Annotated in this window: 51 protein-coding genes and 1 pseudogene (1 of these 52 only partly in view); 37 read left to right on the forward strand and 15 right to left on the reverse strand. The window is 72.5% G+C overall.

What is annotated here, in order from left to right:
• The 3 genes from smc to ftsY all read left to right on the forward strand — a co-directional run.
• Positions 1-1,998 carry the 3' portion of a chromosome segregation protein SMC gene (smc, locus tag AQJ30_RS26640; RefSeq protein ID WP_067239029.1) on the forward strand. It extends 1,569 nt beyond the left edge of the window, so the window shows 1,998 of its 3,567 coding nt (coding positions 1,570-3,567); the start codon falls outside the window, past its left edge; its stop codon occupies positions 1,996-1,998.
• Positions 1,999-2,418: 420 nt separating this feature from the next.
• Complete coding sequence (locus AQJ30_RS26645; RefSeq protein ID WP_067239030.1) at positions 2,419-3,837, forward strand: sugar porter family MFS transporter; 1,419 nt, start codon at positions 2,419-2,421, stop codon at positions 3,835-3,837.
• Between the two features lie 178 nt (positions 3,838-4,015).
• On the forward strand, positions 4,016-5,224 hold the full coding sequence (ftsY, locus tag AQJ30_RS26650; protein WP_067239032.1) for a signal recognition particle-docking protein FtsY: 1,209 nt from the start codon (positions 4,016-4,018) through the stop codon (positions 5,222-5,224).
• Between the two features lie 137 nt (positions 5,225-5,361).
• Here the strand turns inward: ftsY and AQJ30_RS26655 are convergent, their stop codons facing one another.
• The gene (locus AQJ30_RS26655) at positions 5,362-6,018 is read right to left on the reverse strand and encodes a bifunctional DNA primase/polymerase (RefSeq protein ID WP_067239035.1); all 657 of its coding nucleotides are present in this window, start codon (positions 6,016-6,018) and stop codon (positions 5,362-5,364) included.
• Positions 6,019-6,465: 447 nt separating this feature from the next.
• Here AQJ30_RS26655 and nsdA point away from each other — a divergent pair, with 447 nt between their 5' ends.
• The 6 genes from nsdA to ftsH all read left to right on the forward strand — a co-directional run bounded on the left by nsdA (position 6,466) and on the right by ftsH (position 16,167).
• A complete protein-coding gene (gene nsdA / locus AQJ30_RS26660; RefSeq protein WP_067239037.1) occupies positions 6,466-7,953 on the forward strand; it encodes a transcriptional repressor NsdA in 1,488 nt (495 codons plus the stop codon).
• 322 nt (positions 7,954-8,275) lie between these two features.
• The gene (locus tag AQJ30_RS26665; protein WP_067239040.1) at positions 8,276-9,625 is read left to right on the forward strand and encodes an ammonium transporter; all 1,350 of its coding nucleotides are present in this window, start codon (positions 8,276-8,278) and stop codon (positions 9,623-9,625) included.
• Positions 9,622-9,960: a P-II family nitrogen regulator gene (locus AQJ30_RS26670; RefSeq protein WP_039656487.1), complete on the forward strand. Its 339-nt coding sequence runs from the start codon at positions 9,622-9,624 to the stop codon at positions 9,958-9,960. Before AQJ30_RS26665 ends, AQJ30_RS26670 begins: the two co-directional genes overlap by 4 nt.
• 26 nt (positions 9,961-9,986) lie before the next feature.
• On the forward strand, positions 9,987-12,449 hold the full coding sequence (locus AQJ30_RS26675; RefSeq protein ID WP_067239042.1) for a [protein-PII] uridylyltransferase: 2,463 nt from the start codon (positions 9,987-9,989) through the stop codon (positions 12,447-12,449).
• Positions 12,450-12,561: 112 nt separating this feature from the next.
• Positions 12,562-14,109 carry a signal recognition particle protein gene (gene ffh / locus AQJ30_RS26680; RefSeq protein WP_067239043.1) on the forward strand — a complete coding sequence of 516 codons (1,548 nt, stop codon included), beginning with the start codon at positions 12,562-12,564 and terminating at the stop codon, positions 14,107-14,109.
• A 120-nt stretch (positions 14,110-14,229) separates the two neighbouring features.
• Positions 14,230-16,167 (forward strand): ATP-dependent zinc metalloprotease FtsH, encoded by a 1,938-nt coding sequence (gene ftsH / locus AQJ30_RS26685; protein WP_067239045.1) that lies wholly within the window; start codon positions 14,230-14,232, stop codon positions 16,165-16,167.
• 28 nt (positions 16,168-16,195) lie between these two features.
• Here the strand turns inward: ftsH and AQJ30_RS26690 are convergent, their stop codons facing one another.
• Positions 16,196-17,041 carry a class I SAM-dependent methyltransferase gene (locus AQJ30_RS26690; RefSeq protein ID WP_079084321.1) on the reverse strand — a complete coding sequence of 282 codons (846 nt, stop codon included), beginning with the start codon at positions 17,039-17,041 and terminating at the stop codon, positions 16,196-16,198.
• A 212-nt stretch (positions 17,042-17,253) separates the two neighbouring features.
• Here AQJ30_RS26690 and proS point away from each other — a divergent pair, with 212 nt between their 5' ends.
• The 18 genes from proS to AQJ30_RS26780 all read left to right on the forward strand — a co-directional run bounded on the left by proS (position 17,254) and on the right by AQJ30_RS26780 (position 32,358).
• Complete coding sequence (gene proS / locus AQJ30_RS26695) at positions 17,254-18,666, forward strand: proline--tRNA ligase (protein WP_067239049.1); 1,413 nt, start codon at positions 17,254-17,256, stop codon at positions 18,664-18,666.
• Positions 18,667-18,925: 259 nt separating this feature from the next.
• Positions 18,926-19,522 (forward strand): hypothetical protein, encoded by a 597-nt coding sequence (locus AQJ30_RS26700; RefSeq protein ID WP_067239050.1) that lies wholly within the window; start codon positions 18,926-18,928, stop codon positions 19,520-19,522.
• 374 nt (positions 19,523-19,896) lie between these two features.
• Complete coding sequence (rpsP, locus tag AQJ30_RS26705) at positions 19,897-20,316, forward strand: 30S ribosomal protein S16 (protein WP_067239053.1); 420 nt, start codon at positions 19,897-19,899, stop codon at positions 20,314-20,316.
• Between the two features lie 5 nt (positions 20,317-20,321).
• On the forward strand, positions 20,322-20,561 hold the full coding sequence (locus tag AQJ30_RS26710) for an RNA-binding protein (protein ID WP_003973401.1): 240 nt from the start codon (positions 20,322-20,324) through the stop codon (positions 20,559-20,561).
• A 139-nt stretch (positions 20,562-20,700) separates the two neighbouring features.
• The gene (gene rimM / locus AQJ30_RS26715; protein ID WP_067239056.1) at positions 20,701-21,315 is read left to right on the forward strand and encodes a ribosome maturation factor RimM; all 615 of its coding nucleotides are present in this window, start codon (positions 20,701-20,703) and stop codon (positions 21,313-21,315) included.
• On the forward strand, positions 21,315-22,148 hold the full coding sequence (trmD, locus tag AQJ30_RS26720) for a tRNA (guanosine(37)-N1)-methyltransferase TrmD (protein ID WP_067239058.1): 834 nt from the start codon (positions 21,315-21,317) through the stop codon (positions 22,146-22,148). The genes rimM and trmD overlap by 1 nt, the downstream gene beginning before the upstream one ends.
• A gap of 140 nt (positions 22,149-22,288) precedes the next feature.
• Positions 22,289-22,639, forward strand: a complete 351-nt coding sequence (gene rplS / locus AQJ30_RS26725; protein WP_067239061.1) for a 50S ribosomal protein L19 — start codon at positions 22,289-22,291, stop codon at positions 22,637-22,639.
• Between the two features lie 45 nt (positions 22,640-22,684).
• The gene (gene lepB, locus AQJ30_RS26730) at positions 22,685-23,446 is read left to right on the forward strand and encodes a signal peptidase I (RefSeq protein ID WP_067239063.1); all 762 of its coding nucleotides are present in this window, start codon (positions 22,685-22,687) and stop codon (positions 23,444-23,446) included.
• The gene (gene lepB / locus AQJ30_RS26735; RefSeq protein ID WP_067239066.1) at positions 23,439-24,539 is read left to right on the forward strand and encodes a signal peptidase I; all 1,101 of its coding nucleotides are present in this window, start codon (positions 23,439-23,441) and stop codon (positions 24,537-24,539) included. Before lepB (AQJ30_RS26730) ends, lepB (AQJ30_RS26735) begins: the two co-directional genes overlap by 8 nt.
• Positions 24,427-25,452, forward strand: a complete 1,026-nt coding sequence (gene lepB / locus AQJ30_RS26740) for a signal peptidase I (RefSeq protein ID WP_067239069.1) — start codon at positions 24,427-24,429, stop codon at positions 25,450-25,452. The genes lepB (AQJ30_RS26735) and lepB (AQJ30_RS26740) overlap by 113 nt, the downstream gene beginning before the upstream one ends.
• 136 nt (positions 25,453-25,588) lie before the next feature.
• Positions 25,589-26,371 carry a signal peptidase I gene (lepB, locus tag AQJ30_RS26745; RefSeq protein ID WP_067239072.1) on the forward strand — a complete coding sequence of 261 codons (783 nt, stop codon included), beginning with the start codon at positions 25,589-25,591 and terminating at the stop codon, positions 26,369-26,371.
• Between the two features lie 115 nt (positions 26,372-26,486).
• On the forward strand, positions 26,487-26,963 hold the full coding sequence (locus AQJ30_RS26750) for an NUDIX hydrolase (RefSeq protein ID WP_067239281.1): 477 nt from the start codon (positions 26,487-26,489) through the stop codon (positions 26,961-26,963).
• A 56-nt stretch (positions 26,964-27,019) separates the two neighbouring features.
• A complete protein-coding gene (locus AQJ30_RS26755) occupies positions 27,020-27,328 on the forward strand; it encodes a DUF2469 domain-containing protein (RefSeq protein ID WP_003965949.1) in 309 nt (102 codons plus the stop codon).
• A gap of 88 nt (positions 27,329-27,416) precedes the next feature.
• Positions 27,417-27,779, forward strand: coding sequence for a YraN family protein (locus tag AQJ30_RS26760; RefSeq protein ID WP_067239076.1), 363 nt, complete (start codon positions 27,417-27,419; stop codon positions 27,777-27,779).
• A 1-nt stretch (position 27,780) separates the two neighbouring features.
• On the forward strand, positions 27,781-29,406 hold the full coding sequence (locus AQJ30_RS26765; RefSeq protein ID WP_067239078.1) for a YifB family Mg chelatase-like AAA ATPase: 1,626 nt from the start codon (positions 27,781-27,783) through the stop codon (positions 29,404-29,406).
• Entirely contained in the window at positions 29,403-30,572 is a 1,170-nt protein-coding gene (gene dprA, locus AQJ30_RS26770) for a DNA-processing protein DprA (protein ID WP_067239081.1), read from the forward strand. Before AQJ30_RS26765 ends, dprA begins: the two co-directional genes overlap by 4 nt.
• A 239-nt stretch (positions 30,573-30,811) precedes the next feature.
• On the forward strand, positions 30,812-31,654 hold the full coding sequence (whiG, locus tag AQJ30_RS26775; RefSeq protein WP_067239084.1) for an RNA polymerase sigma factor WhiG: 843 nt from the start codon (positions 30,812-30,814) through the stop codon (positions 31,652-31,654).
• 146 nt (positions 31,655-31,800) lie between these two features.
• Entirely contained in the window at positions 31,801-32,358 is a 558-nt protein-coding gene (locus AQJ30_RS26780) for a TetR/AcrR family transcriptional regulator (RefSeq protein WP_067239087.1), read from the forward strand.
• An 8-nt stretch (positions 32,359-32,366) separates the two neighbouring features.
• Here the strand turns inward: AQJ30_RS26780 and AQJ30_RS37330 are convergent.
• A pseudogene (locus tag AQJ30_RS37330) lies at positions 32,367-32,900 on the reverse strand (murein hydrolase activator EnvC family protein); the annotation flags it as partial.
• A 387-nt stretch (positions 32,901-33,287) separates the two neighbouring features.
• Here AQJ30_RS37330 and rpsB point away from each other — a divergent pair.
• The 6 genes from rpsB to AQJ30_RS26810 all read left to right on the forward strand — a co-directional run bounded on the left by rpsB (position 33,288) and on the right by AQJ30_RS26810 (position 38,703).
• Complete coding sequence (rpsB, locus tag AQJ30_RS26785; protein WP_067239090.1) at positions 33,288-34,220, forward strand: 30S ribosomal protein S2; 933 nt, start codon at positions 33,288-33,290, stop codon at positions 34,218-34,220.
• Positions 34,221-34,378: 158 nt separating this feature from the next.
• Positions 34,379-35,215, forward strand: coding sequence for a translation elongation factor Ts (gene tsf, locus AQJ30_RS26790; RefSeq protein WP_067239093.1), 837 nt, complete (start codon positions 34,379-34,381; stop codon positions 35,213-35,215).
• Positions 35,216-35,414: 199 nt separating this feature from the next.
• A complete protein-coding gene (gene pyrH / locus AQJ30_RS26795) occupies positions 35,415-36,173 on the forward strand; it encodes a UMP kinase (protein ID WP_067239096.1) in 759 nt (252 codons plus the stop codon).
• Between the two features lie 128 nt (positions 36,174-36,301).
• Positions 36,302-36,859, forward strand: a complete 558-nt coding sequence (gene frr / locus AQJ30_RS26800; RefSeq protein WP_067239283.1) for a ribosome recycling factor — start codon at positions 36,302-36,304, stop codon at positions 36,857-36,859.
• A complete protein-coding gene (locus AQJ30_RS26805; protein ID WP_079084322.1) occupies positions 36,859-38,115 on the forward strand; it encodes a phosphatidate cytidylyltransferase in 1,257 nt (418 codons plus the stop codon). Before frr ends, AQJ30_RS26805 begins: the two co-directional genes overlap by 1 nt.
• 138 nt (positions 38,116-38,253) lie before the next feature.
• Positions 38,254-38,703: an SRPBCC family protein gene (locus AQJ30_RS26810; protein ID WP_067239098.1), complete on the forward strand. Its 450-nt coding sequence runs from the start codon at positions 38,254-38,256 to the stop codon at positions 38,701-38,703.
• A 56-nt stretch (positions 38,704-38,759) separates the two neighbouring features.
• On the opposite strand, the gene iolE is transcribed toward AQJ30_RS26810, so the two are convergent.
• The 5 genes from iolE to AQJ30_RS26835 all read right to left on the reverse strand — a co-directional run bounded on the left by iolE (position 38,760) and on the right by AQJ30_RS26835 (position 44,475).
• Positions 38,760-39,677 carry a myo-inosose-2 dehydratase gene (gene iolE / locus AQJ30_RS26815; protein WP_067239101.1) on the reverse strand — a complete coding sequence of 306 codons (918 nt, stop codon included), beginning with the start codon at positions 39,675-39,677 and terminating at the stop codon, positions 38,760-38,762.
• Positions 39,674-40,177 carry a hypothetical protein gene (locus tag AQJ30_RS26820; RefSeq protein WP_067239103.1) on the reverse strand — a complete coding sequence of 168 codons (504 nt, stop codon included), beginning with the start codon at positions 40,175-40,177 and terminating at the stop codon, positions 39,674-39,676. Before AQJ30_RS26820 ends, iolE begins: the two co-directional genes overlap by 4 nt.
• Positions 40,178-40,200: 23 nt before the next feature.
• Positions 40,201-41,346 (reverse strand): ferritin-like domain-containing protein, encoded by a 1,146-nt coding sequence (locus AQJ30_RS26825; RefSeq protein WP_067239105.1) that lies wholly within the window; start codon positions 41,344-41,346, stop codon positions 40,201-40,203.
• A gap of 136 nt (positions 41,347-41,482) precedes the next feature.
• The gene (locus AQJ30_RS26830; RefSeq protein ID WP_107119712.1) at positions 41,483-43,396 is read right to left on the reverse strand and encodes a GMC family oxidoreductase; all 1,914 of its coding nucleotides are present in this window, start codon (positions 43,394-43,396) and stop codon (positions 41,483-41,485) included.
• 77 nt (positions 43,397-43,473) lie between these two features.
• Complete coding sequence (locus tag AQJ30_RS26835; protein ID WP_245727136.1) at positions 43,474-44,475, reverse strand: SGNH/GDSL hydrolase family protein; 1,002 nt, start codon at positions 44,473-44,475, stop codon at positions 43,474-43,476.
• A gap of 345 nt (positions 44,476-44,820) precedes the next feature.
• Between AQJ30_RS26835 and rlmN the strand changes: the two genes are divergently transcribed.
• From rlmN to AQJ30_RS26855, 4 genes are all read left to right on the forward strand, one after another.
• Positions 44,821-45,927: a dual-specificity RNA methyltransferase RlmN gene (rlmN, locus tag AQJ30_RS26840; protein ID WP_067239111.1), complete on the forward strand. Its 1,107-nt coding sequence runs from the start codon at positions 44,821-44,823 to the stop codon at positions 45,925-45,927.
• 214 nt (positions 45,928-46,141) lie between these two features.
• Entirely contained in the window at positions 46,142-47,218 is a 1,077-nt protein-coding gene (locus AQJ30_RS26845) for a thiamine ABC transporter substrate-binding protein (protein WP_067239113.1), read from the forward strand.
• 140 nt (positions 47,219-47,358) lie between these two features.
• On the forward strand, positions 47,359-48,963 hold the full coding sequence (locus tag AQJ30_RS26850; RefSeq protein WP_067239288.1) for an ABC transporter permease: 1,605 nt from the start codon (positions 47,359-47,361) through the stop codon (positions 48,961-48,963).
• Positions 48,963-49,982, forward strand: a complete 1,020-nt coding sequence (locus AQJ30_RS26855; protein WP_067239116.1) for an ABC transporter ATP-binding protein — start codon at positions 48,963-48,965, stop codon at positions 49,980-49,982. Before AQJ30_RS26850 ends, AQJ30_RS26855 begins: the two co-directional genes overlap by 1 nt.
• 129 nt (positions 49,983-50,111) lie before the next feature.
• Here the strand turns inward: AQJ30_RS26855 and AQJ30_RS26860 are convergent, their stop codons facing one another.
• The 7 genes from AQJ30_RS26860 to AQJ30_RS26890 form a co-directional block, all read right to left on the reverse strand.
• On the reverse strand, positions 50,112-50,834 hold the full coding sequence (locus AQJ30_RS26860) for an LAETG motif-containing sortase-dependent surface protein (protein WP_067239117.1): 723 nt from the start codon (positions 50,832-50,834) through the stop codon (positions 50,112-50,114).
• 161 nt (positions 50,835-50,995) lie between these two features.
• Entirely contained in the window at positions 50,996-52,111 is a 1,116-nt protein-coding gene (locus tag AQJ30_RS26865) for an LOG family protein (protein WP_067239290.1), read from the reverse strand.
• 180 nt (positions 52,112-52,291) lie between these two features.
• On the reverse strand, positions 52,292-52,714 hold the full coding sequence (locus AQJ30_RS26870) for a VOC family protein (protein WP_067239120.1): 423 nt from the start codon (positions 52,712-52,714) through the stop codon (positions 52,292-52,294).
• Positions 52,715-52,808: 94 nt separating this feature from the next.
• On the reverse strand, positions 52,809-54,188 hold the full coding sequence (locus AQJ30_RS26875) for a hypothetical protein (protein WP_067239123.1): 1,380 nt from the start codon (positions 54,186-54,188) through the stop codon (positions 52,809-52,811).
• The gene (locus tag AQJ30_RS26880) at positions 54,170-54,910 is read right to left on the reverse strand and encodes an ABC transporter ATP-binding protein (protein WP_067239126.1); all 741 of its coding nucleotides are present in this window, start codon (positions 54,908-54,910) and stop codon (positions 54,170-54,172) included. The genes AQJ30_RS26875 and AQJ30_RS26880 overlap by 19 nt, the downstream gene beginning before the upstream one ends.
• A gap of 204 nt (positions 54,911-55,114) precedes the next feature.
• The gene (locus tag AQJ30_RS26885) at positions 55,115-56,479 is read right to left on the reverse strand and encodes an aspartate aminotransferase family protein (RefSeq protein ID WP_067239129.1); all 1,365 of its coding nucleotides are present in this window, start codon (positions 56,477-56,479) and stop codon (positions 55,115-55,117) included.
• 19 nt (positions 56,480-56,498) lie between these two features.
• Entirely contained in the window at positions 56,499-57,023 is a 525-nt protein-coding gene (locus tag AQJ30_RS26890) for an Lrp/AsnC family transcriptional regulator (RefSeq protein ID WP_067239131.1), read from the reverse strand.
• Between the last annotated feature and the right edge of the window lie 17 nt (positions 57,024-57,040).

Consider the following 57,040-nt stretch of genomic DNA (forward strand, 5'->3'; position numbering starts at 1 on the left):
GTGACCCCCGGGCACGAGGCCGCCCTGGCGGCCGCCTTCGGCGCGGCCGCCGACGCCCTCGCCGTGACCAGCCCGGGCGCGGCCGCCGAGGCCATCCGCCTCCTGCGCAAGGAGGACGCGGGCCGGGCCACCCTCCTCCTGAGCGGCGCGCCGGAGGAACCGGCCCCGACCGGCCCGGCGGAGCAGGTGCCCGACGGCGCCCGACCGGCCGCCGGCCTCGTGCGGGGCCCCGCCGAGCTGATGCCCGCCGTACGGCGCCTGCTGCGCGGGACCGTCGTCGTCGGGACCCTCGAGGACGCCGAGGACCTCGTCCGCGCGCGGCCGGACCTGACCGCCGTGACCGCCGAGGGCGACCTGCTCGGGGCGCACGTCGCGCACGGCGGGTCCGCGGGGGCGCCGAGCCTGCTGGAGGTGCAGGCGTCCGTCGACGAGGCCGCCGCCGAGCTGGACGAGCTGGCCGTGCGGTGCGAGGAGCTGACCAGCGCCCAGCTGGCCGCGGGTGAACGGCGCCGGGAGGCCGCCGCGCTCGTGGAGGAGCTGGGGGAGCGGCGCCGGGCCGCCGACCGGGAGAAGTCCGCCGTCGCCCAGCAGCTCGGCCGGCTCGCCGGGCAGGCGCGGGGGGCCGCCGGTGAGGCCGAGCGGTCCGCGGCCGCCGCCGCACGGGCGCAGGAGGCGCTGGACAGGGCGCTGGAAGAGGTCGAGGAGCTGGCCGAACGGCTGGCCGTGGCCGAGGAGATGCCGGTCGAGGAGGAGCCCGACACCTCGGTGCGCGACCGGCTCGCCGCCGACGGCGCCAACGCCCGCCAGACCGAGATGGAGGCGCGCCTCCAGGTCCGTACGCACGAGGAGCGCGTCAAGGGACTGGCCGGCCGGGCCGACTCCCTCGACCGGGCCGCCCGCGCCGAACGCGAGGCACGCGCGCGTGCCGAGCAGCGGCGGGCCCGGCTGCGCCACGAGGCGGCCGTCGCCGGGGCCGTCGCCTCCGGCGCCCGGCAGCTCCTGGCGCACGTGGAGGTGTCCCTCACCCGCGCCGAGCGCGAGCGGACCGCCGCCGAGGCCGCCAAGGCGCGCCGCGAGCAGGAGCTGGCCGCCGCCCGCACCGCGGGCCGGGACCTGAAGGCCGAGCTCGACAAGCTGACCGACTCGGTCCACCGCGGTGAGGTGCTGGGCGCCGAGAAGCGGCTGCGGATCGAGCAGCTGGAGACCAGGGCCCTGGAGGAGCTGGGCGTCGAGCCCGCAGGACTGGTCTCCGAGTACGGGCCGCACCAGCCGGTGCCGCCGTCGCCGCCCGCCGAGGGCGAGGAGCTGCCCGAGGACCCCGGGCACCCCCGCAACCAGCCCCGCCCGTTCGTCCGGGCCGAGCAGGAGAAGCGGCTGCGCGCCGCCGAGCGGGCGTACCAGCAGCTCGGCAAGGTCAACCCGCTGGCGCTGGAGGAGTTCGCGGCGCTGGAGGAGCGCCACCAGTTCCTCAGCGAGCAGCTGGAGGACCTGAAGAAGACGCGCGCCGACCTGCTGCAGGTGGTGAAGGAGGTCGACGAGCGCGTCGAGCAGGTCTTCACCGAGGCCTACCGGGACACCGCCCGGGAGTTCGAGGGCGTGTTCAGCCGGCTGTTCCCCGGCGGCGAGGGCCGGCTGGTGCTGACCGACCCGGACCACATGCTCACCACCGGCGTGGACGTCGAGGCCCGCCCGCCGGGCAAGAAGGTCAAGCGGCTGAGCCTGCTGTCCGGCGGCGAGCGGTCGCTGACCGCGGTCGCGCTGCTGGTGTCGATCTTCAAGGCCCGGCCCAGCCCGTTCTACGTCATGGACGAGGTCGAGGCCGCCCTCGACGACACCAACCTGCAGCGGCTGATCCGGATCATGCAGGAGCTCCAGGAGTCCTCCCAGCTGATCGTGATCACGCACCAGAAGCGGACGATGGAGGTCGCCGACGCGCTGTACGGCGTGTCGATGCAGGGCGACGGCGTCTCGAAGGTCATCAGCCAGCGGCTCCGCTAGGGGGTGTCTTGTCGATCGGGCCGGATCAGGGAGCGGGGTCTGGTGCCGTGCATCGCAAGGCGGAGGAGGGAGTCGATGCGGAGCATCGGCGAGTGACGACAACGCGGCGAGGTGCGGTGCCAGGCGCCGCGAGCCCGGCCTGATCGGCAAGACACCCCCTAGTTAGCAGCCGTCCATCCCGGGCACTTGGTCACTGTCGGGCCCCGGCCCGGACCCGTGCGGTCCGCCTCAGGGCCCGCCTCCTTCAATCATTCAAGAATTGAACACTGCGGCTCCTTCCGGTGCTTGTTACCTCACATTCACGGTCTCTTGACTTCGAGACATGAAGGCATAGGCTCTGCAACGTTGCTTTTACCTTCAGGTATCACCTGGAAGGGCTCGCCCCCCAGCGGCAGCGTTGCCGCGGCCCGAGGAGAACACGTGACCAGCACTGCGCAGGCACCCCAGCCAGGAGCCAGAACGGCTCATCCCGATCATCTCGGGCATGTCATCTTCATCGCGGCGGCGGCCGCCATGGGCGGTTTCCTCTTCGGCTACGACAGCTCCGTCATCAACGGTGCCGTCGAGGCCATCCGGGACCGCTACGACGTGGGCTCCGCGGCCCTGGCCCAGGTCATCGCCATCGCGCTGATCGGCTGTGCGATCGGCGCGGCCACCGCCGGCCGGATCGCGGACCGCATCGGCCGCATCCGCTGCATGCAGATAGCCGCCGTGCTGTTCACCGTCAGCGCCGTCGGCTCGGCGCTGCCCTTCGCGCTGTGGGACCTCGCCTTCTGGCGCATCGTGGGCGGCTTCGCCATCGGCATGGCCTCGGTGATCGGCCCGGCCTACATCGCCGAGGTCGCCCCGCCCGCCTACCGCGGCAGGCTCGGCTCCTTCCAGCAGGCCGCGATCGTCGTCGGCATCGCCATCTCCCAGCTGGTCAACTGGGGCCTGCTCAACGCCGCGGGCGGCGACCAGCGCGGTGAGCTGATTGGCCTGGAGGCCTGGCAGGTCATGCTCGGCGTCATGGTGGTCCCGGCCGTCCTCTACGGCCTGCTCTCCTTCGCCATCCCCGAGTCCCCCCGCTTCCTGATCTCCGTCGGCAAGCGCGAGCGCGCCCGCGAGATCCTCGCCGAGGTCGAGGGCAAGGACGTCGACTTCGACGCCCGTGTCGCCGAGATCGAGCACGCCATGAAGAGCGAGCACAAGTCGACCTTCAAGGACCTGCTCGGCGGCTCCTTCTTCTTCAAGCCGATCGTCTGGGTCGGCATCGGCCTGTCGGTCTTCCAGCAGTTCGTCGGCATCAACGTCGCGTTCTACTACTCCTCGACGCTGTGGCAGTCGGTCGGCGTCGACCCGACGGACTCGTTCTTCTACTCCTTCACGACGTCGATCATCAACATCGTCGGCACCGTGATCGCGATGATCTTCGTGGACCGCGTCGGCCGCAAGCCGCTCGCCCTCATCGGCTCCGTCGGCATGGTGATCGGCCTCGGCCTGGAGGCCTGGGCGTTCTCCTACCACCTCGTCGACGGCAAGCTCCCGGCCACCCAGGGCTGGGTCGCCCTGATCGCCGCCCACATCTTCGTCCTCTTCTTCGCCCTGTCGTGGGGTGTGGTCGTCTGGGTGTTCCTCGGCGAGATGTTCCCGAACCGGATCCGCGCCGCCGCGCTCGGCGTCGCCGCCGCCGCGCAGTGGATCGCGAACTGGGCCATCACCGCGAGCTTCCCGTCGCTGGCCGACTGGAACCTGTCCGGCACCTACGTGATCTACACGGTGTTCGCGGCGCTCTCCATCCCGTTCGTCCTGAAGTTCGTCAAGGAGACGAAGGGCAAGGCGCTGGAGGAGATGGGCTGACCCGCCCGCACGAGCTCGAGGAGAGCGGCCAAGTCCCCGCTGCCCCTCTCCTCGTACCGTCCGCCGCCCCCGCCCCGGCCCCGCCGGGACCGGGGGCGGCGGTGTCGTGCACGGCTCCGTGCACACGGTGCGCGGGAGGCGGGTCGGGGCGATGGGGGTCGCGCATACTGGACGGGTTATGGACATCGTCATCCTTGCTGTAGTCATCGCCGTGGTCGTGATCGGCGCGCTCGGCGGGCTCGTCGTCGGCAGTCGCCGCAAGAAGCCGCTGCCCCCGCCGCCGCCCGCCGCCCCCGACATCACCGCGCCCCCGGCCGAGCCGCACGTCGGCGACGAGGCCGAGACGCCGCGCGACGAACCGCGCCGCACGATCGAGGAGGTGGATCTTCCCGGTGGCGGCGCCGCCACCGGGACGGCGGTCGAGGAACCGCCCGTCGTCGAGGCCCCGGTCATCGAGATCCCGGAGCCCACCGCCGGCCGACTGGTCCGGCTCCGCACCCGTCTGTCCCGCTCGCAGAACGCCCTCGGCAAGGGCCTGCTCACGCTGCTCTCGCGCGAGCACCTCGACGAGGACACCTGGGAGGAGATCGAGGACACGCTGCTGACCGCCGACGTCGGCGTGCAGCCCACCCAGGAGCTGGTGGAGCGCCTGCGCGAGCGCGTCCGGGTGCTCGGCACCCGCACCCCCGAGGAGCTGCGCGGCCTGCTGCGCGAGGAGCTCATCACCCTGGTCGGCCCCGACCTGGACCGCACCGTGAAGACCGAGCCCGCCGACCGCAAGCCCGGCATCGTGATGGTCGTCGGCGTCAACGGCACCGGCAAGACCACCACCACCGGCAAGCTCGCGCGCGTGCTTGTCGCCGACGGCCGTACGGTCGTCCTGGGCGCCGCCGACACCTTCCGGGCGGCCGCCGCCGACCAGCTCCAGACCTGGGGCGAGCGGGTGGGCGCCCACACCGTGCGCGGGCCCGAGGCCGGGGACCCCGCCTCCGTCGCCTTCGACGCGGTGAAGGAGGGCAAGGAGATGGGGGTCGACGTGGTCCTCATCGACACGGCCGGCCGGCTGCACACCAAGACCGGGCTCATGGACGAGCTCGGCAAGGTCAAGCGCGTCGTCGAGAAGCACGCCCCGCTCGACGAGGTCCTGCTGGTCCTGGACGCCACCACCGGGCAGAACGGCCTGGTGCAGGCGCGGGTCTTCGCCGAGGTCGTCGACATCACCGGCATCGTGCTGACCAAGCTGGACGGCACCGCCAAGGGCGGCATCGTCGTCGCGGTCCAGCGCGAGCTGGGCGTCCCGGTCAAGCTGATCGGCCTCGGCGAGGGCGCGGACGACCTGGCCCCGTTCGAGCCCGCGGCGTTCGTCGACGCCCTGATCGGCGACTGAGCACCGCCGCCCGTCACCGCCCCGGCCGTCGCTCCCGGCCCGTCGGCGGCTCCGCCCGCGAAGAAGCGCCCGCTCCCCAAGGTGCAGTTGGGGAACGGGCGCTTCGCTGTGTGCCCTGGGCCGAAGGGGCCGTCGGGTCAGGCCCGCGACCGGTGGGCGACGTACGCGAGCGTGCCCAGCAGGAGCCGGGCCGCCGGGGGCCGGGTGGCCGTGTCCAGCTCGGGCGGGCGCAGCCAGTGGACCGGGCCCGCGCCCCCGCGGTCGGAGGGCGGCGCCGTGATCGCCGTACCCGGGCCGAGGCCGCGCAGGTCCAGGGAGGACGGGTCGTCCCAGCCCATGCGGTAGAGCAGGCCGGTCAGCTCGGCGGCGGCGCCCGGGGCGACGAGGAACTGCGCGCGGCCCTCGGGCGTGCCGACGACCGGGCCGAGCGGCAGGCCCATGCGCTCCAGCCGGACCAGCGCACGGCGCCCGGCCGCCTCGGCCACCTCGATCACGTCGAACGCGCGGCCCACCGGCAGCATCACCGAGGCGCCCGGGAACTCCGACCAGACCTTCGCCGCGTCGTCGAGGGTGGCGCCCGCCGCGAGCGTGGGGGCGAAGTCCAGCGGGTGCGCGCCGGGCGCGCCGCAGTCGGGACGGCCGCAGGAACAGGCACCCGCCGCGGCCCGGGCGCCCGGCACCACGTCCCAGCCCCACAGCCCGGTGTATTCCGCGACGACCGTGCACTCGGACGAACGGGCGCGCCTGCGCGCGCCGGAGCGGATCTCGCGAATGCCGCCGATCGTGAAGCCCATGCCCCCTCCAACGGGTCCGCCGCACCGGTGGTTACGTAACGGACGCGGAACGTGACTCTCTGTATTTGTACCGGTCCCGGTGCCGGATCCGGACGCGGCGCGTCGGATCATTCGCGGTGGTACGCGGCGCGACGCGCGCCCCTCAATGCACCGCTCCGCTCACTCCTGGCCGGTCTATGTCAAGTGAATCGCGAACGCGACACCCTGAGTTCATTCGAAGGGGTGGCGAATGGTGGCGTTTCCGGGATCGCCGTGGCTGAGGGCGTGATCGTAGGATTACTGTGGGTGCACGAGGCCTGAGGGCACATGCACTCGTGGGTATGCCGGGGGCAAGTCGGCTTTCCGTTCGATGGGTGAGAACCGCCGGACGGAGGACCCCGAGGACCGGCATTCTGATAGGGCTTGGCGCACTCGGCGACAAGTGGTCTCAGGAATGGGGGCGTTCCAGTGAGCGGCAACGACGGAAGCGGGACGAACGCTGCGAGCGCCGACAAGCGCCCCAACGAGCTCCTCACGTCGTGGTTCGTGCGCAGCGGCTGGTCCAAGGGCGAGCTCGCCCGCCAAGTCAACCGCCGCGCCCGCCAGTTGGGCGCCAACCACATCTCCACGGACACCTCGCGGGTCCGCCGCTGGCTGGACGGCGAGAACCCCCGCGAGCCCATCCCGAGGATCCTGTCCGAGCTGTTCTCCGAGCGGTTCGGCTGTGTCGTCTCCGTCGAGGACCTCGGACTGCGCGCCACCCGGCAGCTGCCCTCCGCGACCGGTGTCGACCTGCCCTGGACGGGCCCCCAGACGGTGGCGCTGCTCAGCGAGTTCTCGCGCAGCGACCTGATGCTGGCGCGGCGCGGCTTCCTCGGGACGTCACTGTCCTTAGCGGCCGGCCCGTCCCTGATCGAGCCCCTCCAGCGCTGGCTCGTGCCCAGCCCGTCCGCCCCGCGCCAGGAGCCCGAGGAGGCCCTGCCGACCAGCCGCGCCCGCGGACGGCTCTCCAGGCCCGAGCTGGACCTGCTGGAGTCCACCACCGTGATGTTCCGGCAGTGGGACGCCCAGTGCGGCGGCGGACTGCGCCGCAAGGCCGTCGTCGGCCAGCTCCACGAGGTCACCGACCTGCTGCAGGAGCCCCAACCCGAGGCCACCGCGAAGAAGTTGTTCAAGGTCGCCGCCGAACTGGCCGAGCTGGCGGGCTGGATGAGCTACGACGTGGGGCTCCAGCCCACCGCGCAGAAGTACTTCGTCCTGGCCCTGCACGCGGCCAAGGAGGCCGGCGACCGCCCCCTCGGCTCGTACGTCCTGTCCAGCATGAGCCGCCAGATGATCCACCTCGGGCGGCCCGACGACGCCCTGGAACTCATCCACCTCGCGCAGTACGGCAGCCGGGACTGCGCGAGCCCGCGCACCCAGTCGATGCTGTATGCGATGGAGGCCCGCGCCTACGCCAACATGGGCCAGCCCGGCCGGTGCAAGCGGGCCGTGCGGATGGCCGAGGACACCTTCGCCGACGCGGAGGACTGGGACGAGCCGGACCCCGACTGGATCCGCTTCTTCTCCGAGGCCGAGCTGTACGGCGAGAACAGCCACTCCTTCCGCGACCTGGCCTACGTGGCCGGCCGCAGCCCCGCCTACGCCTCCCTCGCCGAGCCGCTGATGCGGCGCGCGGTGGACCTCTTCGCCGAGGACGGCGAGCACCAGCGGTCGTACGCGCTCAACGTCATCGGCATGGCCACCGTGCACCTGCTGCGCGGTGAGCCCGAGCAGAGCACGGCGTACGCGGTGGAGGCCATGGGCATCGCCAAGAAGGTCCGTTCCGAGCGCGTCAACACCCGTATCCGAAAGACCGTGGACACCGCCGTGCGGGACTTCGGCGACCTCAGCGAGATCGTCGACCTCACCGACCGGCTCGCCGTCGAACTGCCCGAGACGGCCGAGGCGGTCTGACCGCCGCACGGCCCCCCAGCCCCGGCCGCGGCCGGCCCTCCCGAACAGCCCGACTCGGCTCCCCCGTGCCAGGTCATCGGAAGGCCGCCCGCGGCCGGTTCCTTTCCCCCGCGGCAGGTTGCGCCACGATAACGATCGCCCCGCCGCGCATCGGGCACTTCACCCACGCGTAACACGCAGGACGCCTTCGTCACCCCGGCGAAACAACGAGGGGCGCCCGCCGAAACGGCGCTGCGCGAATCTCATGGCGCAGAACCGGCCCACCCCTCATTCCGCTCAGGCTTCGCCCGCACGGGGCCGTACCTACGACGAGGAGACGCCGATGGCACCAGCCATCACGCTTGCGGCGGACGCACCGACGCTGTCGTCCGCGAACACAGGCTTCATGCTCATCTGTTCCGCCCTGGTGATGCTCATGACCCCGGGCCTGGCCTTCTTCTACGGAGGAATGGTCCGCGTCAAGTCCACCCTCAACATGCTGATGATGAGCTTCATCAGCCTCGGGATCGTCACGGTCCTGTGGGTGCTCTACGGCTTCTCCCTCGCCTTCGGCGCCGACTCCGGCTCGGTCATCGGCTGGAACTCCGACTGGGTCGGCCTCAGCAACATCGGGCTCACCCAGCTCTGGGACGGCTACACCATCCCGGTCTTCGTCTTCTGCGTCTTCCAGCTGATGTTCGCGATCATCACGCCGGCCCTGATAAGCGGCGCCCTGGCGGACCGCGTGAAGTTCAGCGCCTGGGCCCTGTTCATCACCCTGTGGGTCACGATCGTCTACTTCCCGGTCGCCCACTGGGTGTGGGGCTCCGGCGGCTGGGCCTTCGAGCTGGGCGTGATCGACTTCGCCGGCGGCACCGCGGTGCACATCAACGCCGGTGCCGCGGCGCTCGGCGTGATCCTCGTCATCGGCCGGCGGGTCGGCTTCAAGAAGGACCCGATGCGCCCGCACAGCCTGCCGCTGGTCATGCTCGGCGCCGGCCTGCTGTGGTTCGGCTGGTTCGGCTTCAACGCCGGGTCCTGGCTCGGCAACGACGACGGCGTCGGCGCGCTGATGTTCGTCAACACGCAGGTCGCCACCGCCGCCGCCATGCTGGCCTGGCTGGCCTACGAGAAGATCCGCCACGGCGCCTTCACCACGCTGGGCGCCGCCTCCGGCGCGGTCGCCGGCCTGGTCGCCATCACCCCGTCCGGCGGTGCGGTCTCCCCGCTCGGCGCGATCGCCGTCGGCGCCATCGCCGGTGTGCTGTGCGCCATGGCCGTCGGCCTGAAGTACCGGTTCAACTACGACGACTCCCTCGACGTCGTCGGCGTCCACCTGGTCGGCGGTGTCGCCGGCTCCCTGCTGATCGGCTTCTTCGCCACCGGCAAGGGCCAGTCCGACGCCCAGGGCCTCTTCTACGGCGGCGGCCTCGACCAGTTCTGGAAGCAGTGCGCCGGCGTCTTCGCCGTCCTCGGCTACTCCCTGGTGGCCTCCGCGGTCCTCGCCTTCCTCCTCGACCGGACCATCGGGATGCGCGTCCCCGAGGACGACGAGGTCTCCGGCATCGACTCGGCCGAGCACGCCGAGACCGCATACGACTTCAGCGGGGCCGGCGGTGGCGCCGCCCGCACGACCGCCGCCCCCGCCCCCGCCCCGGTGGCCGGCACCGCTGCCAAGAAGGTGGACGCATGAAGCTCATCACCGCCGTCGTGAAGCCCCACCGGCTCGACGAGATCAAGGAGGCCCTGCAGGCCTTCGGCGTCCACGGCCTGACGGTCACCGAGGCCAGCGGCTACGGTCGTCAGCGGGGACACACCGAGGTGTACCGCGGCGCCGAGTACACGGTCGACCTGGTACCCAAGATCCGCATCGAGGTCCTGGCCGAGGACGACGACGCCGAACAGCTGATCGAGGTCGTCGTCAAGGCGGCCCGCACCGGCAAGATCGGCGACGGCAAGGTCTGGTCCCTGCCGGTCGAGACGGCCGTACGGGTCCGCACCGGCGAGCGCGGCCCGGACGCGCTCTGACCGCGGAGAAGAACAGGAGTCACTGGGTGACGAGTACGGACGTGCGAGACGAAGCAGAGGACTCGGGACCCAGCGGCTACGCGGCGGCCCGGCTGCGCCTCCTCACCGAGGGGGCGCGGTCCGGGCCGCCGCGCCGTGCCGCCCTCTCCGGACTGACCGACGACTGGCTGGCCGGCCTGTTCACCGCGGCCGCCCCAGGACTGCGCGGCGCCTCCCTGATCGCCGTGGGCGGCTACGGCCGCGGCGAGCTGTCACCCCGCAGCGACCTCGACCTGGTGCTGCTGCACGACGGGAGCGACCCCGGAGCGGTCGCCGCCCTCGCCGACCGCCTGTGGTACCCCGTCTGGGACCTCGGCCTCGCCCTCGACCACTCCGTCCGCACACCGGCCGAGGCCCGCCGGACCGCCGGCGAGGACCTCAAGGTCCAGCTGGGCCTGCTGGACGCCCGCCACCTCGCCGGTGACCTCGGGCTGACGGCCGCGCTGCGCACCACGGTCCTCGCCGACTGGCGCAACCAGGCCCCCCGGCGGCTGCCCGAACTGCAGGAGCTGTGCGCCGAGCGCGCCGAGCGCCAGGGCGAGCTGCAGTACCTGCTGGAGCCGGACCTCAAGGAGGCCCGGGGCGGGCTGCGGGACGCCACCGCGCTGCGCGCCGTCGCCGCCTCCTGGCTGGCCGACGCCCCCCGCGAGGGCCTCGACGACGCCCGGCGCCGCCTCCTCGACGTGCGCGACGCGCTGCACCTGGCCACCGGCCGCGCCACCGACCGGCTGGCGCTCCAGGAGCAGGACCAGGTCGCCGCCGAACTGGGCCTGCTCGACGCGGACACCCTGCTGCGCCAGGTCTACGAGGCCGCCCGGGTCATCTCCTACGCCAGCGACGTCACCTGGCGCGAGGTGGGCCGCGTGCTGCGGTCCCGCTCGGTGCGCCCCAGGCTGCGCGCCATGCTGGGCGGCGGGAAACCGGTCGCCGAGCGCTCCCCGCTCGCCGAGGGGGTCGTCGAGCAGGAGGGCGAGGCGGTGCTGGCCCGCGCCGCCCGGCCCGAACGCGACCCGGTGCTCCCGCTGCGCGCCGCGGCCGCCGCCGCCCAGGCCGGCCTCCCGCTGTCCCTGCACGCCGTGCGGCGCCTCGCGGCCACCGTGCGCCCGCTGCCCACGCCCTGGCCCGCCGAGGCGCGCGAGCAGCTGGTCACCCTGCTCGGCTCGGGCCGCCCGACCGTCGAGGTGTGGGAGGCGCTGGAGGCGGAGGGCCTGGTCAGCCGGCTGCTGCCGGACTGGGAGCGGGTGCGCTGCCGCCCGCAGCGCAACGCCGTGCACGTGTGGACGGTCGACCGGCACCTCATCGAGACGGCCGTCCGCGCCTCCGAGTTCACCCGCCGGGTCAGCCGTCCCGACCTGCTGCTGGTCGCCGCGCTGCTGCACGACATCGGCAAGGGGTGGCCCGGCGACCACTCCGTGGCCGGGGAGATCATCGCCCAGGACGTCGCCGCCCGCATCGGCTTCGACCGCGCCGACAGCGCCGTACTGGCCGCCCTCGTCCGCCACCACCTGCTGCTCGTCGAGACGGCCACCCGGCGCGACCTGGACGACCCGGCCACCGTGCGCCTGGTCGCCCGGGCCGTGGGCACCCAGTCCACGCTGGAACTGCTGCACGCGCTGACCGAGGCCGACGCGCTGGCCACCGGCCCGGCCGCCTGGTCGTCCTGGCGCGGCTCGCTCGTCGCCGACCTGGTCCGGCGGGTCTCGGCCGTGCTCGCCGGGGACGTGCCGGAGGACGCCCCGGCCACCGCGGCCGCCACGGTCACCGCGGAACAGGAACGCCTCGCCCTGGAGTCCGTCGCCACCGGCGGACCCGTGCTCGCGCTGCGGGCCCAGACCGAGCCGCCCGCGGGGGACACCGCCGAGGCGCCGGAGGGCCCCGAGCCGCTGGGCGTCGAGCTGCTCATCGCCGTACCCGACCAGCCGGGCGTGCTGCCCGCGGTGGCCGGCGTGCTGGCCGTGCACCGGCTGACCGTGCGCACGGCCGAACTGCGGGCGCTGGAGCTGCCCGACGGGGTCGAGGGGTCGGTGCTGCTGCTCGACTGGCGGGTCGCCGCCGAGTACGGCTCCCTGCCGCAGGCCGCCCGGCTGCGCGCGGACCTGGTGCGCGCCCTGGACGGCTCGCTGGACGTCGCCGCCCGCCTCGCCGAGCGCGACGCGGCCTACCCGCGCCGCCGGGGCGTCGTCGCGCCGCCGCCGCGGGTCACCGTCCACCCGGCGGCCTCCCGGCACGCCACGGTGATCGAGGTGCGCGCCCAGGACGCGCCGGGCCTGCTGTTCCGCATCGGCCGCGCCCTGGAGGACGCCGGGGTGCGGGTGCGCAGCGCCCACGTGAGCACGCTGGGCGCCAACGCCGTCGACGCCTTCTACGTCACGGGGCCCAAGGGGGACCCGCTGCCGGGGGAGGAGGCGGTGGCCGTGGCGCGCAAGCTGGAGGAGACCCTGCGGGGCTGAAAACCGGGGCGGGGAACCGGCTCCGGCCCGACCGTGACCCCGCCGCGCCGCTCCGGGATACCCTGGAGGGCGATTCCCGCAGCCACCACCGACCCCGAGGACCGCGAGCGCCGTGTTCGATACTCTCTCCGATCGCCTCTCAGCTACTTTCAAGAACCTGCGTGGCAAGGGACGGCTCTCCGAGGCGGACATCGACGCCACCGCGCGTGAGATCCGCATCGCACTCCTCGAGGCCGACGTGGCGCTGCCCGTCGTGCGGACGTTCATCAAGAACGTCAAGGAGCGCGCGCTCGGCGCCGAGGTCTCCAAGGCGCTGAACCCGGCCCAGCAGGTCCTCAAGATCGTCAACGACGAGCTGGTCACCATCCTCGGCGGGGAGACCCGCCGGCTGCGGTTCGCCAAGAACCCGCCGACCGTGATCATGCTGGCCGGTCTGCAGGGTGCCGGCAAGACCACCCTCGCGGGCAAGCTGGGCCGCTGGCTGAAGGAGCAGGGCCACTCCCCGCTCCTGGTGGCCTGTGACCTCCAGCGCCCCAACGCCGTCAACCAGCTGAGCGTCGTCGCCGAGCGCGCCGGTGTCGCCGTGTTCGCGCCCGAGCCGGGCAACGGCGTGGGCGACCCGGTGAAGGTCGCCCAGGACTCCATCGAGTTCGCCAAGGCCAAGGTCCACGACATCGTGATCGTGGACACCGCCGGCCGCCTGGGCATCGACCAGGAGATGATGCAGCAGGCCGCGGACATCCGGGACGCGGTGCGCCCCGACGAGATCCTGTTCGTCGTCGACGCGATGATCGGCCAGGACGCCGTCAACACCGCCGAGGCGTTCCGCGACGGCGTCGGCTTCGACGGCGTGGTGCTCTCCAAGCTCGACGGCGACGCCCGCGGTGGTGCCGCCCTGTCGATCCGGCAGATCACCGGCAAGCCCATCATGTTCGCGTCCAACGGCGAGAAGCTCGACGAGTTCGACGCCTTCCACCCGGACCGGATGGCCTCCCGCATCCTCGACATGGGTGACCTGCTCACCCTGATCGAGCAGGCCGAGAAGACGTTCAGCCAGGAAGAGGCCGCCAAGATGGCCTCCAAGCTGGCGTCGAAGAAGGGCCAGGACTTCACCCTGGACGACTTCCTGGCCCAGATGGAGCAGGTCCGGAAGATGGGCTCCATCTCCAAGCTCCTCGGCATGCTGCCGGGCATGGGCCAGATCAAGGACCAGATCAACAACATCGACGAGCGGGACGTCGACCGCACCGCCGCGATCATCAAGTCGATGACCCCGGGCGAGCGCCAGGACCCGACGATCATCAACGGCTCGCGCCGCGCCCGCATCGCCAAGGGTTCCGGCGTCGAGGTCAGCGCCGTCAAGAACCTGGTCGAGCGGTTCTTCGAGGCCCGCAAGATGATGTCCCGCATGGCCCAGGGCGGCGGCATGCCGGGGATGCCCGGGATGCCGGGCATGGGCGGCGGCCCCGGCCGGCAGAAGAAGCAGCAGAAGAAGGCCAAGGGCAAGCAGCGCTCCGGCAACCCGATGAAGCGCCGGCAGCAGGAGCTGGAGGCGGCGCAGCGGCGCGAGGCGGCCGCGCAGGGCGGCAACGCGTTCGGGCTGCCGCAGCAGGCCGAGGACTTCGAGCTGCCGGACGAGTTCAAGAAGTTCATGGGCTGACCGCACGCGACAGCCCGCACACACGCCGGGGCGCCCTTCCGCCGGGAGGGCGCCCCGCGTCGTTCCCGCGGGCCCCCGGCTGGGCGTGCCGGTGCCCGGACCGTGTCGTAACGTCCCGATATGACCAACCCTGCGCCGCCGCGCAAGTCGCCCGACCAGCCCTGGCGCACCGAGGGCGCCCCCGAGGAGCCGCCGAAGCCCCCCGGCGGACGGCGGCTGCGCGGCGGCTGGTGGCGGCTGGCCCTGACCGCGCTGGTCGTGTACCTGATCGCCAACCTGGTGCTGTCCTACCTGGACGAGGAGACCGAGCCGACGATCTCCTACACCGAGTTCAGCAAGCAGGTCGACACCGGGAACGTCAAGAAGATCTACGCCAAGGGCAACGCCATCCAGGGCCAGCTGAAGAAGGCCCGGGACAACCCCGAGGGCGACGGGACGTACACCAAGTTCAAGACCGAGCGGCCGACCTTCGCGGACGACGGCCTCTGGCAGGACCTCACCCGGCACGACGTCACCGTCACCGCCGAACCGGTCGTCCAGCACCGCAGCTTCCTGGCCAACCTGCTGATCTCGCTCGCGCCGATGCTGCTCCTGGTCGCCGTGTGGATCTTCATCGCGCGCCGGATGCGCGCGGGCCTCGGCGGCGGCGCGGGCGGCATGCTGGGGCGCAAGGCCCCGCCGAAACCGGTCGAGCTGGAGCCGGGGCAGCAGCGCACCACGTTCGCGGACGTGGCCGGCATCGACGAGGTCGAGGGCGAGCTCAACGACGTCGTCGACTTCCTGAAGAACCCCGACGCCTACCGCCGGATGGGCGCCAAGATGCCGCGCGGCGTGCTGCTCGCCGGCCCGCCCGGCACCGGCAAGACCCTGCTCGCCCGGGCCGTCGCCGGGGAGGCCGGGGTGCCGTTCTTCTCCGCCTCGGCCTCGGAGTTCATCGAGATGATCGTCGGCGTCGGCGCCTCCCGGGTGCGGGAGCTGTTCGCCGAGGCCCGCAAGGTCGCCCCGTCGATCATCTTCATCGACGAGATCGACACCATCGGCCGGGCCCGCGGCGGCGGGGCGGGCGTCGGCGGCCACGACGAGCGCGAGCAGACCCTCAACCAGATCCTCACCGAGATGGACGGCTTCTCCGGCTCCGAGGGCGTCATCGTCATCGCCGCCACCAACCGCGCCGACGTCCTCGACCCGGCGCTGACCCGCCCCGGCCGCTTCGACCGGGTCGTGCAGGTCTCGCCCCCGGACCGGGGCGGCCGCGAGGCCATCCTGCGCATCCACACCCGCGGCATCCCGCTCGCCGACGACGTCGACCTCGCCCAGGTCGCCCGCACCACCCCGGGCATGACCGGCGCGGAACTGGCCAACCTCGCCAACGAGGCCGCCCTCCTCGCCGTCAAGCGCGACCAGCGGCAGGTCACCCCGGCCGACCTGTCCGACGCCCTGGAGAAGGTGCAGCTCGGCGCGGAACGCGCGCTGGTCATGCCGTACGAGGAGCGCCGGCGCACCGCCTACCACGAGAGCGGTCACGCGCTGCTCGGCATGCTCCAGCCCGGCGCCGACCCCGTCCGCAAGATCACCATCGTGCCGCGCGGGCGCGCGCTGGGCGTCACGCTGTCCACGCCGGACGCCGACAAGTACGCGTACACCGAGGAGTACCTGCGCGGCCGGATCATCGGCGCCCTCGGCGGCATGGCGGCCGAGCAGGTCGTCTACGGCGTGATCACCACCGGCTCCGAGAGCGACCTGGAGCAGGTCACCCGGATCGCGCGCGGGATGGTCTCCCGCTGGGGCATGAGCGAGCGCGTCGGGCGCCTGTCCGCGCTCCCGGGCGACGCGCAGCAGGCGTACGGCCTGGCCGCCGCCCCGCAGACCCTCGACGCCATCGACGAGGAGATGCGCCGGGTCGTCGACGAGTGCTACGAGGAGGCGCGCCGCGCCCTGCGGGACCACCGCGGCCAACTGGACGCCCTGGCCGGGGCGCTGCTGGAGCGGGAGACGCTGGAGGAGGCCGACGCCTACCGGATCGCCGGCATCGTCCGCACCACCAAGGACGAGCCGTGACGGCGTCCCGTCCCGCGCCGGTGACCCGTCAGGGCACGCGGGCGACGAGGTAGCGGAACACGTTCGGCATCCACACCGTGCCGTCCCGCCGCTGGTACGGGTGCAGCGCCTCGGCCAGCTCCTTGTCGACCTGCGCCGCGTCCGTCGCGGCGGCGGCCGCGTCGAACAGCCCCGTCGACAGCAGCCCGCGCACCGCGCTGTCCACGCCCGCGTACCCGAACGGGCAGGCGACCCGCCCGGAGCCGTCGGGGGTGAGGCCCGCGCGCTCGGCGACCCGCTCCAGGTCGTCGCGCAGCGGCGGGCGCCAGCGGGGCGGCTCGTTCTCCCGGGCCGCCGCCCGCAGCACGGCCGTGGTGGCGCAGCGCTCCGGCGGCCCCCAGCCGACCAGCACCACCGCCGCCCCGTGCCGGGCGAGCGGCACCGCCGCGGCCAGCGAGGCGGCCAGCCGCTCCGCGTCACCGGCCAGGGCGCCGATCGGCTCGAACGCCGTCACCAGGGTGTACGCCGGGCTCCGCGTCCCGGCCGCGTCCCCGGGCGCGCCCTGCACGAGCCGTGCCTCCGTCCGCGGGCGAGCCTGGCGCCCCTCGGGCAGCAGCCGTTCCCGGGCCAGCGCGAGCCGCTCGGGGGAGGCGGACTCGACACCGGTGAGGGCCGCGCCCCGGGACGCCGCCATCAGCAGGGCGAGTCCGGAGCCACAGCCCAGGCCCAGCACGCGCGTGCCGGGGCCCACGTCCAGTCGCTCGTAGACGGCCTCGTAGAGCGGCACCAGCATCCGCTCCTGGATCTCCGACCAGTCACGCGCGCGTGCACCGCGATCCGCGCGGGGCGACGGCCCCGCCTGCGGAAGGTGCTGCCGCACGAGCACAGGTGTCATGGATAAGCGCCCCAATCCGACGAGAGAGAGTCGACAGTTCCAGCCGCACCCGCTCCTCGCCCGGCCCCCGTGCCGTGCGTCAGCGGGTTCCCGTATGCCAGGTAACTCCCCCCTCGCGGCGGCGTCCAGGGGGCGTTGGGCACTGCTTGGGAGTTGCCCATGCCTGTGGCAAGAATTCACATCCCGGCAACGTGGACCCGTACCATCGCGCCATGGCAAAGGCACCCGTTCTCACGCCCCAGGCGGACGACTTCCCCCGCTGGTACCAGGATCTGATCAACAAGGCGGAGCTGGCCGACAACGGCCCGGTGCGCGGCACCATGGTGATCCGACCGTACGGGTACGGGCTGTGGGAGCGGATGCAGGCCGAGATGGACGCCCGCATCAAGGAGACCGGCACCCAGAACGCCTACTTCCCCCTGCTGATCCCCGAGTCCTACCTCACCCGCGAGGCCGACCACGTCGAGGGCTTCGCACCGGAGCTGGCGGTCGTCACGCACGGCGGCGGCAAGGAGCTGGAGGAGCCGGCGGTCGTCCGGCCCACCTCCGAGATGATCATCAACGACTACTTCTCGAAGTGGGTGCAGAGCTACCGCGACCTGCCGCTGCTCATCAACCAGTGGGCGAACGTGGTGCGCTGGGAACTGCGGCCCCGTCTCTTCCTGCGCACCACGGAGTTCCTGTGGCAGGAGGGCCACACCGCGCACGCCACCCACGAGGACGCGCGCGACTTCGCCTCCCGCATCCACCGCCGGGTCTACGAGGACTTCATGGTGAACGTCCTCGCCATGGACGTCGTGCCCGGCCGCAAGACGGTCCGGGAGCGGTTCGCCGGCGCCATCAACACCCTCACGCTGGAAGGCATGATGGGCGACGGCAAGGCGCTGCAGATGGCCACCAGCCACGAGCTGGGCCAGAACTTCGCCAAGGCGTTCAACACCACGTACCTCTCCCAGGACGGCACCCAGGAGCTGGTCTGGCAGACCTCCTGGGGCTCGACCACGCGCATGATCGGCGCCCTGGTGATGATGCACGGCGACGACAACGGGCTGCGCGTGCCGCCGCGGCTCGCGCAGGTCCAGGCCGTGGTCCTGGCGATCAAGGGTGACGAGGCGGTTCTGGCCACGGTGCGCGAGCTCGGCGACCGGCTGAAGGCGGCCGGGATCCGCGTCCAGGTCGACGACCGGGTGGACACCCCGTTCGGGCGGCGCGCGGTCGACTGGGAGCTCAAGGGCGTGCCCCTGCGCATCGAGATCGGGCCGCGCGACCTGGAGAACGGCACCGCGATGCTGGCCCGCCGCATCCCCGGCGGCAAGGAGGCGGTCTCCCTGGACACGCTGGTCGAGCGGCTGCCGGGCCTGCTGGAGGAGGACCAGGCGCTGCTGCTCACCCAGTCCCGCGAGCGCCGACTGGCGCGCACCGTCGAGGTCGCCACGGTCGAGGAGGCCGTCGAGGCCGCCGCGACCGGCTGGGCCCGCATCCCGTGGGCGGCCCTCGGCGCGGAGGGCGAGGCCCGGCTGGCCGAGCAGGGCGTGACCGTGCGCTGCCTGGTCGCCGAGGACGGGTCGGTGCCGCTGACCGAGGACGCACCCGGTAACGTCGCGGTCGTCGCGCGCGCTTACTGAGGCAACGGGCCGGGGCGCGAAGCGGCCGGAACTCCTCTTGCGCCCCGGCCCGCCGCCCCTCACCCGGCGCACGCGGGCCGCGTACACGCCGGGGCGTACGGCGGACTACGCACCACCTTGTGGTGAGCTGCGAGGCTTCTCCGCAGATCAGCGCACCCGCCCTCGTCAGGACGCATCAGTGGCAACTGACGGGTACGTGCAAATTATTTGGGATGGCCCGGAATAGGAACACAGCGGCACTCCCGCTCGTTGTCATTACGTGAGCACGACACAGACACCACCTGTTCTCGCCGCAGAGCTGGCACAGGCGTGGGCCGACATTCAGCGGCACCACCCCGAACTGCCGGACCTTGCCGCGCCAGAATCCCTGATCGGGGAGTCGTCGTCCGCGTGCGGTCACGAGCTCTCCTTCGAGCGGTTGCTGCACGAGGCAGTGCACGGGATCGCCGCCGCGCGCGGCGTCCGTGACACGTCGCGGGCCGGCCGCTACCACAACCGCAGGTTCCTCGCGATCGCCGAGGAGCTGGGCCTGGACCACCCCGACGAACCGCACCCCAGCAGCGGTTTCTCACTGGTCACGCTCAGCCCCGAGGCCAAGCGGCGGTACCGCCCGACCATCGAGCGGCTCCAGCGGGCCCTCAAGGCCCACACCGCGGCGACGTCCTCCGACGCCACCCGCGCCTTCCGCGGCCCGGCCGCGCGGCACGGCTCCTCCGGCGGCGGGGTCCGGGTCAAGGCCGTGTGCGACTGCGGGCGCAACGTCCGGGTCGTCCCCTCGGTCCTGGCCCAGGCGCCGATCGTCTGCGGCGGCTGCGGGAAGCCGTTCCGCATCCCGGAGGTCGCCGGCGCGGCCTAGCGCACCGACGCGTCACCGGCATCTCGTGGCTGCCGGTTGCGCGGGGCGCGGGGAGCGCGTGCCCGGTCACCGATCGGTGGTGACCGGCCGCGCGGTTCCCCGCGCCCCGTGGTGCAACCCCCCGCGCCCGTCGGCTCCCTCCCCACCGGGCATCCCCGCCGGGTGCCGTTGCCGCCTGCCCGCCCGCGCGGGCCGTACCGGCGCCCGGGCCCGGAGCGCCCTCCCGGGTGTGGCACAATGGCTAGCTGTACTCGACAGTCGCACAGGACCCCTCTCTCCTCCGGCTGACGCGTCCATCGGGCACTCGGGTACCGCAACCCCACGCGGCAGTTCCGCCGTGCCCAACCACGTCAATTCCAGGAGAACCCACTCCCGTGGCAGTCAAGATCAAGCTGAAGCGTCTGGGCAAGATCCGTTCGCCTCACTACCGCATCGTCGTCGCCGACTCCCGTACCCGCCGTGACGGCCGGGCCATCGAGGAGATCGGCAAGTACCACCCGACGTACCACCCCTCGATCATCGAGGTGGACGCCGAGCGCGTGGCGTACTGGCTCGGTGTCGGCGCCCAGCCGACCGAGCCCGTGCTCGCCATCCTGAAGAAGACCGGCGACTGGCAGAAGTTCAAGGGCGAGCCCGCCCCGGCTCCGCTGCTGACCGCCGAGCCGAAGAAGGCGCGCCCGTCGTTCGAGGCCCTGGGCGGCGACGACGAGGGCAAGGGTGAGGCGATCACCCAGAAGAAGAAGGCCGAGAAGAAGGACGAGGCCGCGGCTGAGTCCGAGTCGGCCGAGGCCTGAGCCAGATGCTCGAAGAGGCGCTTGAGCACCTCGTGAAGGGCATCGTCGACAACCCTGACGATGTGCAGGTCGCCTCGCGCAACCTGCGCCGCGGACGTGTGCTCGAGGTCCGGGTCCACCCGGACGACCTCGGCAAGGTGATCGGCCGCAACGGCCGTACCGCACGCGCTCTGCGCACCGTCGTGGGCGCCATCGGCGGCCGCGGCGTCCGCGTCGACCTCGTCGACGTGGACCACGTCCGCTGACGCATTCGCAGCATCGCACCACCGGCTCGGGCCGGGGACGGCTCACCGCCCTCCCCGGCCCGAGCCGTATGGTCCGCCGCCCGGCTCCTGTTCCGCGTGCGGCGACCGTCCCGACCGTTCCGACAGGAGAACACCGACAGTGCAGCTCGTAGTCGCACGGATCGGCCGCGCCCACGGCATCAAGGGCGAGGTCACCGTCGAGGTACGCACCGACGAGCCCGAGCTGCGGCTCGCTCCCGGGGCCGTCCTGGCCACCGACCCGGCCGGCACCGGGCCGCTCACCATCGCCTCCGGCCGCGTCCACAGCGGCCGGCTCCTCCTGCGCTTCGAGGGCGTCGGGGACCGCACCGCCGCCGAGGCCCTGCGCAACACCCTCCTGATCGCCGAGGTCGACCCGGAGGAGCTGCCGGAGGGCGAGGACGAGTACTACGACCACCAGCTGATCGACCTCGACGTGGTCACCGAGGACGGCACCGAGGTCGGCCGGATCACCGAGATCTCGCACCTGCCCACCCAGGACCTGTTCATCGTGGAGCGGCCCGACGGCACCGAGGTGATGATCCCCTTCGTCGAGGAGATCGTCACCGGGATCGACCTGGAGGAGCAGCGCGCGGTCATCGCGCCCCCGCCGGGCCTGATCGACGACCGCGCCGAGATCGCCTCCTCCCGGGACGACGCCGAGGACGACGCGGAGGACGGCTCCGAGGACCGTGCGGGGGACGGCGCGGAAGGCGCCCCGGGGGACGAGTCGTAATGCGCCTCGACGTCGTCACGATCTTCCCCGAGTACCTCGAACCGCTGAACGTCTCCCTCGTCGGCAAGGCACGCGCACGCGGACAGCTCGACGTGCACGTCCACGACCTGCGGCGCTGGACCCACGACCGGCACAACACCGTCGACGACACCCCGTACGGCGGCGGCCCCGGCATGGTGATGAAAACCGACCCCTGGGGCGACGCCCTGGACGCGGTCCTCGCCGACGGCTACGAACGCGGCGCCCACGCGCCCGCGCTCATCGTGCCGACCCCGAGCGGCCGCCCCTTCACCCAGGACCTCGCCGTCGAGCTGTCCGAACGCCCCTGGCTGGTCTTCACGCCGGCCCGCTACGAGGGCATCGACCGGCGCGTCATCGACGAGTACGCCACCCGGATACCGGTGTACGAGGTCTCCATCGGCGACTACGTCCTGGCCGGCGGCGAGGCGGCCGTGCTGGTCGTCACCGAGGCCGTGGCCCGGCTGCTGCCCGGCGTCCTCGGCAACGCCGAGTCCCACCGCGACGACTCCTTCGCGCCCGGCGCCATGGCCAGCCTCCTCGAGGGCCCCGTCTACACCAAGCCCCCCGAGTGGCGCGGCCGCGGCATCCCGGACGTGCTGCTCAGCGGCCACCACGGGAAGATCGCCCGCTGGCGCCGCGACGAGGCCCTGCGCCGCACCACCGCCCACCGGCCCGACCTGATCGAGCGCTGCACGCCCGCGTCCTTCGACAAGAAGGACCGCGAGATGCTGTCCATCCTCGGCTGGGAACCGGATCCCGCAGGTGAGCCGTACGGCCGATTTTGGCGACGGGCCCCCGGCATGGAAGAATAGGCGGCTGTTGTGCCGTGCACGGTCCGGCGCGCGCCCCTGCCACAGGGGGAGACGACGCCCGCCCCGACCTCACGGCCCCTTTTTCGGACACCCCTAGTTTCCGTTGATGACCTGTGGCATCAGCGAAGAAAGCAGACGACATGGCCCACCTGCTCGACACCGTCGACTCCGCCTCGCTGCGCAGCGACGTCCCGGCGTTCCGCCCGGGTGACACCGTCAACGTCCACGTGCGCGTCATCGAGGGCAACCGCTCCCGTGTGCAGCAGTTCAAGGGCGTCGTGATCCGCCGCCAGGGCTCCGGCGTGCGCGAGACCTTCACGGTCCGCAAGGTCTCCTTCTCCGTCGGCGTGGAGCGCACCTTCCCGGTGCACACCCCGATCGTCGAGAAGATCGAGCTCGTCACCCGCGGCGACGTGCGCCGCGCCAAGCTGTACTACCTCCGTGAGCTGCGCGGCAAGGCCGCGAAGATCAAGGAGAAGCGCGAGAACTGAGCGCGTTCGGGAGTCCCCCTCCGGGCCGGATAGCATCTGGCCCCGATGGACACCGAAGCACAGCCGACGGAGCGCGACCGCTCCTCCCGCCCCGCCCCGCCCGGCCACCCGCCGGACGGCGAGGGACCGGAGGGACGGTCGCGCTTCGCGTTGGCGGCGCGGATCACCGACCTGCTCCCGGGCGGCCGCGTCAGCCTCACGCTGCTGATCTGCCTGGTCCTCCTGCTGCTCCTCAACACGTTCGTGGCCCAGCCCTTCCAGATCCCCAGCGGATCCATGGAGAACGGATTGAGGATCGGGGACCGCGTTCTCGTAAATAAGTTGGCGTACCGTTTCGGTGCCGCGCCGCGCCGCGGCGATGTCGTCGTGTTCGACGGCACGGGGTACTTCGGTGACGCCGACTACGTCAAACGCGTCGTGGGCGTGGGGGGAGACCACGTGGTCTGCTGCGACCAGGAGGGGAGGATCCGGGTGAACGGCCGGTCGGTCGACGAGTCGACGTTCCTGTACCCCGGCGACAGTCCGTCCACGGTGCCCTTCGACGTCGTCGTGCCCGACGGCACGCTGTTCGTGCTCGGCGACCACCGCAGCGACTCCCGCGACTCCCGCGACCACCTCGGCTCGCCGGGCGGCGGCATGATCCCGGTCCACGAGGTCGTCGGCCGCGTCGACTGGATCGTCTGGCCCACCGCCCACCTGACCCGCCTGCACCGGCCGGACGCGTACGCGCGCGTGCCGGCGGCCACTTCCTCCGGCGGGCCCACCCCTGCCGCCTCCCCGGGTGCCGCGGGCGGTGCCCATGGGTAACCGCGGCAAGCCGCGCGGCACACCGGGTGACGGGGCGGCCAACCTCCTGCCCACCGGCTCCCGGCGGGCCTCCGGCTCCTCCTCCGCGGGGCGCACGCGCGCGGAGCGCCGCAAGCTCCAGCGCAAGGTCAAGCGCAAGCGCAGGCGCTCCGCCGTCCGGGAGGTCCCGCTGCTGGTCGGCGTCGCCGTCCTGATCGCGCTCGTGCTGAAGACGTTCCTGGTGCAGGCGTTCGTCATCCCGTCCGGCTCGATGGAGCAGACGATCCGGATCGGCGACCGCGTCCTCGTCGACAAGTTCACCCCGTGGTTCGGCTCCGAGCCCGAGCGCGGGGACGTCGTCGTGTTCAAGGACCCCGGCGGCTGGCTCCAGGACGAGCAGAGCACCACCCGGAAGAACGACCCCGTGGTGGTCAAGCAGGTCAAGGGGGCCCTGACCTTCATCGGCCTGCTGCCCTCGGACAACGAGAAGGACCTCATCAAGCGCGTCGTCGGCGTCGGCGGCGACCACGTCAAGTGCTGCGACACCCAGGGGCGGATCACCGTCAACGGCGTTCCCCTGAACGAGGGGGGTTACCTCTATCCGGGCAACGCCCCCTCCAACACCCCGTTCGACGTGACCGTCCCGCAGGGCCGGCTGTGGGTGATGGGCGACCACCGGGCCAACTCGGCCGACTCCCGCTTCCACCAGGACACCGACTACGGCGGCACCGTCTCCGTGGACGAGGTGGTGGGCCGGGCCATGGTCATCGCCTGGCCGCTCGGCCACTGGGACAGTCTTAAGGAACCGCAAACCTTCTCCTCGGTCACCGACTCGGCGGCCTCCGCTGCCGTCCCGGCCCCCCGGCTGTCGCATAGGGTTGCTCCCGACGATCGAAACGGAACGATCCGACTCCCGAGCCCTGCGGAACTCCCGCTCGTTATGGGAGTGGTGGGCCTGCGCCGCGTAGGGAGCAGGCAGCGGCACAGAGTGAGGAGTTGGCGTGGGGGATGTGGCGGTTGGCGCACGGTCCGGACACGACGGCGAGGAGCACCGCGGACGTCCCGTGGAAGCGGCCGACCGGGCCGCGGACGGCGCCGTGACCTCCGGGAATGACCCCGGTGCGGCCCAGGACGGGCCACCCGGGGAGCAGGCCGGGACCGGCGGCGGACAGGGCGCGGACGGCCCCGACGGCACCGGCAGCTCCGGCGCCTCGCCGAAGCAGCCCAAGAAGCCGCGCTCCTTCTGGAAGGAGCTGCCGATCCTGATCGGCATCGCGCTGGTCCTGGCGCTGCTGATCAAGACGTTCCTGGTGCAGGCGTTCTCCATCCCGTCCGACTCGATGCAGAACACCCTCCAGCGCGGCGACCGCGTCCTGGTCGACAAGCTGACCCCGTGGTTCGGCTCCGAGCCCGAACGCGGCGAGGTCATCGTCTTCCACGACCCGGACAACTGGCTCGCCGGTGAGCCCACCCCCGAGCCGAACGCCCTGCAGACCTTCCTCAGCTGGATCGGCCTGATGCCCTCCGCCGAGGAGAAGGACCTGATCAAGCGGGTCATCGGCGTCGGCGGCGACACCGTCGCGTGCAACGGCACCGGTCCGCTGACCGTCAACGGCAAGGCGCTGAACGAGCCGTACGTGTACCCGGGCAACACCCCGTGCAGCCAGGACGACCAGGGCGGTCAGTTCACCGTGAAGGTCCCGAAGGGCTACGTGTGGGTGATGGGCGACCACCGTCAGAACTCGCGGGACTCGCGCTACAACCAGTCCGACCGCCACCACGGCATGGTCCCGGTCGACGACGTCGTGGGCCGCGCCGTCGTCAAGGCCTGGCCGATCAACCGCTGGGGCACCCTGCCGGTCCCGGACACCTTCGACCAGCCCGGCCTCAGCGCCCGCTCGGCCGCCGTCACCGTCGCGCCGGAGGGCCTCGCGCTCGTCGGCGTCGTACCGGTGGCCCTGTGGCGCCGCCGGCGGGCCACCGCGGCGGCGACGGCCCGACCGACCACCTCGTCCGCGCCCCGCTAGGGAGACACCCCCCTTGGGGCCGTGGACCGGCCCGACCCGCACCTCAGCGCCCTGGCAAACCCTTTCCCAAGCTTGGGGCCCCGGCGGCCGGCGAGGGGCTGACCCCGTTCGGTACCGCCGGGTAGGGTGCGGACCCATGGGTGGCGAGAGCACGACACGAACGGCCCCGCACGGCGGCGGCACCACGGCGGGCCCGGTGGGCGGCCGGACCGGACAGCGGCTGTCCGGGCTGGCCATCGCGCTGGGCCTGGTGCTGTTCCTCGGCGGCTTCGCCTGGGGAGCGGTGGTCTACCGGCCGTACACCGTGCCCACCAGCTCGATGTCCCCGACCATCAACGCCGGGGCCCGGGTCCTGGCCCAGCGGATCGACGGCGGCGAGGTGCGCCGCGGTGACGTGGTGGTCTTCCACGACAAGAGTTGGGTCACCAACGCCGACGTGGTCAAGCGGGTCGTCGCCGTCGGCGGCGACACCGTCGCCTGCTGCACGAACGGCAAGCTCACCGTCAACGGCAAGCAGATCGACGAGCCCTACCTGCCCGACGGCAGCCTCGCCGAGATCACGGACTTCCCCACCGTGAAGGTCCCCGCCGGCCGCCTCTTCCTGCTCGGTGACGAGCGCCAGGGCTCCCTGGACTCCACCGCCCACCTCTCCGACGCCGCCCAGGGCACGGTCGCCCGCAGCGCGGTCAGCGCGCGCGTGGACGCCGTCGTCTACCCCATGGACGGCATGCTGAAGCGCCCCACCGGCTTCCAGGCCCTGGGCAGCCTTTCCCAGCCGGGGCCGCTGCGCCTGGTCCTCACGCTGATCGTCGTCGGGGCGGTCCTCGTCCTCGGCGGCGCCGCGTACGGCCCGATCGCCAAGCGCGCGGCCGGCCGCCGTGGGGCGCGACCGGCGATGGGGGCGGCCGGTGCCCGCTGAGACGTCCGCGGGTGCGGGTGCTGGTGCGGCGGGTGCGGGTGCTGGTGTTGATGCCGGTGCCGGTGCCGGTGCCGGTGCCGGTGCCGGCGTTCCCGCGGACGGCTACGACGGCGGGCTGCGCCGGGTCGCGCGGGTGGTCCTGCTGGACCCCGACGACCGCATCCTGCTGCTGCACGGGCACGAGCCGGACGACCCGGCCGACGACTGGTGGTTCACCCCCGGCGGCGGCGTCGAGGGCGACGAGACCCGTGAGGCGGCCGCGGTGCGGGAACTCGCCGAGGAGACGGGCATCACCGACGTCGACCTCGGCCCCGTGCTGTGGCGGCGCCGGTGCTCGTTCCCGTTCGCGGGCCGCCGCTGGGACCAGGACGAGTGGTACTACCTGGCCCGTACGACGACCACGGCGACCCGCGCCCTGGCCCTGACGGAACTGGAACGGCGCAGCGTCGCCGGAGCGAGGTGGTGGACCTGTGCGGAACTGACCGGGACGCATGAGACGGTGTATCCGACCAGACTCGCCGAGCTGTTGCGCAGGCTGCTCGACGAAGGTCCCCCGGCCGGGCCGGTGACCCTTGACACGGAAATCGTCTAGGGGTCCGCGGTGCTGGCGCACAATGGGGGGATCGCACGGCTGAAGGGGAACATGCCATGAGCGCCGAGGACCTCGAGAAGTACGAGACCGAGATGGAGCTGAAGCTCTACCGGGAGTACCGCGATGTCGTCGGTCTGTTCAAATACGTGATCGAGACCGAGCGGCGTTTCTACCTGACCAACGACTACGAGATGCAGGTGCACTCGGTCCAGGGTGAGGTGTTCTTCGAGGTGTCGATGGCGGACGCATGGGTGTGGGACATGTACCGGCCGGCCCGGTTCGTGAAGCAAGTGCGGGTCCTCACGTTCAAGGACGTGAACATCGAGGAGCTCAACAAGAGCGACCTGGAGCTCCCGGGCGGGTGACGGGGTTTTCCACAACCGCTGAGTAGTCCCCGGAGATCAACTCCGCGGGACGCCGTGCGTGACGGTGGGCACCGGAGGTGGTGCCGACATGAACGCACGCAGTGCACTCGGCAGGTACGGCGAGACGCTGGCCGCACGACGGCTGGCGGAGGCCGGGATGACGGTCCTGGAGCGCAACTGGCGCTGGGGCAGGACCGGAGAGATCGACATCGTCGCCCGGGACGGCGACGTGCTGGTCGTCTGTGAGGTGAAGACCCGCAGGAGCCGTGCTTACGAACACCCGATGGCCGCGGTGACCCCGGAGAAGGCCCAGCGCCTGCGCGGCCTGGCCGAGGGCTGGATCCACGCCCACGGCGGCGCCCCGCCGGGCGGCGTCCGCATCGACCTGGTGGGCGTCGTCCTGCCGGACCGCGGCGCGCCCGTCGTCGAGCACGTGCGGGGGGTGGCCTGACATGGGGTTCGCACGGACGTGTTCGGTGGCCCTGGTGGGCGTGGAGGGCGTGGTCGTCGAGGTCCAGGCCGACCTGGAACCGGGAGTGGCCGCCTTCACCCTGGTCGGCCTCCCGGACAAGAGCCTGACGGAGAGCCGCGACCGGGTCCGGGCCGCGGTGGTGAACTCGGGCGGCGAATGGCCCCAGAAGAAGCTCACCGTGGGACTCAGCCCCGCCTCGGTCCCCAAGGCCGGCAGCGGCTTCGACCTGGCGGTGGCGTGCGCGGTGCTGGGGGCCGCCGAGCGGATCGACCCCCGGGTGCTCGCCGACATCGTGATGATCGGCGAGCTGGGGCTCGACGGCCGGGTGCGCCCGGTGCGTGGCATCCTGCCCGCGGTCCTGGCGGCCGCCGAGGCCGGGTACGAACAGGTCGTGGTGCCCGAGTGCGCGGCCGCCGAGGCCTCGCTGGTGCCGGGTGTGTCCGTGCTCGGGGTGCGCAGCCTGCGTCAGCTGATCGCGGTCCTCGCGGACGAGCCGGTCCCCGAGGAGGCCCCGGACGAGCAGGGCCGCCCGGACCCGCTGCTGGCCGGCCTGCGCGTGCCGGGCACGGGCGCGGCCACCGGCATGCACAGCATGGGCGCGGCCCAGCACGACCCGGGGCACGACCTGTCCGACGTGGTCGGGCAGGTCTCGGCACGGACCGCGGTGGAGGTCTCCGCGGCGGGCGGCCACCACCTGTTCCTGGAGGGTCCGCCCGGCGCCGGCAAGACCATGCTCGCCGAGCGCCTGCCGGCCGTCCTGCCCCGGCTGACCGGCCAGGAGTCCCTCGAGGTCACCGCCGTGCACTCGGTGGCCGGGCTGCTGCCCCCGGGCAAGCCGCTGATCGACGTGCCGCCCTACTGCGCCCCGCACCACTCGGCCACCATGCAGGCACTCGTCGGCGGCGGCCCGTCGATCGCCCGGCCCGGCGCGGTCTCCCTGGCCCACCGTGGCGTGCTCTTCCTGGACGAGACTCCCGAGTTCAACAGCCAGGCCCTGGACGCGCTCCGCCAGCCCCTGGAGTCCGGGCACGTGGTGATCGCCCGGAGCGCCGGGGTGGTGCGCTTCCCCGCCCGGTTCCTGATGGTGCTGGCCGCCAATCCCTGCCCGTGCGGCCGCTTCTCCCAGCGGGACTCCCTGTGCGAGTGCCCGCCATCGGCGATCCGGCGCTACCAGGCGAGGCTGTCCGGACCCCTGCTCGACCGCGTCGACCTGCGCGTGGAGGTCGACCCGGTCAGCCGCGCCGAGCTGGCGCACCGGGGCCCCGGGGGCGAGTCCACGGAGGTCGTCGCGACCCGCGTCCACGCCGCCCGGGAGCGGGCGGCGGCCCGGCTGGCCGGGACACCGTGGCGGACCAACAGCGAGGTGCCGGGACGGGAGCTGCGCACCCGCTGGCACGCCGCGCGGGGCGCGATGGACGAGGCCGAGCGCAACCTGGAGCGGGGCGTGCTCACCGCCCGGGGACTCGACCGGGTCCTGCGGGTCGCCTGGACCGTCGCGGACCTGGTCGGACACGACCGGCCCGACGCGACGGACGTGGCGCTGGCCCTGCAGCTGCGCACCGGGGTGCCCCGCGGGGTGCCGATGGCCATCGGAGCCCTGACGTGAGCGGCCCCGGCACCGTTCCGGACGACGAGCGCGCGGCCCGGGTCTTCCTCGGGCGGGTGATCGAGCCCGGGGACGAGGTCGCGGGGCGATGGATCCGGCAGACCGGGGCCCGCGGGGCCGTGCGTCAGCTGCTGCGCGGCGGGGACCAGGGGGCGCCGGCCGGGGTGAGCGAGCGGCGGTGGGCCGGGCTGCGGGCCCGGGCCGGTACGGCCGACGCCGCCCGCGACCTCGCCCTGGCCGCCACCACCGGCCTGCGGTTCGTGTGCCCCGGCGACACCGAGTGGCCCGGCACGCTCGACGACCTCGGGGACGCGCGGCCACTCGGCCTGTGGGTGCGGGGCAGCCCCAGCCTGCGGATGTGGGCGCTGCGCTCCGTCGCCGTCGTCGGCGCCCGCGCCTGCACCGAGTACGGCGCCCACATGGCCACCACCCTCGCCGCGGGCCTCGCCGAGCGCGGCTGGGTCGTCGTCTCCGGCGGGGCCTACGGCGTCGACGGCGCCGCGCACCGGGGCGCGCTCGGCGCCGGCGGTGCCACCGTCGCCGTCCTCGCCTGCGGCGTCGACCGGCCCTACCCGCGCGGCCACGCCGGGCTGATCCACCGGATCGCGGAACAGGGCCTGGTCGTCGGCGAGCTGCCGCCCGGGGAGCATCCGACGCCGAGCCGGTTCGTGCTGCGCAACCGGGTCATCGCCGCGCTGACCCGGGGCACGGTGGTCGTCGAGGCCGCCTACCGCAGCGGTTCGCTCGTCACCGCGCGGGCCGCCCGGCGCCTCGGCCGGCACACCATGGGCGTGCCGGGCCCGGCGACCAGTGCCCTGTCCGCGGGGGTGCACGAACTCCTGCGCGGGGAGGCCGTCCTGGTCACCGACGCGGCGGAAGTCGTCGAACTGGTCGGTGACATGGGGGAACTGGCGCCCGAGCGGCGCGGTCCCGTCCTGCCGCGCGACCTGCTGGACCCCGCCGCCCGCCGCGTCCTGGCCGCCCTGCCCGGCCGGCGGGCGGCCCCGGCGGACGAGGTCGCCCGGGGCGCGCAGACCACCGAGGACGACGCGGTCGCCCGGCTCTACGAGCTCAGGGCGCTGGGCTACGTCGAACGACTGGGCGACGGCTGGAAGTTGACACGCCAGGCGGTGCTCTCCGTTCGACCGGGTCCGCGTCAGCCCTGACCCGTTCGGTTCGGCCGTCCGGGGGAACGCGTAACGCCTTGGGAATTGCGGCAGTTGACGCGGTCCCCGGACGGGCCGAGGGCCGCCGCGCCTCTCCGGCACGCGCGGAGGAACGTATCTGCGCATGGGCCGGGACCCGCTCTTCGCTCATTGCGACGCTCCAGTCACGCTACGCTCACGTGGATTCCGACGTAGAACACAGACCGGCAACTCCACGGCAGAACGGCACAAGGCGACGAATGCCCCAGCACACCTCCGGGTCCGACCGGGCGGCGATCCCCCCAGCCGCCCGCGACGGTGGCAGCGTGCGGCCGCCCGCCCCCTCGACGCTCGACGAGCTGTGGCGGTCGTACAAGGCGACGGGCGACGAACGGCTGCGGGAACAACTGATCCTGCACTACTCGCCCCTGGTGAAATACGTGGCGGGCCGCGTCAGCGTGGGCCTGCCGCCCAACGTCGAGCAGGCGGACTTCGTCTCCTCCGGGGTCTTCGGGCTGATCGACGCGATCGAGAAGTTCGACGTCGACCGCGAGATCAAGTTCGAGACCTACGCCATCACCCGGATCCGCGGCGCCATGATCGACGAGCTGCGGGCCCTGGACTGGATCCCCCGCTCCGTGCGGCAGAAGGCGCGCAACGTCGAGCGCGCCTACGCCACCCTGGAGGCGCGGCTGCGGCGGACCCCGTCGGAGATCGAGGTCGCCGCCGAACTGGGGATCGCGGTCGACGAACTGCACGCCGTGTTCAGCCAGTTGTCGCTGGCCAACGTGGTCGCCCTCGACGAGCTGCTGCACGTCGGCGGTGAGGGCGGCGACGGGCTGAGCTTCATGGACACCCTCGAGGACACCGCCGCGGACAACCCCGTCGAAGTGGCCGAGGACCGCGAGCTGCGGCGCTTCCTGGCGCGGGCGATCAACACCCTGCCCGACCGGGAGAAGACCGTCGTCACCCTCTACTACTACGAGGGCCTCACCCTCGCCGAGATCGGCAACGTCCTCGGCGTGACCGAGAGCCGGGTCAGCCAGATCCACACCAAGTCGGTGCTCCAGCTGCGCGCGAAGCTGGCGAGCTTCGGCCGGTGAGTGTCGGCCGGTGAGCTCCGTCCGCTGGGCTGCGGCCCGTGGGTGTCGGTCGGGCGACCCCGCACCGTGGCCGGTCTCCTGCGGCACTCCCGTCGCGGCAGGCGCGTCCGTACAGTGGTCGGGTGCCAAGGATTCGAGCGGCCTCCGTGGCCGAGCACCGGTCGATGCAGCGAGCCGCCCTGCTGGACGCGGCCCGCACCCTGCTGTCCGAGGGCGGCACGGACGCGCTGACCTTCCCGGCCCTCGCGGAGCGGACGGGGCTCGCGCGCTCCTCCGTCTACGAGTACTTCCGGTCGCGGGCCGCGGTCGTCGAGGAACTGTGCGAGGTCGACTTCCCCGTCTGGGCGGCGGAGGTCGAGGCGGCCATGGCCGCGGCCGACGGACCCGCCGCCCAGGTCGAGGCCTACGTGCGCACGCAGCTGGACCTGGTCGGCGACCGGCGCCACCGGGCGGTCGTGGCCATCTCGGCCAGCGAGCTGGACGCCGGCGCCCGGGAGAAGATCCGCGCCGCGCACGGCGCCCTCGTCTCGATGATCGTCGACGCCCTGACCGGGCTCGGCCACGCGGAACCCCGGCTGGCCGCGATGCTGGTCCAGGGCGTCGTGGACGCCGCGGTACGCCGTATCGAGCTCGGCGCGGCGGAGGAACCCCGGGTCGTCGCGGAGGCGGCGGTGAGCATGGTGCTGCGGGGCGTACGGGGCTGAGACCCGTCCGGCAGCGGTACCCCCCACACCGGCAGCAGCCTCGACGGCCCCCGCCGCAGCAGCCACGGCGGCAGCAGTGACAGCGGGTCCAGGTAGCCCTCGCCCCTGAGCAGGCCCCAGTGCACGCACGTGCCCGCACAGTGGGAGCCCGACGGCTCCACCGTGCCGATCACCTCGCCCGCCGCCACCCGCGCGCCCTGCGCGACCGAGGCCCGCACCGGCTCGTACGTCGTGCGCAGGTCGGTCCCCGTCAGCTCGACCGACACCACCCCCCTCCCGGCGACCCGGCCCGCGAAGGCCACCCGTCCCGCCGCCACCGCCCGTACCGGAGCGCCGGCCGGCGCCGCCAGGTCCACCCCGCGGTGGCCGCGGGCGTACGGCGTCGCCGGCGGGTCCCAGCCGCGCACCACGGCGGGACGCGCGCCCACCGGCCAGGAGCGGCCGATCGCCGGCACCGGGGGTGACGGGGCGGGTGGGGGAGCGGGCGACGGGGTGACGTCCGCCCGGGCGAAGACCGCCGGTGTCACCACCGACGTCAGCAGCAGGCAGACCACCAGCACCGCCGCCTGCGCCACCCGCCCCGGACCGGTCACCGGACCAGGCCACGACCCCGTCCCCGACCCCGCCCGGCCCCCCGTACACCGCATCGCTCGCATGCCCCCACCGTCCCCCGCCCCCGCTGATCATGCCGTGGCCTGTGGACGAACCCCCCGCTTGTGGACAGCGGCGTCACCCGGGCCCCCGTCGGTCCCGTACACTTCTTCTGGCGATCCGGGTCACCGGGTCGACTTCGCACGCCCCGACACCGGGCCGCCCAGCGGTCGGTGCCAGCGCCTCTCGGTCCTCTGCGGCTAGGCGCGATGCGGGCGTCAGGCGCGACGGCCGGCCGGCCGACGCGGCACAACCGAGAAACTCGAGGAGATACGGCCATGGCCGTCGTCACGATGCGGGAGCTGCTGGAGAGCGGCGTCCACTTCGGTCACCAGACCCGTCGTTGGAACCCGAAGATGAAGCGGTTCATCTTCACGGAGCGCAACGGCATCTACATCATCGACCTGCTCCAGTCGCTGTCGTACATCGACCGCGCCTACGAGTTCGTCAAGGAGACCGTCGCCCACGGCGGCACGGTCATGTTCGTCGGCACGAAGAAGCAGGCGCAGGAGGCCATCGCCGAGCAGGCCACCCGCGTCGGCATGCCCTACGTCAACCAGCGCTGGCTGGGCGGCATGCTCACCAACTTCTCGACCGTCTACAAGCGCCTGCAGCGCCTGAAGGAGCTCGAGCAGATCGACTTCGAGGACGTGGCCGCCTCCGGCCTCACCAAGAAGGAGCTGCTGGTCCTCTCCCGCGAGAAGGCCAAGCTGGAGAAGACCCTCGGCGGTATCCGCGAGATGTCCAAGGTGCCCAGCGCCGTCTGGATCGTGGACACCAAGAAGGAGCACATCGCGGTCGGTGAGGCCCGGAAGCTCAACATCCCGGTCGTCGCGATCCTCGACACCAACTGCGACCCCGACGAGGTCGACTACAAGATCCCGGGCAACGACGACGCGATCCGCTCCGTCACCCTGCTCACCCGCGTGATCGCCGACGCCGTCGCCGAGGGCCTCATCTCCCGCAGCGGTGTCGCCACCGAGGGCAAGGGCGAGAAGGCCGCGGGCGAGCCGCTGGCCGAGTGGGAGCGCGACCTGCTCGAGGGCGGCGAGAAGAAGGCCGACTCCGAGGAGACCGCTCCGGCCGCCGAGGCTGCTCCGGCTGCCGAGGCCGCCCCCGCCGCCGAGGCCGAGGCTGCTCCGGCCGAGGCCGCTCCCGCCGAGGCCCCCGCGGCCGAGGGCGAGAAGGCCGCCGAGGCCGAGCAGGCCTGATTCGACAGCGTCAGAGGTGACGGCGGGGGCGGTGACACTCACTCCGCCCCCGCCGTTCACCCGTAGGTCGGCGGCGCGTCACGGCCCTCGCGCTCCATGGGGGCCGCAGACCCCGCAGATCTCCGAATCCGCAGACTTCGAGAAAGACTCACAGACTCATGGCGAACTACACCGCCGCCGACGTCAAGAAGCTCCGCGAGCTCACCGGCGCCGGCATGATGGACTGCAAGAAGGCGCTGGACGAGGCCGAGGGCAACGTCGAGAAGGCCGTCGAGGCGCTCCGCATCAAGGGCCAGAAGGGCGTCGCCAAGCGCGAGGGCCGCTCCGCCGAGAACGGCGCCGTGGTCTCGATCATCGCCGACGACAACTCCTCCGGCGTCATCGTCGAGCTGAAGTGCGAGACGGACTTCGTCGCCAAGGGTGACAAGTTCCAGGCCGTGGCGAACACCATCGCCGAGCACGTCGCCAAGACGTCCCCGGCCGACCTCGAGGCGCTGCTCGCCTCCGAGATCGAGCCCGGCAAGACCGTCCAGGCGTACGTGGACGAGGCCAACGCCAACCTCGGCGAGAAGATCGTCCTGGACCGCTTCGCGCAGTTCGCCGACGGCTACGTCACCGCCTACATGCACCGCACCATGCCCGACCTGCCCCCGCAGATCGGTGTCCTGGTCGAGCTGGACAAGCCGAACGCCGAGATCGCCAAGGGCGTCGCACAGCACATCGCCGCGTTCGCCCCGAAGTACCTGGCGAAGGAGGACGTGCCGGCCGACGTCGTCGAGTCGGAGCGTCGCATCGCCGAGGAGACCACCCGCGCCGAGGGCAAGCCCGAGGCCGCGATCGCCAAGATCGTCGAGGGTCGCCTCAACGGCTTCTTCAAGGACGCGACGCTGCTCGGTCAGCCGTACGCGCTCGACAACAAGAAGTCCGTCCAGAAGGTCCTGGACGAGGCCGGTGTCACCCTGAAGCGCTTCGCGCGCATCAAGGTCGGCATCTGAGTCCGTACCGCGACCGACGCCCGGCCCCGATAGGGTCGGCACCAGCCGGCCCTGTCGCCGGCGGATGCCATCACCCGGGCGTGTGACGGACGACAGCAGATCTGACGAGGAGGCCATTGCCGCGCATGGGTTGCGACCGACACCCGACCGGCAATGGCCTTCCTCGTATGTGCACCACGTGAAAGAGGCGGGATCTCCCATGACCACCAAGGCCCAGAAGAGCGACGACGGCAAAGTACACGGCCGGTTCCTGCTGAAGCTGTCCGGAGAGGCGTTCTCCGGTGGTGGGGGCCTCGGCGTCGACCCCGACGTGGTGCACAAGATCGCCCGGGAGATCGCGGCCGTGGTGCGCGACGGCGCGGAGATCGCGGTCGTCATCGGCGGCGGCAACTTCTTCCGCGGCGCCGAACTCCAGCAGCGCGGCATGGACCGCGCCCGTTCGGACTACATGGGCATGCTCGGCACGGTCATGAACTGCCTCGCCCTCCAGGACTTCCTGGAGAAGGAGGGCATCGACAGCCGCGTGCAGACCGCCATCACCATGGGCCAGGTCGCCGAGCCGTACATCCCGCTGCGCGCCGTGCGCCACCTGGAGAAGGGCCGCGTGGTCATCTTCGGCGCCGGTATGGGCATGCCGTACTTCTCCACCGACACCACCGCCGCCCAGCGCGCCCTGGAGATCGACGCCGAGGCGCTGCTCATGGGCAAGAACGGCGTCGACGGGGTCTACGACTCCGACCCGAAGACCAACCCGGACGCCGTGAAGTTCGACGCCCTCGGCTACGGCGAGGTCATCACCCGCGACCTGAAGGTCGCCGACGCCACCGCCATCACGCTGTGCCGCGACAACAAGCTGCCGATCCTCGTCTTCGAGCTCCTGGCCGAGGGCAATATCGCCCGCGCCGTCAAGGGTGAGAAGATCGGCACGCTGGTGGGCGAGCAGACCAGCCAGGGCTGATCACCCCGGCCGGGGGATGGACAATGTCCCACCGGTCGGGAAACGTGCAGAAGAAGACGCGACGCAGCCGGCCGCCGCCCCCGCAAGGAACCGCAGCCGGGCCTACTCAAGACACGCAGGAGCAAGTGGTGATCGAAGAGACCCTCCTCGAGGCCGAGGAGAAGATGGAGAAGGCCGTCGTGGTCGCCAAGGAGGACTTCGCCGCGATCCGCACCGGCCGTGCGCACCCGGCGATGTTCAACAAGATCGTGGCCGACTACTACGGTGCGCCGACGCCGATCAACCAGCTGGCTTCGTTCTCCGTGCCGGAGCCGCGCATGGCGGTCGTGACGCCGTTCGACAAGAGCGCGCTGCGCAACATCGAGCAGGCCATCCGCGACTCCGACCTGGGCGTCAACCCGAGCAACGACGGCAACATCATCCGGGTGGTGTTCCCCGAGCTCACCGAGGAGCGCCGCCGCGAGTACATCAAGGTCGCCAAGGGCAAGGGCGAGGACGCCAAGGTGTCCATCCGCTCCGTCCGCCGCAAGGCCAAGGACGCGATCGACAAGCTGATCAAGGACGGCGAGGTCGGCGAGGACGAGGGCCGCCGTGCGGAGAAGGAACTCGACGACACCACGGCGAAGTACGTCACGCAGGTGGACGAGCTCCTCAAGCACAAGGAAGCCGAGTTGCTCGAGGTCTGATGAACGACTCTTCCTGGGGGGCGCCGCCGCAGGCCGGGCAGGCCGGGTACTGGGGGCCCACCGAGCGTGGACCGGTCCAGGGGGCTGCCCCGGCGGGTCCCGCGTACGATGCGCCCGAGGCGCAGCAGACTCGCCCCATGCCCATCGTGCCCGACGGACCCGCGTACGGCGGAGACCAGGATGACGACCGGGGGGCCGCTCGGACGGGCGGCCCCTTGTTCCGGGACGAGGACCACGGCGCGTTCCCGGGCGGGGACGGTTCCGGGTTCCCGTCCGGGGATCACGGCCGGTTCCCGGACGAGCGGTACGGCGGCCGGTCCGGGTCCTCGTCGGCCCAGCCGCACGCGACGCCGCAGCACGACTCGTCGTACGTGCCGCAGAATCCGGAGCCCATGCCCGAGGTCCAGCCGCAGCCGGCGCCCGCGCCCGCCCCGCAGAAGAAGAGCGCGGGCCGGGACCTGGGCGCGGCCATAGGAGTCGGCGTCGGCCTCGGCGTGGTGATCGTCGCGTCGCTGTTCGTCGTCAAGGCCGTCTTCGTGGGCGTCGTCGCGGTCGCCGTGGTCGTCGGCCTGTGGGAGCTGACCAGCAGGCTGCAGGAGCGCAAGCAGATCAAGGCGCCGCTGGTGCCGCTCGCGGTGGGCGGCGCGGCGATGGTCGTCGCCGGCTACGTCCGCGGGGCGGAGGGCGCCTGGGTCGCGATGGCGCTGACCGCGCTGGCGGTGCTGGTCTGGCGGATGACGGAGCCGCCCGAGGGCTACCTCAAGGACGTCACGGCGGGCGTCTTCGCCGCGTTCTACGTGCCGTTCCTGGCGACCTTCGTCGCGTTGATGCTGACCGCCGACGACGGGCCGTGGCGGGTGCTGACGTTCCTGCTGCTCACGGTCGTCAGCGATACCGGGGCGTACGCCGTCGGGTGGCGCTTCGGCACCCACAAGCTCGCCCCGCGGATCAGCCCCGGCAAGACCCGCGAGGGCCTGCTCGGCGCCGTGTCCTTCGCGATGGTCGCGGGCGCGCTGTGCCTGCAGTTCCTGATCGACGACGGCACCTGGTGGCAGGGCCTGCTGCTCGGGCTCGCGGTCGCGGCCAGCGCCACGCTGGGCGACCTCGGCGAGTCCATGATCAAGCGGGACCTGGGCATCAAGGACATGGGCACGCTGCTGCCGGGTCACGGCGGCATCATGGACCGCCTGGACTCGCTGCTGCCGACGGCTCCGGTGGTGTGGCTGCTGCTGGTGCTCTTCGTCGGCTCCGGCTGACCGGCCGCACACCGCACGACGGGCCCTCGTCCTCCTCGGACGGGGGCCCGTCGCCGTCGCCCGGGATGACGGCCCGGGGCCCCGGTGGGACGATTCCGCTGTAGGCCCGTACAGGGGACCGCCCGGGAAGGGGGCGCCATGTCCGGCTTCCGCGAAGAGATCGACCTCGACTGCCGCCCGGCGGACGTGTGGGCGTACGTCATCGACCCGCGCCACCTGCCGGAGTGGCAGGCCAGCGCCGTGGCCGCGCGGCAGCTCGACGACGGCCCGTTCGGCCTGGGCTCCCGGGTGCGCGTCACCCGGCACGTCGGCACCCGGCAGGTACTGACGACGATGGAGTGCACCCAGTACGAGCCGTTCCGCGAGTGGACGGTGCGGGGGGTGGACGGCCCGGTCAGGGGCCGCTTCCACGGCGAGATCACCCCGCTGGACGAGGGCCGCCGCACCCGGCTGACGATGACCCTCGACTTCGAGGGCCACGGCCTCGGCAAGGTCCTCGTCCCCTTGGTGGTGCGCCCTCAGGTGCGCAAGGAGTTCCGGCGCAACGAGGGGTTGCTGCGGGAACGGCTGGAGCACGGGGCGGCGTAGTCCGGGACCGGGCCGACCGCCGCCACCGTGTACGTCACCACTACGTCACCACGACGTCACCACCCCAGGACCTCGGCGAGGTAGGAGCGGGCCATCTTCGCGTACGCCAGCGGGCAGGCCTTCGACGGGTCCTGTTCCGCCTCGACGACCAGCCATCCCTCGTAGCCGGCGTTCCCCAGCGTCGCGAGGACGGGCTGGAAGTCGATCACGCCGTCCGGGTCTCCGGGCACGGTGAAGACGCCCTGCTGGATCCCCTCCTGGAAGGACAGGCGGTCGCTCCTCACCTTGTCGGCCACGGGCTGGCGGACGTTCTTGAGGTGCACGTGCTTGATCCGCTCCTGGTGCCGTTCCGCCGTCTCGAGCGGGTCGTCGCCGGCGAACCGCAGGTGCCCGGTGTCCAGCAGCAGATGGACGTGATCCGGGTCGGTGCCGGCCAACAACCGGTCGATGTCCTCGGCCGTCTGCACGCCGGTGCCCATGTGGTGGTGGTAGCAGAGCCGCATCCCGTGGTCCGCGGCGAGCCGGCCGATGGTGTCGAGCCCGCTGGTGAGAAGGGACCACTCCTCGTCCGTGAACTCGGGGCGGTGATCGAAGACCGGGATGGGCTGCAGGTGCGACGACAGCCCGAACTCCGCGACGACGATGTCCTGGCCGCCCACCGCCTCGAGGAACGCCAGCTGCCTCCTGAAGTTCTCGACGGTCCGGTCCAGCTCGCCGATGGTGAAGTATGTGCTCACCCACGGCTCGGACACCTTCAGGCCGCGCAGGTCGAGCGCTTCCTTGAGTTCCGCGGGGTCGGCCGGGAACTTGTGGCCGATGCTGCAGCCCTGGAACCCCGCGAGCGCCATCTCGCTCACGCACTGCTCGAACGGGATCCCGATGTCGAGCAGCGGGAAGTCGTCGTTCCACCACAGGGTCGGCGTCACCCCCAGGGACACCTTGTTGCTACCCAGGTTCGGGACGGCGCCGGTCATCGCACTTCCTCCTCGTGGTGGTCCTCGAACGCGGGCGGTGTGGCCCACGAGCCGTAGCCCGGTGCCTTAGCGCCGGACGGGTGGGCGCCGATCGCCCGCCACAACAGCCCCTCGGTGTAGGCGTCGGGGGAGACGACGAACGGGGGCGAGGACCCGTCCTCCCCGTCCCGGCCGCCTTCCGGGACGGCGGGCTTCGCCCCGCTGCGGCCGGGTGCCGTCCAAGCCGCCACGTCCAGGCGCCCCGCCTGTTCCGGGCGGTACCAGACACCGACGTACCAGAGCTTGATGATGCTCTTCACCACGGGATCGGCATGGACGGCCGAGGGATCGGCAGCCATCGCCGCCCGGACCGCCTCCGGCCCGACCTGTTCCAGGGCCGTCCTGTGGTACGCCTCGGCCTGACCGGTTCCCCACAGGTCGAACTCGCTGAACCCGGTCACCGCGGCCGAGAACCTCACGAAGTCGCGCAGCTCGGTGTCCGCGCTCGTTTCCTGCGTCATGCTCCCGCCTCCTTCCGACGGTCTCAGATCTCGAATGTCGGGCCGGCGTTCGACCCGGGATGCCCGGTGAGCGGGTTGCGGATGAGCAGGTTCATGCGGTCGCGCATGCGGAACATCTCCCAGACCGCTTTCAGCAGGAGGTCGGGCTGACCGTTGTAGGCCAGGTTGATGCTGGTCAGGAAGGTGGCGTAGAACTGGTTGAACTCCCTGGCCGCCGCCAGGACCTCCGGGTCCTGCTCGAGGTCCGCCAGCTTGACGTCCGGCTTCACCGGGTGGACGGCACTCCAGTCGACGCTCAGCTCCGGGCCGGAAGGCTCGCCCGGGTCGTCGCCCTTCTGGTAGTACCGCCCCTTCTCCAGCTGCTCGAACCGGTAGAAGTGGGCGAGTTCGTCCTGGCTGTCGTAGATGCCGCCGTACAGCCCCTCGCCCTGCTCCGCGACGAGGGTGAGCGCCGCGACGGCGCTGTCCCGGCCGGTCACCTCGATCACGTCGCCGCCGCCGGAGTAGAAGTACTCCGGGGTCACCTGGCGGGCGGGATCGCCGGTGAAGATCGTCTTGCCTGCCTTGCGGGCTTGGTCCTCCAGGTGGTTGATGCCCCGGATGATCTCCTCGTAGAACTCACCGATGCTCAGGAAGCGCTGGGTGGGCTCTCCGGGGACGAGGCCGAGGACCGTCCCGGACTCCTCGAGTGCCGCCAGTTCCTCCGGTGGCGGTGCCGCGCCGTCGGACGTGACGCCCAGGGCCGCCCAGTCCACCGGGACGAACCTGTCGTCCTCGGTGGCCGCCTGCGCGGGCTTCTCGATCTTCAGGAAGGTGTCGAGGGCCTCGGGTGAGAACGGCCGGAGGTGCACGTCGAAGTAGTCGGGACCGCACGGCAGGCGCGTCGGGTAGTTCGGCACGAAGTCCGCCCTGGTGAGGTCCGGCGTCCCGCCCACGGCGTTCAGGACGTTCGCGACCAGGGTCAGGTGCAGCATCTCCTCGACGGCCACCACCCTGATGACGTGCCAGGCGTCCGAGTTCTTGCCCGGCTGTAAGGAGTAGAGCGCGGTGAGGTAGGGCGGGAGCGTCGCGTGCTCCAACTGGAGGCCCTTGTAGAGGTATTCGTGGAGCTCCTCGATGGTCTGGATCCGGCAGTCCTGAGCGGGCTCGGATGCTGAAGAAACGGACATGTTTCCCCAATCGTGGGCGGTGCGTGGTGCGCGGTTGCGCAGGGGGGCGGGCGGTGACCGATCGGCGGTGGGTGGCGGCGCGCGGCGGCGCGCGTCATGGACGGTGTCGCTGTCGCCCCGCCGAACCGGGGGCCGTCTAGCCGCGGACGGTGATCGGCGCCTTCGCGGCGCGCAGGTACCTGGAGATGTGGCCCGCGCTGCGGAAGGCGAGCGCCGCCATGGTCAGGCTGATGTTGGACGTCCCGATCGAGGGCAGGCTGCCGGGCCCGACGAGGTAGAGGTTGTCGTGGTCCCACGAGTGCTGGGTGTGGTCGACCACCGACTTCGCCGGGTCGGTCCCCATGATGTGGGTGCCCGCGAGGTGGTTGCCGCCGACGATGTTGTACCAGTGGCCGTCGTGCTCGACGGCGCTCGGGCGGTCCCGGTGGTACACGGTCCGGTCCTCGGCGCCGAGCCTCTCGAAGATGTCGGACGCGAGCTTGCGGGCGAAGGCCGCGCCCCGCATGGTGTAGGGCGGGATCTTGAAGGACACGACCGGCTTCAGGTTGCCGAGGGCGTCCTTGTACCGCTCGTTCACGGTGACCTTGTTGCTCCTCTCGGGCAGCAGGTCGATCATGAAGGCCAGCAGCAGCTGCCGGGAGATCTGGTTCCCGAGGGTCCTGCGCAGCTCCGGCCCGCGCAGCCCCCGCTGGTCGACGAGTTCGACCAGGTCCGTGTAGGGCGAGCCGGTCGCCCACCCCCACCCGTCGTTGTGGATGTCCACGCCGAACCCGGCCTGGGTCCCGCGGAAGCGCCCGCCGCGCAGGTCGGTGATGCCGCTCGTGCAGGACGTGCCGCGCATCGTGCCGGCCGGCTTGGGCAACAGGCCCCAGGACAGCAGGTACGCGTGGTCCATCAGGTTGCAGCCGATCAGCTCGCTGCGGCTCATGCGCTGCATGTCGGAGGCCAGCATGAGCCGGGCGTTCTCGATGGCGTGCGCGCAGAGGACGTAGACGGTGCCCTTCACCGTGTACGTCTCGTACCGGTCGGAGTCGAGCGCGTCGTAGTGCTTGACGGTGATCCCGGTCACCCGCCGGTCGTGCTCGTCGATCTCGACCTTGGACGCGACGGCCTGCGTGACGATCTTGACGTTGCCCTTGCGGAGCGCCTTGGTCAGCGTCTTCCCCGCGTGGTACTTGGCCTGCACGGGGCAGATCGGGACGCAGTTGGTGTTGCCCTGGCAGCGCTCGCCCTCCTCCACCTGGCTCGTGCTCACCGCGCCGACCGGGACGAAGCCCTTGCCGCCGTCGTACGCCGGGTTCGGCACGCCGTTGCGGGCCTGCGGGAAGGTCCGCACCCGGAGCGTGTAGTCGTCGTCCGCCAGGCTGACCCGCATGCCGTCGACACCCCGGGCGACGGTCTGGTCGAGGTACGACGGCGGCATGCGGTGCATCGGGAACACGTATCCCTCGGGGAAGTGCATCCCGAGGTAGCTCTGCTCCTCGACCTCGGCGGACACGCCCAGTTCGGCCTCGGCCTGCCGGTAGTAGGGCTCCAGGTCGTCGTAGCTGAGTGGCCAGTTGAGGCCCTGGCCGTACTTGGTGCGCAGGTCGAAGTCCTCGGGCAGCATGCGCAGCGCCTTGCCCTCCCAGTGCATGGAGGTGCCGCCGAGGACCCGGGTGAAGGTGGTGTCCGTGCAGTACTCGTCCTCCTGCACGAGGTAGAAGGCGTCCCGGGGGGTGTCGGGACGCACCGGCATGGTGTCGGTGCTCCTGGGCATCCGGGCGTTCGGGTTGAACGGGTACGGCGACTGGTTGTCCTTGACGGCCGCGCCGTAGAACCGCGACAGGTACGACTCGTACTCGGCGAGGTCGAGGTCCTTGCCGGGGCCGGCTTCGAGGATCAGCACCCGGTGGCCCGCCTGGCCCAGTTGCTCGGCGATGATGGAACCCGCCATGCCGCCACCGACGACGACGGCGTCCCACTCGCCCTGTGCGGCCTCCGCGGCGCTGGTCTCCGTGGCGGCACCGGCCGGGAAGATCACCGGGTCCGTGTGGTCGTAAGACGTCATTGCTCCTCCTTCTCGGGACATGGGCACCCACCGGTGCCCTGACTGTGGCCGTACGGACCGGCCTGCCTGCGGTCGGCTCAGCGGAGGAGGGCGATGCGGATGGCTCGTTCGACGTGGGCGGCGGTGTTGGCGTGGCCCTCGGCGTTGGGGTGGACCAGGGTGACGCGCTTGTCGAGGGGAGCGCAGTTCAGCAGCGTTCCGGGGAGCCTGGCGGGCCAGTACTCGGCGGCGTCGCCGCAGATGCCCTCGACCCACTTGGTGCCGGCGGGCTGACAGGCGTCGTGGCCCACGCTGGACGAGTAGACGTCGACGTAGCGGTCGCCGAAGAACGACGTGACGCGCTGGATGGTGGCGTTCAGCGACTTGAGGACGTGGTCGCGGAGCCAGTCGACGTCGGCGTGCTTGATCGCGCCGAGCTCGGTGAGGGAGAGCCGGTTGCACTCACTGCCCTCGTCCGGCAGGACGGCCGGGTAGCCGACGGTGATCACCTGGGCGTTCGGTGCGGCCTCGTGGACCTTGGCCAGCATCTGGACGTACTCGTCCTGGACCCGGGCGAGCTTGTCCTGGATGTTCTCCTCCCCCTCGGGGGGACTGGTGTAGTACTCGCGGCAGGACTTTCCGAGGGTCCCGCCCAGTTCGAGGCACTTGAGGAGCATGCCGCCGAAGGGCAGGCTGTTGCCGCCGACGCCGATGGTGACGACGTCCGTCCCGTCGTTGAGCCCGGCCCGCACGATCTGCGGGTCCACGGCCGGCCAGCCGTCGGCGGGTGGCTGGACCGGGCTGATCGGAGTCTGCCGGGTGTCGGCGATCTCGGTGATGGTGGCGTTGCCGCAGCTGACGTTGGTCAGGTGGACGGGCCGGCCCGGCGGGAACTCGTCGAGCTCCCGCTCGACCAAGCCCGGGTAGGCGTCGCTGGTGCGGTCGCAGCCGTCCCGCGACGCACTGCCGAGCGGGGGCAGCGGCTCCCCGACGAAACCGCCGGCGGTGTACGAGTCACCCAGCGCGGCCCACTCGTACTGATCGGCGGCGGAGGCGGCGCCCTGGGGCGCCAGCGCGGACACCGCCAGAGTCACCCCCACGGCCAGTGCTCCCCTGCGCAGACGGGCGCCGGAGCGCCGCACCGCTGCCCCGCCGCGGGGCGGCAGAACCCGTAAGACGAGGGCCGCCAGTCGGCCCCTGGACTTCGCACGCATCGCTGTCCTCCAGTCACTCAGTGCAGTCACTCGACTACGCTCCGAAGCTAACCGAGGGGATGCGGTCGGTAGGTGGGTGGGCCAGGTAAACCACCCGAGGGCCTTGACCTGAAGCCCGACACCGGGGGCGAGTGCGCGGGAGCCGACCTTGGGTGGCGGGGAGAGGTGCCGCCAGCCGTCCAGGGTGACGGCCGCGGGTCACCCCAATGGATCTGCGACACTGGATGCATCATGCCCAAGCCCGGAGAACTCACCTTTGTCGTGCCGCGCGGAGCGAAGTCGCCGCCGCGGCATCTTGCCGATCTTTCGCCCGCCGAGCGGAAGGCTGTCGTGGCCGGGATCGGGGAGAAGCCGTTCCGTGCCAAGCAGCTGTCGCAGCACTACTTCGCGCGGTACGCGCACGAGCCGGAGCAGTGGACCGACATCCCCGCCGGTGCGCGCGAGCCGCTGCGGGAGGCGTTGTTCCCCGAGCTGATGACCGTCGTGCGGCACCTGTCGACGGACCAGGGGACGACCCGCAAGACGCTGTGGCGGCTGTTCGACGGGACGCTCGTGGAGTCCGTGCTGATGCGGTACCCGGACCGGGTCACCATGTGCATCAGCTCGCAGGCCGGCTGCGGCATGAACTGCCCCTTCTGCGCCACCGGACAGGCCGGGCTCGACCGCAACCTGTCGACCGCCGAGATCGTCCACCAGATCGTCGACGGGATGCGGGCCCTGCGGGACGGCGAGGTGCCGGGCGGGCCGGCGCGGCTGTCCAACATCGTGTTCATGGGCATGGGCGAGCCCCTCGCCAACTACAAGCGCGTCGTCGGCGCCATCCGCGCGCTCACCGACCCCACGCCCGACGGGCTCGGCCTGTCGCAGCGCGGGATCACCGTGTCGACCGTCGGGCTCGTGCCGGCCATCCACCGGTTCGCCGACGAGGGCTTCAAGTGCCGGCTCGCGATCTCGCTGCACGCCCCCGACGACGAGCTGCGCGACACCCTCGTTCCCGTGAACACGCGGTGGAAGGTGCGCGAGGTTCTCGACGCCGGGTTCGAGTACGTCGAGAAGAGCGGGCGCCGGCTGTCCATCGAGTACGCGCTGATCCGCGACATCAACGACCAGGCCTGGCGCGGCGACCGGCTCGGGCGGCTGCTCAAGGGCAAGCCCGTGCACGTCAACCTCATCCCGCTGAACCCGACCCCGGGCTCGAAGTGGACCGCCTCCCGGCCCGAGGACGAGAAGGCGTTCGTCGAGGCGATCGCGGCCCACGGCGTGCCCGTCACCGTCCGGGACACCCGTGGTCAGGAGATCGACGGGGCCTGCGGTCAGCTCGCGGCCACCGAGCGGTAAAATCCGGTCATGTCACCGAGGTGACGTCCACATCTTCATATTCCGACAGGGGAGCGCCACAGCGCTGAGAGTGCGGCACCGGGCCGCAGACCCTCTGAACCTCGCCCAGGTCATTCTGGGTAGGAAGTTCGGTCATCACTCGAGCTGTTGTGCCCTGCCCGGGCTGTCCCGGGCGGGGCCGCGTTCTTCCTGGCCCACCCCAGGAGGACATCCAGTGCACACCAAGACCCTCGTGGCGGCGACGGCCGGCCTCGGCCTGCTCGCGACGCTGTCCGCGTGCGGCTCGTCCGAGGCCAAGGACTCGGCCGACAGCAAGACCGTCACCCTCGTCAGCCACGACTCGTGGGCCGTGTCGAAGAAGGTGCTCGCCGACTTCGAGAAGCAGTCCGGCTACCGGGTCAAGGTCCTCAAGGACGGCGACGCCGGGCAGGCCGTCAACAAGGCGGTCCTCACCAAGGACCACCCCCAGGGCGACGTCTTCTTCGGCGTCGACAACACCCTGCTCTCGCGCGCCCTCGACAACGGCCTGTTCCAGCCGTACCGGGCCGCGGGGCTCGACCAGGTCGGCGCCGCCTACCAGCTCGACCGGGCCGAGCACCGCGTCACGCCCGTCGACTACGGCGACATCTGCGTCAACTACGACAAGAAGTACTTCGCCGACCACAAGCTCGCCCCGCCCGCCTCCTTCGACGACCTGGTCAAGCCGGCCTACAAGAACCTCCTGGTCACCGAGAACGCCTCCACCTCCTCGCCCGGCCTCGGCTTCCTGCTCGGCAGCGCCGCGCGGTACGGTGACGCCGGCTGGGAGGGCTACTGGAAGAAGCTGAAGGCTAACGGCGTCAAGGTGGTCGACGGCTGGGAGCAGGCCTACAACGAGGAGTTCTCCGGCTCGGCCGGCGGCAAGAAGGCCGGCGGCGACCGGCCGCTCGTCGTGTCGTACGCCTCCTCGCCGCCCGCCGAGGTGATCTACGCCGACCCCCGGCCCGCCACCGCCCCGACCGGTGTGGCGGCCGGCACCTGCTTCCGCCAGGTCGAGTTCGCGGGCCTGCTCAGCAACGCCGGGAACACCAAGGGCGGCAAGGCGTTCCTCGACTTCCTGGTCTCCAAGGAGTTCCAGGAGGACATGCCGCTGAACATGTTCGTCTACCCGGTCCGGCAGGGTGCCGCGGTCCCCGCCGAGTTCACGCAGTTCGGGCCCGCGGCCAAGGACCCCGAGACCATGGCCCCGGACCGGATCGCCGCCCACCGCGACCAGTGGGTCACGTCGTGGACCTCGATCGTCCTGAAGTGACGGCCGACGCGACGGGCCGCAAGGACCGACCGGACGCCGCGGGCCGCGGGAGCCGACCCGACGGCCCGGGCCGAGCGGGCCGGCCGCACGGCACGGGCCGTCCCGCCGCGCTCCCGGCGGCCGCGGCCCGGCTCGGGCTGATGGTGCTGCCCGTCGCGTTCTTCGGCGTCTTCTTCGCCTACCCCGTCGCCGCGATCGTCGCCCGCGGCCTGCACGCCGACGGGGTCTGGCACCTCGGCCGGCTCACGGACGTGCTCGCCCGGCCGGACATCCGGCACGTCCTGTGGTTCACCACCTGGCAGGCGTGCGCCTCCACCGCGCTCACGCTCCTCGTCGCGCTGCCCGGCGCGTACGTGTTCGCGCGCCTCGACTTCCCCGGCAAGCAGGTCCTGCGCGCGGTCGTGACCGTGCCGTTCGTGCTGCCGACGGTCGTCGTCGGCACGGCGTTCCTGGCGCTCGTGGGGCGCGGCGGCCTCCTGGACGACCTGTGGGGCGTACGGCTGGACACCACCGTGTGGGCGATCCTGCTCGCGCACGTCTTCTTCAACTACGCCGTCGTCGTGCGCACCGTGGGCGGGCTGTGGGCGCAGCTCGACCCGCGGCAGGCGGAGGCGGCACGGATGCTGGGCGCCTCGCCGCTGCGCGCCTGGCGGCAGGTGACGCTGCCCGCGCTCGGCCCGGCCGTCGCCGCGGCCGCGCTGATGGTGTTCCTGTTCACCTTCACCTCGTTCGGCATCGTGCAGATCCTCGGCGGCCCGACCTTCTCCACCCTGGAGGTGGAGATCTACCGGCAGACCTCCGAGATCTTCGACCTGTCCACCGCGGCCGTGCTCACCCTGGTGCAGTTCGCCGCCGTCGGCGCGGTCCTCGCCGTGCACGCCTGGACCGTACGGCGGCGGGAGAGCACTCTGCGGCTGGTGGACGCGTCCCGCACCGCGCGCCGCCCGCGCGGGGCCGGCCAGTGGGCGCTGCTCGCCGGCGTCCTGGCCACGGTCGCCCTGCTGCTCGTGCTGCCGCTGGCGGTGCTGGTGCAACGGTCGTTCGACGCGCCGGACTTCGCCTACTACCGGGCGCTCACCTCGGACGAGGGCAGCGTGTTCCTCGTCCCGCCGGTCGACGCGATCGGCACCTCGCTCGAGTACGCCGCCGCCGCGACCGCCATCGCCCTGCTGATCGGCGGTCTCGCCGCCGCCGTGCTCACCCGCAGGGACGCCGGCCGGCTGGTGCGCGGGTTCGACGCGCTGCTGATGCTGCCGCTCGGCGTCTCCGCCGTGACCGTCGGCTTCGGCTTCCTCGTCGCCCTCGACGAACCCCCGCTGGACCTGCGCACCAGCTGGATCCTGGTGCCGCTCGCGCAGGCGCTGGTCGGGGTGCCGTTCGTGATCCGCACCATGCTGCCCGTGCTGCGGGCGGTGGACGACCGGCTGCGCGAGGCGGCGGCCGTGCTCGGGGCGTCGCCGTGGCGGGTGTGGCGGGAGGTGGACCTGCCGATGGTGCGGCGCGCGCTGGCCGTCGCGGCCGGCTTCGCCTTCGCGGTGTCGCTGGGCGAGTTCGGCGCCACCGTGTTCATCGCGCGCCCCGACAACCCGACGCTGCCGGTCGCCGTGGCCCGGCTGCTGGGCCGCGCCGGGGAGCTCAACTACGGCCAGGCGATGGCCCTTTCGACGATTCTCATGGTGGTGTGCGCGGTGGCCCTGCTGGCGCTGGAGGGGCTGCGGATCGCGGACCGGACGGGGGAGTTCTGATGCTGCTGGCTCTGGAGCGGGCGACCGTGCGGTTCGGCGGGCGGCCGGTGCTCGACGCCGTCGACCTGGAGGTGGCCGAACACCAGGTGGTGTGCGTGCTCGGGCCGAGCGGCAGCGGCAAGTCGACGCTGCTGCGGGCCGTGGCCGGACTCCAGCGCCTGGACGACGGGCGGGTGCTGCTGGACGGCCGCGACCAGGCGGGCGTGCCCCCGCACCGGCGGGGCGTGGGGCTGATGTTCCAGGACCACCAGCTCTTCCCGCAGCGGGACGTCGCCGGGAACGTGGCCTTCGGGCTGCGCATGCACGGCGCGTCCAGGAAGCACCAGGACGCGCGGGTGGGGGAGTTGCTGGACCTGGTCGGACTGCCGGGCGCGGGGCGGCGGGCCGTGACGGCGCTGTCCGGGGGCGAGCAGCAGCGCGTGGCGCTCGCCCGGGCCCTCGCGCCCAGCCCCCGGCTGCTGATGCTGGACGAGCCCCTCGGCCAGCTCGACCGGTCCCTGCGGGAGCGGCTGGTGGTCGAACTGCGGGAGCTGTTCGGCCGGTTGGGCACCACCGTGCTCGCCGTGACCCACGACCAGGGTGAGGCGTTCGCGCTCGCCGACCGGGTCGTGGTGATGCGGGACGGGCGGATCGCCCAGTCCGGCACGCCCCTCGAGGTGTGGCAGCGCCCGGCGGACGCCTTCGTGGCCCGCTTCCTCGGCTTCGGCAACGTGGTGCCCGCGACCGTCGCGGGGGAGGCCGCGGACACGCCCTGGGGCAAGGTCCCGGTGCCGCCCGGCTCGGCGCAGGGTGAGCGGACGCTGCTGGTCCGCCCGGCCGGGGTCCGGCTGGTCGCCGCCGACGCGGGGCTGCGCTGCCGGGTGAGCGCCCGCACCTTCCAGGGCACGCACGTCGCCGTGCACCTCCAGCCGGAGGACGCGCCCCGCCTGGAGGCGGCCTGCGCCCTGCGGGACGCCCCGGAGGCCGGGACGGAGGTCGGCGTGGAGTTCGACGCGGCGGACGTGGTCGTCCTCGGCTGAGGCGCACGGGGGGCGGGTCGTCCCCGGCTCAAGCGCGGCGTCCTCGGCCGAGACGCACGAGCACGCCCTCGGGGACGCGAACGGCCCGCCCCCGAGGGGACGGGCCGTCCGTGTGGCTCGGCGGGACGCTCAGTGGCGGTTGCCGGCTCCCCGTCGGCGCATGCCGAAGAAGACGGCGGCGCCGCCGACCACGACCAGGGCGGCCGCGATCCCGGCGATCACGGGGGTGTTGGAGTCGGCGCCGGTCTCGGCCAGGTTGGACTCCTGGGCCGCGGGCGAGATGTCGTTGCCGCCCGGAGCGGGCGCCGCGGCGCTGCCGCTCGCGGTGGCGGTCGCGTCGGAGGGGGCGGGTGTGGCGGTGTCGGACGGCGTGGAGGGGGAGGGCGAGGGCTTCCCGGTCGCCGACTGCGAGGTGGAGGGCGAGGGCTTGGCGGTCTGCTCGGCCGCGCAGGCCTTGGCCGGGGCGGTCAGCAGCGGGATGTCGTCGTTGACGAAGGTCTTGTTGCCCCGGGTCGCCGTGACGTGGACCCGGTAGACGGCGCCGGGCTTCCACTCCTCGGCGAACTGCACCTGGGCGCCGCCCTTGGTGCCGATGACCGTCTGCTCGCCGACCTGGCGGAGGTCGCTGCCGTTGTTCTCCAGGTACACGGTGACGACCGCGGGCACGCCCGAGGCGTCCTTGTCGGTGACGGTGATGACGCCCTTGCCGCCGTCGCAGAGGGCCGCGGCGGAGAAGTCCGCGAGGGAGCAGGCGAGGGCGCTGCCCGCGGCGCTCAGGGCGAGGGCGGCCGAGGCGGCGCTGACACCGAGGATGCGCGCCGAACGGGCGGCTATACGACGGTTGTGGGACACGTTTGTCCTTTTCGGGGGCTACAACTGCGGGGGGTGGAGGGGGAGGTGGTGTCGCCGGTCGCAGTGGGCGACGCCAGTCCCAGCTGGCTCACAGGTCTATAAGCGTTCCATAACAACTGTCAACGCGCAGCCGCCCCCCGGCGGTTGCCTTTGCCCACTCATTAACCGCCGAGACGTTTCAACGCCTCCGGCGCCTCCTCGATCCGGTCAACGAGGGCGATACGGGACTCCATGGAGCGTTCCCGGGCGAGTGCGCGCAGCAGCGGCCAGGCGGGCAGCCGCTGCGTCCAGTGCGCCCGGTCCACCAGCACCATGGGCCGCGGCTCGCCCCGCGACCCGTAGTAGTTGGGCGTCGCGCTGTCGAAGATCTCCTGTACGGTGCCGGCGGCGCCTGGCAGGAACACCACGCCCGCGGTGGAGCGGGCCAGGAGGCCGTCCTCGCGCAGGGCGTTGGCGAAGTACTTGGCAATGTGCGAGGCGAACGGGTTCGGCGGCTCGTGGCCGTAGAACCACGTGGGGATGCCGACCGAGCGACCGCCGTCTGGCCAGTTCCCGCGCACCTCGAAGGCGGCGCGGGCCCAGTCGGTGACCGAGGGCCGGAAGCCGGGCACCTTGGCGAGGAGGCGCAGGGCCTCGCCGAGCATCGCGTCGTCGAACGGGGCGGCGTAGGCACCGAGGTTGGCGGCCTCCATCGCGCCCGGGCCGCCGCCCGTCGCCACCGTCAGTCCGGCGCGGGCCAGTTCACGGCCGAGGCGGGCGGCACCGGCGTAGTCGTCCGTCCCGCGGGCCATGGCGTGGCCGCCCATGACTCCCACCACCGGCGCGCCGGCGAGGAGTTCGTCGAGGGCGTCCGAGACGGCGTCGTCGTGGATCGAGCGCAGCATCGAGGAGAAGATGTCGCCGTCGGACCGGGTCCGCTGGAACCAGGTGTAGCTCAGGGCGTCCGGCGTCGCCTCGTAGCCGCCGTCGAGCCCGGCGAACAGCTCGTCGGGCGAGTAGACCAGACCGCGGTAGGGGTCGAAGGGCAGCCCCGGGACCGGCGGGAAGACCAGGGCACCCGAGGTCCGGGCGTGGGCCGCGGCCCGCGGGGTCATCGGGCAGCCGAGGAAGACGGCGCCCGCGGTGTCGAGTCCCAGCAGGGTCTCCGTGCGGCCGGTGAGATCCACGGACTGCACGCGGTAACGGGCCAGCGTGCCGTGCCGGGAGACGACCTCGTCGAACTCGGCGAGCGTCTCTATCTCACGGTCGTGGCACCCGTCGTACGGCTGGGGCGGCAGCGCGGTGGCGGGTGCGGCCGGCGGGGTCGGTCCGGGGGAACCGCCGGACCCGGACGGCCGGTTCGGCTCGGACGGGGGCTGCGGCGGGGCGGGTGTCGGATGCACCCGCCCATGCTGGCACAGCCGTTCGACAGCGGGTGAGCCCCGCACGCGGCCGGGTCGGCCCTCGGCCGCGTCGGCTCAGCCCTCGATCGCGGTCGGGTCCATCCAGATGACCTCCCAGGTGTGGCCGTCGAGGTCGTCGAAGGAGCGGCCGTACATGAAGCCCATGTCCTGGGTGCGGCCGCTGGACGTCGCGCCGGACGCCAGCGCGCGGTCCACCAGTTCGTCGACCTTGTCGCGGCTCTCGGCGCTCAGCGCGATCAGCACCTCGCTGGTCTTCGCGCTGTCCGCGATCTCCTTGTCGGTGAACGTCGCGTAGAACGGCTTGGTCAGCAGCATCGCCACGATCGTGTCGCTGATCACGACGGAGGCCGCGTTCTCGTCGCTGAACTGCGCGTTGATCGAGTAACCCAGCCCGGTGAAGAACTTCTTGGAGGCGTCGAGGTCGTTCACGGGCAGGTTGACGAAGATCATCTGCTGGTAGCCGGAGGGCGCGGTCATGGGTCTCTCCCGTTCGGTGCCGGTGGTGTCCTGTCGTGCTGTTCGGTGGGGTGGACCCGGGGTCCCGCCGGAACTCATCGGTCGGCGCGGAACGTCATCCGGCCAGCGGCACGGAGGCCAGTTCGGCCACGAGCACGGTGAGCGGGACGAACACCGCCAGCAGCGCTCCCGCGCGCAGGGCGGCCGCGCCGCGCAGCGCCGTGGCCGGGGCACCGAGCCGCAGCAGGGCGGCGGTCGTCCCGGCACGGGCCTGGCGGGCCTCCACGGCGGCGGTGCCCAGGGTGGCGAGGGCACAGCCGGCCACCACGAGCCCGCCCAGGACGGTCAGCGGACCGGCGGTGGCGGAGTCGGCGCCCAGGGCGGCCAGCGCGTAGGCGCCCGAGGCCACCGCGCACAGCACGCCCACGGGACGGCCGATGCGGGTCGCCTCCTCCATCAGCCCGCGTCCCGCGAGGAGACGGACCGCGCCGGGGTGGGCGGACTGCAGCAGGCGGCCGCACAGGTGGGTGAGGCCGGGCCCGGCGAGGGCCAGGCCGAGGACGGTGAGGGTCCAGCCCAGCAGGACGGCGCCGGGGCCGTGCAGCCCGCCGGGGAGTCGGAGACCGGCCGCCGTCGCCTCGCCGCCGGTGTACGCCTCGACCGCGAGGCCGGCGGCGAGGAGGGCCGCGCCCCAGGGGAGCGCGGTGGGGTTCGGCCGGGGCGGGGCCGGCCGGGGGGCGGCGCCGTTCAGCGGGGTGTCGGCTTCCGTCGGCCCGGGCCCGGGCGTGGGGAGGGCGTCGCTCTCGGCCGGCCGGGAGCCGTTGACCGCGACGGGAGGGGACGGGTCCGTGCCGGCCGCCCCGTGGGGGGTTTCCCCCGGCCCGCCCGTCGAGTCCGCGCGCCCGCCCGCGCCGCCCGCCGCCTGCGCCGCCTGGCGGCCCACCCGTCCGAGGGTGCGGGTCGCCGCGCGTGTGGCCAGGAGGGTGTCGCGGGGGCGCAGCATCACGGCGACCGCGAGCGAGCAGGTCAGCGGGGTGAGGGAGAGCAGGGTGAGGGCGCCGGGGAGGGGCAGCGGCCGGTCCGGGGCGAGGAACTCCCACCGGACCCCGTCGAACGGCAGGCCCGTGAGGTCGCCGCGCAGGTGGAGGAAGACCAGCAGCGCCAGCAGGGAGCCGAGCACGCTCGACAGGGCCGTCGTCGTGGCCGAGACGGCCATCAGCCGGGCCGGTCCGAGCCCGATCGCCGCGAGGCCCGGGCGGGGCCGGGTACCGGGGTCCGTGCGGGCCACGGCCGTGGCGAGGTGGGCCGTCGCGGCCAGCGGGACCGCGCACCAGCCCAGCCGCAGCAGCGAGGCCGTGGACGCCCACGGGTGACCGAGGGCGTAGCCGAGGGTGGACAGCAGCAGGAAGCCCGTGCCCGCCGAGGCCGCCGCCACCAGGAGGCGGCGCAGCTGCACGGCCGGCCGGGCGCTGTGGGTCAGGCGGAGAGCGAGCACGCGGCCCGGCCCTCCGACTCGCCGACCGGCGGCAGGTGGACGGTGTGCACGCGGCGGCCGTCCAGGAGGCAGACCGTGCGGTCGGCCACCGCGGCCGTCTCCGGGTCGTGGGTCGCGAGGACGACCGTGATGCCGTGGGAGCGCGCGGCCGTGGTGAGGGTGCGCAGGACGTGGGCGCGGTCGGCGCGGTGCAGGGGCGCGGTCGGCTCGTCGGCGAACAGCACCGCCGGCGCCGGGGCCAACGCCCGGGCGAAGCACACCCGTTGGCGTTCGGCCTGGGTCAGCTCGTGCGGGCGCAGCCGGGACTTGTCGCCGACGTCGAGGCGGTCGAGCCACTCCTGGGCGGCCACCTTGGCCCGGCGGCGGCCGGTGCCGCGCAGCATCAGGGGCAGGGCCGTGTTCTCCCAGACGTTCAGCTCGGGCACCAGGAGCGGCACGGGGTCGATCCAGCCGAAGCGGTCGCGGCGCAGGCGTTCGCGGGCGACCGGGCCGAGGGTGTGCACGGGGGCGCTGTTGAACCAGACCTCGCCGCTCCCGGCCCGCACCAGCCCGGACAGACAGCTCAGCAGGGTCGTCTTGCCGCTGCCGCGCGGGCCGCTGACGGCGAGGACCTCGCCCTCGCGGACGCCGACCGAGACCCCGCCGAGCGCGGGGGAGCCGTCCCGGTGCGTGAAGTGCAGGGAGCGTGCCCAGAGCACGTCGTTGTCCGGCGGGGCCTCCATGGCGTACACCTCGGTTCAGATCTGTGGTTCCCGTGCCCTTCCCCCGACCGGGGGAACGAAGGCGGGGTCGATCGGTCACTGGGCACGCTAGGCAGCCGTGGCCGGGAGGCCGGACAGCACGCGGCCCCGGGCGCCCGTTTCTCACTCGAACGGGCGGCACCGGGGCCGTCGTTGGTCTGCCTTACCGACGATCGCCACCGTCGGTCAGAGCTTCGTCCACGCCTCCGTCAGCGTCGCGCGCAGGATCTGCTCGATCTCGTCGAACGTCGACTGGTCGGAGATCAGCGGCGGGGCGAGCTGGACGACCGGGTCGCCGCGGTCGTCGGCACGGCAGTACAGGCCGTTGTCGAACAGCGCCTTGGACAGGAAGCCGTACAGGACGCGCTCGGTCTCGTCGTCGTTGAAGGACTCCTTGGTCGCCTTGTCCTTGACCAGCTCGATGCCGTAGAAGAAGCCGTTGCCGCGGACGTCGCCGACGATCGGCAGGTCGTGCAGCTTCTGCAGGGTGCCGAGGAAGGCGCCCTCGTTGTCCAGCACGTGCTGGGTGAGGTTCTCCCGCTCGAACAGGTCGAGGTTGGCGAGGCCCACCGCGGCCGACACGGGGTGACCGCCGAAGGTGTAGCCGTGCAGGAAGGTGTTGTCGCCCTTGTAGAACGGCTCGGCCAGCCGGTCGGAGATGATGCAGGCACCGATGGGGGAGTACCCGGAGGTCATGCCCTTGGCGCAGGTGATCATGTCCGGGACGTAGCCGAACTTGTCGCAGGCGAACATCGTGCCCAGGCGGCCGAAGGCGCAGATGACCTCGTCCGACACGAGCAGCACGTCGTACTGGTCGCAGATCTCGCGCACCCGCTGGAAGTAGCCGGGCGGGGGCGGGAAGCAGCCGCCGGCGTTCTGCACGGGCTCCAGGAAGACCGCCGCGACCGTGTCCGGGCCCTCGAAGAGGATCTGCTGCTCGATCTGGTCGGCGGCCCAGCGGCCGAACGCCTCGGGGTCGTCGCCGTGGATCGGGGCGCGGTAGATGTTGGTGTTCGGGACCTTGTGCGCGCCCGGGACCAGCGGCTCGAACGGCGCCTTCAGGGCCGGCAGGCCGGTGATCGACAGGGCGCCCTGCGGGGTGCCGTGGTAGGCGACCGCGCGGGAGATGACCTTGTGCTTGGTGGGCTTGCCGGTCAGCTTGAAGTACTGCTTGGCGAGCTTCCAGGCGGTCTCGACCGCCTCGCCGCCGCCGGTGGTGAAGAAGACCTTGTTCAGGTCGCCCGGCGCGTAGTCGGCGAGCCGCTCGGCCAGCTCGACCGCCTTCGGGTGGGCGTACGACCACACCGGGAAGAACGCCAGCTCCTGGGCCTGCTTGAACGCGGTCTCCGCCAGCTCCGTGCGGCCGTGACCGGCCTGGACCACGAACAGACCCGCGAGACCGTCGAGGTAGCGCTTGCCGTTGTCGTCGTAGATGTAGGTGCCCTCGCCGCGCACGATCGTCGGGACGGGAGAGTTCTCGTACGAGGACATGCGGGTGAAGTGCATCCACAGGTGGTCGTACGCGGTGCGGCTGAGGTCCTTGGTGCTCACGGTTATCGGGTCCTCACGGTTATCGGGTTCCCCACATGTAGGTCTGCTTCTTCAGCTTCAGGTAGACGAAGCTCTCCGTGGAGCGCACGCCGGGCTGCGCCCGGATGCGTTTGTTGATCACGTCGAGCAGGTGGTCGTCGTCCTCGCAGACGATCTCGGCGAGGATGTCGAACGAGCCCGCCGTCATCACCACGTACTCGACTTCCGCCATGTCGGTGAGCGCGTCCGCGATCGCCTCGACGTCGCCCTCGACGTTGATCCCGACCATCGCCTGCCGGCGGAAGCCCACGGTGAGCGGGTCCGTGACGGCGACGATCTGCATCACGCCCTGGTCGAGCAGCTTCTGGACGCGCTGGCGCACGGCCGCCTCCGACAGGCCGACGGCCTTGCCGATCGCGGCGTAGGGCCGGCGGCCGTCCTGCTGGAGCTGCTCGATGATGGCGAGGCTGACGGCATCCAGATGGGGGGTGCCGTTCCTGGAATCGCGGGGGTCCCGCGAGTCCCTGTGCTCTGCGCTTCGACTGGCCACGGCCTCACTGTGCACGACGTCTCGACAGTTGC

Source organism: Streptomyces longwoodensis, assembly GCF_001514125.1.
In the GTDB taxonomy this organism is placed as follows: Bacteria; Actinomycetota; Actinomycetes; order Streptomycetales; family Streptomycetaceae; genus Streptomyces; species Streptomyces longwoodensis.

Excerpts from the sequence above, each read along its gene's own strand:
- ftsY (WP_067239032.1), top strand. The coding sequence starts at position 4,016 with ATGGACATCGTCATCCTTGCTGTAGTCATCGCCGTGGTCGTGATCGGC.
- AQJ30_RS26655 (WP_067239035.1), bottom strand. The coding sequence starts at position 6,018 with ATGGGCTTCACGATCGGCGGCATTCGCGAGATCCGCTCCGGCGCGCGC.
- AQJ30_RS26665 (WP_067239040.1), top strand. The coding sequence starts at position 8,276 with ATGGCACCAGCCATCACGCTTGCGGCGGACGCACCGACGCTGTCGTCC.
- AQJ30_RS26670 (WP_039656487.1), top strand. The coding sequence starts at position 9,622 with ATGAAGCTCATCACCGCCGTCGTGAAGCCCCACCGGCTCGACGAGATC.
- ftsH (WP_067239045.1), top strand. The coding sequence starts at position 14,230 with ATGACCAACCCTGCGCCGCCGCGCAAGTCGCCCGACCAGCCCTGGCGC.
- AQJ30_RS26690 (WP_079084321.1), bottom strand. The coding sequence starts at position 17,041 with ATGACACCTGTGCTCGTGCGGCAGCACCTTCCGCAGGCGGGGCCGTCG.
- proS (WP_067239049.1), top strand. The coding sequence starts at position 17,254 with ATGGCAAAGGCACCCGTTCTCACGCCCCAGGCGGACGACTTCCCCCGC.
- AQJ30_RS26710 (WP_003973401.1), top strand. The coding sequence starts at position 20,322 with ATGCTCGAAGAGGCGCTTGAGCACCTCGTGAAGGGCATCGTCGACAAC.
- trmD (WP_067239058.1), top strand. The coding sequence starts at position 21,315 with ATGCGCCTCGACGTCGTCACGATCTTCCCCGAGTACCTCGAACCGCTG.
- rplS (WP_067239061.1), top strand. The coding sequence starts at position 22,289 with ATGGCCCACCTGCTCGACACCGTCGACTCCGCCTCGCTGCGCAGCGAC.
- lepB (WP_067239063.1), top strand. The coding sequence starts at position 22,685 with ATGGACACCGAAGCACAGCCGACGGAGCGCGACCGCTCCTCCCGCCCC.
- lepB (WP_067239066.1), top strand. The coding sequence starts at position 23,439 with ATGGGTAACCGCGGCAAGCCGCGCGGCACACCGGGTGACGGGGCGGCC.
- lepB (WP_067239072.1), top strand. The coding sequence starts at position 25,589 with ATGGGTGGCGAGAGCACGACACGAACGGCCCCGCACGGCGGCGGCACC.
- AQJ30_RS26755 (WP_003965949.1), top strand. The coding sequence starts at position 27,020 with ATGAGCGCCGAGGACCTCGAGAAGTACGAGACCGAGATGGAGCTGAAG.
- AQJ30_RS26760 (WP_067239076.1), top strand. The coding sequence starts at position 27,417 with ATGAACGCACGCAGTGCACTCGGCAGGTACGGCGAGACGCTGGCCGCA.
- AQJ30_RS26765 (WP_067239078.1), top strand. The coding sequence starts at position 27,781 with ATGGGGTTCGCACGGACGTGTTCGGTGGCCCTGGTGGGCGTGGAGGGC.
- whiG (WP_067239084.1), top strand. The coding sequence starts at position 30,812 with ATGCCCCAGCACACCTCCGGGTCCGACCGGGCGGCGATCCCCCCAGCC.
- rpsB (WP_067239090.1), top strand. The coding sequence starts at position 33,288 with ATGGCCGTCGTCACGATGCGGGAGCTGCTGGAGAGCGGCGTCCACTTC.
- tsf (WP_067239093.1), top strand. The coding sequence starts at position 34,379 with ATGGCGAACTACACCGCCGCCGACGTCAAGAAGCTCCGCGAGCTCACC.
- pyrH (WP_067239096.1), top strand. The coding sequence starts at position 35,415 with ATGACCACCAAGGCCCAGAAGAGCGACGACGGCAAAGTACACGGCCGG.
- AQJ30_RS26805 (WP_079084322.1), top strand. The coding sequence starts at position 36,859 with ATGAACGACTCTTCCTGGGGGGCGCCGCCGCAGGCCGGGCAGGCCGGG.
- AQJ30_RS26810 (WP_067239098.1), top strand. The coding sequence starts at position 38,254 with ATGTCCGGCTTCCGCGAAGAGATCGACCTCGACTGCCGCCCGGCGGAC.
- iolE (WP_067239101.1), bottom strand. The coding sequence starts at position 39,677 with ATGACCGGCGCCGTCCCGAACCTGGGTAGCAACAAGGTGTCCCTGGGG.
- AQJ30_RS26820 (WP_067239103.1), bottom strand. The coding sequence starts at position 40,177 with ATGACGCAGGAAACGAGCGCGGACACCGAGCTGCGCGACTTCGTGAGG.
- AQJ30_RS26825 (WP_067239105.1), bottom strand. The coding sequence starts at position 41,346 with ATGTCCGTTTCTTCAGCATCCGAGCCCGCTCAGGACTGCCGGATCCAG.
- AQJ30_RS26830 (WP_107119712.1), bottom strand. The coding sequence starts at position 43,396 with ATGACGTCTTACGACCACACGGACCCGGTGATCTTCCCGGCCGGTGCC.
- rlmN (WP_067239111.1), top strand. The coding sequence starts at position 44,821 with ATGCCCAAGCCCGGAGAACTCACCTTTGTCGTGCCGCGCGGAGCGAAG.
- AQJ30_RS26850 (WP_067239288.1), top strand. The coding sequence starts at position 47,359 with ATGGTGCTGCCCGTCGCGTTCTTCGGCGTCTTCTTCGCCTACCCCGTC.
- AQJ30_RS26855 (WP_067239116.1), top strand. The coding sequence starts at position 48,963 with ATGCTGCTGGCTCTGGAGCGGGCGACCGTGCGGTTCGGCGGGCGGCCG.
- AQJ30_RS26870 (WP_067239120.1), bottom strand. The coding sequence starts at position 52,714 with ATGACCGCGCCCTCCGGCTACCAGCAGATGATCTTCGTCAACCTGCCC.
- AQJ30_RS26880 (WP_067239126.1), bottom strand. The coding sequence starts at position 54,910 with ATGGAGGCCCCGCCGGACAACGACGTGCTCTGGGCACGCTCCCTGCAC.